A 56,548-nucleotide genomic window follows, 5' to 3' on the forward strand; every position below is an offset into this window, starting at 1 on the left:
TCGGCCTTGACGACGCCCTCAGCGGCAAGACGCGCGGCGGCGGCTTGCCGCACGTCGCTCGATGCGCCGGCCGACAGGCCGAGCAGGCTGCCGACGATCGCGTGCACGGGATCCTGGCCCTTGCCCACACCGAAGTCGAGCACGAGGCCCCGGTGGATCACGAAGCCCTGCGACTGCGCATAGCAGCGCATCTCATCGACCAGACGCGTCTTGCCGATGCCCGCTTCGCCGCGCACATGGACGACGTGGCCGGCCCGCCGCGCGACGCACGCATGGACGATGCCGTGAAATTGTTCGAGCTCGGCCTGACGCCCGACGAAGCGGCTCTGGCTCGCCTTCGCCGCTTCGCTCGCGATGGCGCGCAACCGCCAGGCCCGCACCGGGGTGTCGATGCCCTTGAAGCGCTGCTCGCCGAGCGAGTCGCAGACGGCGGCGTCGCCGAGCGCGCGCGCCACGTCATCGGAAAGCCAGGTCTCGCCGGCCGCCGCCGCGGTCTGGAGCCGCGCGGCCAGGTTCACGGGATTGCCGGTCACGGTGTAGTCCCGTGCGTCGACGCAGCCGAGCGTGCCCGCGACCACCTCGCCGCTCGCGATGCCGATGTGCGCCTGCAACGTCCGCGCCGCCTGTGCGCTGAGCTGTGTGAGCGCGTCATGGATGTCGAGCGCCGCGCGGGCCGCGCGCAGCGTGTCCGTTTCGTGCGCGCGCGGCGCGCCGAACAGCGCCATCACCGCATCGCCGATGTGCCTGTCAGTCGTGCCGCCATAGGCGAGCACGATGCTGTCGACGAGCGCCGTGTAGCGGCCGATCAGCGCGCGCAGTTCCTCCGGATCAAGCGTGCGCGAGAGCGCCGTGAAGCCGCAGAGATCGGCAAAGAGGATCGTGACCTGCCGGCGTTCGTCCGCGGGGGTGTCGAGGACGTTGGGCGGCCCCGCTGCCGGCGGGGCCACCGCTGCCGAGTCCCGCGCGGCGGCAGCGAGGATGCGTTTGCGGTGGCCGAGCGACTGTACCCCAAGCTCCTTCAGATCCGTGTCGGTCAACTGCGCGAGCAGCGACAGATCGATGTCGTTCGCCGCGAACGCCTGCGCGTACTGTTCGAGCCCGAGGACCTGCAGCCATTGTTCAATATCCATGCCCGCCGCCTGCGTCCAATGCCGGGCGGCGCGCGCTCCGGTGCGCGGGCCGCTTCCGGTTCCTTCCCATCGGCTCAAAACGCAGACGAAACGCGTGCGCGGATTGCCGACGCCAACGGCCCCGAACGTGTCGGGGATCGTGCCGATGAATAACCAGTGTAGGCGTCCGCCACGGACCGCGTATGGCGTTTGACAGGCTTTCGTGCGAGGACGGATACTGGACCGCTCCCCATCGTGCCGCCGCATTCCACCGGGAATTCACGTGAAGCCGGGCCAGACCGTTTCCGTCTCCGACGTCCCGCCGCGCCCGCGCTTCGCGGGGCTGCCCGGCGATCTGGCCGCCGGGGCGGTGTCCGCGCTCGTCATGCTGTGCTACGCGATGAGCCTCGGCACGATGATCTTCAGCGCCGATCTGGCCCGCTACGCGATGCTCGGTGTGCCCACGGCGCTCGTCAGTTGTGTCGTCACGGCGCTCGTGATTGCCTTGACGAGCTCGATGCGCCTGAACATCGGCGGCCCCGACAGCAATGCAGCGGCGTTTCTCGCGGGTGTGGCGGCAGGCGTCGCGAGCAGCGTGCGCGCGGACGGCGGCTCCCCACAAACCCTCCTGCTGACCGTGCTGATCGCGATCGCGCTCTGTTCGCTCGTGACCGGCATCGTGCTCTACGCAATCGGTTCGTCCAAGCGCAGCCGCTCGCTGCAGTTCCTGCCTTACCCGGTCCTCGGCGGGTTCCTCGCCGGCACGGGCTATCTGCTCCTCGCCGGCGCGTTCCGCGTGATGACGGGCGAGTCCCTGCAATGGCACACGCTCGCGCTATTGACTCATCTTCACTGGCTGGCGTGGCTCCCCGCGCTCATCGTAGGCGTGCTGGCCACTATCCTGCTGCGCACCTGGCAGCACGTCGCCGCGTTGCCGCTCACGCTGGCCTTCGGGATCGTCCTGTTCTACGTCCTGCTGCGCGCCGCAGGCCTGTCGATCGACGAAGCGCGCAGCATGGGACTGCTGTTGCCGCGCGTGCCGCTGCGGCTCGCCGGGCTGCCGGAGCTGCACCTGACAGCGCAGCTCGCCCACGGCGGCATCGACTGGCCGGCGATCGCCGCACACCTTCCGGAGAGCCTCGTCGTCACGTCGGTCTCGGCTGTCACGATCCTGATGAATTCGACAGCCATCGGTGCAGCGACAGGCGAGGAGGTCGATCTCAATCGCGAGATGCGGGCCGCGGGCCTCGCCAATCTCGCGAGCGGGCTGTTGGGCGGCATGATCGGCTATCAGTCGTTCAATCGCTCGATGCTCAACGCGCGCGTCGGCGCGACGAGCCGGATGGCGGGCGTGTTCGCGTCGCTCGTGTGCCTCGTGGTGCTTGCCGCGTCGCCCGATCTCGTCGCGCTCTTTCCCGTACCGGTGCTCGTCGGCCTTCAGCTTTTCATGGGGCTGCGCCTGCTCGTGCAGTGGCTGGTCGGCGCCTACGCGAGGCTCAACTGGTATGAGTACCTGCTCGTGCCCATCATTCTCGGCGCGATCGCGGGCTGGGGCGTGATCGTCGGCGTGGTGGCGGGCGTGGTCGCCGCTTGCGTGATGTTCACATTGCTCTACGGTCGTGTCAGTTGCATCCGCATGGCGTTCGACTTGCGCACCCGCACCTCGAATGTCGAGCGCAGCATCGAGGAGACCGAAGCGCTGCGCGGACTCGGCTCGCACGTGTGCGGAATGTGCCTGCAAGGGTTTCTCTTCTTCGGTACAGCCAATTCGATCCTCCAGCACATACGCGAGCGACTCGCCGCGCGCGATCTCGCTGCGGTGAGATTCGTCGTGCTCGACTTCGCGTCGACCCAGGGCATAGACGCGTCCGTATCGATCAGCTTCGTCAAGCTGCGGCAACTCTGCGCGGCGACGGACACGGACCTGGTCTTGACCGCGCTGCCGCCGCGCTCGCGCGATCTGCTGACTAAAACCGGCACGCTCAATCTGCGGATTCGCGAATTCGACACGCTGGACGCGGGCCTGGAATGGGTCGAAGACAAACTGCTCCGGTCAGGCTCTCTCGCGCTCAAGCGCGGTGACGATCTCCATGCGATGCTCGCGCCGTACTTCACGGCCAGCGCGCTGGACACCCTGTTCACCTGTCTCGAAGTGCATGACCTTCTCGGTGGCCAGCCACTGTTTCTGCGCGGCGAGCCGGGCGACGCGCTGTACATCGTCGAACGCGGGCGGGTCGCGGTTTCGCTGCCGCTTGTCAACGGGCGGTCGGTGAGGCTACGCGCTTCTGGCCCGGGCACGGTTGTTGGCGAAATGGCCGTGTACACGCAGCAGCCGCGCAGCGCGGACGTCTTCGCCGAGGTGCCGACGCGCGTACGCAGGCTCTCGCTGGCCGCGCTCGTTGCTCTCGAGCAGGACAACCCCGCCGCCGCGCAGCAGTTTCATCGCTTTCTGGTGAAGGTGATCGCGTCGCGGCTCGCCCTCGCCACCGAGGCCCTGCGCGCGGCCTACTGAGCGGTGGGCCGAGGATGGTGTTCGGGGCAACTGCCGTGGCGCCTGGAAGGCGGCCGACGCGGCGGCGCATCGACGGTGAGGACCCATGCACGTGCGCCAAGCCTGTGCGCGAGACGCGCGGCTCGCGCCGATGTCTTTGCGCCACTCGCTGATTAACGACGACTCGTTCTGCCGGGCACTACTTCATGCACGCGGCAGACGCCTAAGTGAACATTTCCGGCCGCAAGTCAGAGACCTCGATGATCACATCGGCCGGCAGGTTCGCCCGGCGCGCAGCGGCGCGAATTGCTTCGGCGTTGGGCGCCTCGTACAGGCAATATGTCTTCTTCTTGTCCGCACTGAGAAACGAAAAGAGCCATTCGACGCCCTCCTCGTCGTTGATCCGTCTGACAGCGTCCGCACTTTCAGTGGTGACCTCGAGCTGTTCCGCGAAGTTTCGTTCAATCATAAAACGTGGCATGAGATTCTCCTCATTGGTAGTGGCATCGCGCGCTTCCCATCGCGCGGTCCCCGCCCGCTAGAGTCCGAGCGTTGCGCTTGCCTGAGCGCGAACAATGCGCTCGACGAGCGCAAACATCTTGAGTTCTTTCGCCGCAGCAACGGCCTCGGCAAGCAGGTGCCGTGCTCGTGCCCGGTCGTCGGCTGCGTTGCGCGCCGCCAGCATGAGTGCGTATTCATGCCGGCCATGCGCGAGCCAAGGCCGCGCTTGCAAGCGCTCGTCCAAACGCAGCCCATATTCGAAGTGCTCCTCGGCAGCGGACCAGTCGCCCAGAGCATGGGCGAGCATGCCAAGATAACGCGCTGCTGACCCGCAGCACAGCGTAAAGACAGGAACGGTGACAACCTGGTCCCGAAACGGCAGAAGAAGCGCATACACCTGTTCAGCGCGCCTGAAGTCGCGCAGCCGCGCGGCGACCTCCGCCAGATACGTTAACGTAATCAGCCGCTTGCTATCGATGGCAATACCGGACTCCGATTCCATGAGGCGATCGAGATTGTCGCGGGCCTGGGCTTCGAAGCCGAGATCGCTATAGATCAGCATGAGTCCGGGTCGCCACGCCGAACTTCCGGAATGTTCACCGACGAACCGCTTGAAGAACGGCGCCACCTCGGCGAGCCGGCCTTGCTCGCGGCGTATCGTGAACATCTGCATGCCGTAGACGCCTGTTGCCAGGGTAGCGTCGACCGTTTGCGCCATCTGGAGCGACTCTTGGGCCTTGTGCTCGGCAGCGGCGAAGTCACCGGCGAGTATGGCCCGCATCGCCTGCGCACCCGTCACACACCACTTGTCGACGAAGTGCTGCCCGCTTGTGGCGATTTGCCGATACCTTTCGAGCGCGCCCTCGAAGCGTTCCACCTCGCCGATCTCCAGATAGCCGGCGAGACAGCGGGCGCAAGCATGACCTACGGTGTGCGCATCGCCGAGATCCTCTGCAATCCGGCTCAACTCCTGCAACAGTCTTTCGCGCTCGGCAAACTTTTCTGCGGGCAACGGCCGGGCTCCGACATGCATCATCTCGCAAACCAATGCGTCGAACAGGCTCGGCAGGTCGTTCAGCCGTCTGGCAAGCGCAACAGCCTCCAATGCCAATTCGTCGGTTTGTTCAGGCGCACCCGTCATGTGAACGGTGCGGACGAGTCGACTCAACAGGCGACAACGCTCGACCGACTCCTCACTGCCGACCAGCACGAGCGCTTCCTGGAGCAATGAAAGCGACGCGGTGCCGGAGCCTTCGAGGAACGTCTCGGCGGTATCGAATTCCAATGCCGCCTGCACAAGAAAAGATGGCAGCGTGTGGTCGCGTGCAATCTGGGCAGCCAGCCTGAACGTTGCAATCGCCTCGCGCCGCGCCAGTCTGAGTTCCGCTCCGCCTCTCGTCAGTAGAAAGGACACCTTATGGATCGCCCGGTCCTGATCGCTGAAAGCGCAGCGGTTGAGCAGTGCTAGCCCGCGCTGCGCGTGCGCGATCGCTTCGTCGTAGGCTGCGCCCGCAAGCGCCCGCTCTCCGGCCCGCTGCCAATAGCCGATCGCGCGCTCGGGCAGCTCGGCCGCAGTGAAGTTCTGGGCGATCAGTTCGGGGTGCCGCTCGGCGACTTCAGGATATTGCTGCTCCAGAGCGATAGCGATCTGCGCATGGTATTGGCGGCGGCGCGCAAGCAATAGCGATTGGTACGCGATCTCCTGGATCAACGCATGCCGGAACATATACGTGTCACCTTCGGCAGGCGTGCCGGAGGCCGGAACGATGATTTCCGCTTCGACGAGGCGCTCGAGCGTTTCCTGTAATTCGTTCTCAGGTTTCAAAGCGATCAGGCCCAGCAGCTTACTGCCAAACTCCCGCCCCACTGTGGCCGCGATCTGGGCCGTTTCCCTGACGATGGGCTCCAGCCGGTCGAGCCGCGACAACAGCGAGCCCTGCAGCGTGTCCGGGATCGCAATGGTCCGCGGGGTTCCCTTCAATTCGTAGCTGACACCTGCATCCCGCAACAGATCGCCCTGCAGCACCGTCTTCGTCAGCTCCTCGATGAAAAGCGGCACGCCGTCCGTTTTGGACAGGATCTGATCGAGTACGAGATCCGGAAGCCGCTTCCCATCAGTTAGCCGTTCGATCATCGCGATCGAATCACGGCGCGACAGGCGGTCGAGATTGAGTTGTACGAGATGCGGCAAGGCCCATCCTGGTTCGAACTCGGGCCGTGCGGTGAGCAGTACAAGCAGCGGTGCGGACACCAGTCGCTCAAGCAGGAGCCGGAGAAACTCCTGCGACGACGGATCCATCCAGTGCGCATCCTCCACAACGACGAGCACCGGCAGGGCACGCGCCGATTTTTCGACGATTGCGACCAGCACGTCGAGCGTGCGCCGCTTGAATGCGGGCGATGAGGAGTCGATCGGCGGAAGGCGCGCCACCGCCGGAATGCCCAGCAAGGTCGTGAGCACGAGAACCGCTTCGTCGACATCGACTCCGAGGCGTGCGATTACCGCCTCTAGCGGTGCGAGGTCCAAGGCGCCAGACGTGTCGGGCCCGAGGCCAAAGTCACGACGCAACCAGCGCAATACCGGCCAGAAAGGACTATTGCGATAATACGGGGAACAATGAAGCGGAACGACCGCATGGACGTCTCCACTGATGCTATCGCCGAATGCCCGCAGCACACGGGATTTTCCGATTCCCGGCTCGCCGATCAGCAGCACGCAGCGCATTTCGCCATCGAGGCTCTGCTTCCACCGCTGCCGGATCATCTCGAGTTCCGCGGCCCGTCCGATGAGCGGCGTGATGCCATGGGCTGCCTTGACTTCGAAGCGGTCGACCGCATCCGTTTGCGCGAGCACGCGCTGGACCTTGACCGGGCCTGAGACGCCTTTGAGTTCTTGCCAACCGAGGTCTTCGAGCAGGAATGCTCCTTCGATCAGGCGTTGCGTCGCGGGGCCCACGACGATTGCATCGGGCGGTGCGAGCGACTGCAGCCGTGCCGCGACGATGGGCGCCTCTCCGACGATCGCCTGGCGATCCAGCGTGGACCCTGCGCCGATTGCCCCAACGACGACCAGCCCCGTCTCGATGCCGATCCGCACCTGCAGGCGTACGCCGTGCTCGACTTCGATGCGGTCGTTGGCCTCGCGCAGCGCCGAGATGACGGCGAGCGCGGAAAGTGCCGCGCGCACGGCATCGTCCTCGTGTGCATTCGGGTACCCGAAATAGACGAGCAATCCATCACCGAGGTAAAGCGCGATGTGACCTTCGTGAGCCTCGATCGCACTGGCGCAGGCTTGATGGTAGAAGCCCAGCAGGCGTCGCATGTCTTCGGGATCGAATCGCTCGGCAAGCCCTGTCGAATCGATCAGATCGACGAACATCACCGTGAGCTGCCGTCTCTCGGCGTCGATGACCGTGGTCGCGGCCGACGGAGGCGGCTGACTTCGTTCCTGCGCGCGTTCGAGCGCACGCCCGTCAATTGCCGTGCGCGCCGCTAATGCCTTGGCGAGCCGCTTGCGGTCACCGAGCGTGAGGCCTAGTTCCTTTAACTCGCCATCGGAAAGATCACCGAGCACATCCCAGCCGATCCCTTCGGAGGCGAACCGCGCAGCGCACCCACCGAGGCCAATTTGCGTCAGCCATGCCGTAAGGTCGTCAGTCATCGCATGGATCTCGGGGATACCATGCAGGCTATGATCGGCGAGGGAACCCGACTTGTCCATGCGCCTTCGCATGTATTGCAGCGATTGCTCGATAAAGCGTTGTGCATGGCCGCATGTTCCGGTATTGCTTAAGTAAGGACACCGGAAAATTGAGGTCCGCTGCACTGTTTTATCTGAACGCGGCACACCGCATGCACGATGCGGGGGACAAGCGGCGGACATCGCGGGCCGCTATCACTTGAAGGAACCGGGCATCGACAGGCTCGTGTCGTGGTGGGATACGGAGGCCGACCTTGGACGTCCGATGGAAGTGCGCATTCTTCCCTCGACGTAGGTTTTCTGCACAGGGACGCAAAAACCTACGCCAAAGCCACAAGTTTTAGATGAGGAGAGACACGCGTGCCTACGGCAATCGAAGCGTCAGCAAACTGGATCATCTTTCTTCTAATGCAGCGGCTTACTACCGTACTGGGCAACTTCGGCCGACTCTGGACAGCGCTGTAACTGCGACTATTCGTTCTCGTCGAAGTAATGCCCGAACTTAAGCTGCTTGGTGCGGATATAACGCTCGTTTTCCTCGCGCATCGGAATCGCCAGCGCAACGCGTTCGCACACCGGAATGCCATGCTTGGACAGCGTGTCGAACTTCTCGGGATTGTTGCTCATCAGGCGGACCGACGTGACCTTCAGCGTGCGCAGAATACCCGCGGCCGAATCGTATTCGCGCGAATCGTCCGGCAGGCCGAGGTCGAGATTGGCCTCGACCGTATCGCGCCCTTGCTCCTGCAGCGCATACGCGCGAATCTTGTTCGACAGGCCAATGCCCCGTCCTTCGTGCCCGCGCAAATACAGCAGCACGCCGCAGCCTTCCGCCGCGATATAGCGCAGCGCGAGGTCGAGCTGCTCGCCGCAGTCGCAACGGTAGGAACCGAGCACGTCGCCCGTGAGGCACTCGGAATGCAGGCGCGTCAACACGGACGACTGATGGGCGACGTCGCCCATCACGAGCGCAAGATGCTCGGCGCCGCTTTCGCACACGCGAAACACGTAAGAGGTGAACGTGCCGTAGCGCGTGGGAAGCGTGGCAGTGGCGTCGAGAACGACGCATTCGCCGTTGATTGCGCCGTCTACTGCGGGCGATGGATCGTGAGACGTGAGCATGGCGTTGGACAGTGGTGCTGACATGAACCCGATCGGACCGGGGATAAGGTATGGAGTGGGAGTTTACCGCTAATCCGCGCAAAGCACCCGGATCGGCGCGCCGGCTGCCCAAAGCGACGCCTGTAACCGGGTGGCGCGCCAGCCCTACCCGAATTCAATGCGCGACGCGCCACAGGTATTCCCGGCTCCCTGAGGCGGCGGCTCCCGCCTATACTGGAATGGCCTGTCCCACACGACAGCGCGCCGTGCCGGCGTGCTGCACTGCGAAACGGAGCCGCTCCATGACAAGCGTTGCCCAGCTTCTTAAAACGAAAGAGAACAACACCGGCGTTTTCACGATCGGCGCCGACGATTCCGTCTACGAGGCAATCAAACTGATGGCCGAAAAGGGCATCGGCGCACTGGTCGTGACAGACGGCGACAGCATCGCCGGGATCATTACGGAGCGCGACTATGCGCGCAAAGTGGTACTGATGGACCGTTCGTCGAAGGCGACGCCGGTGCGCGACATCATGAGCAAGGCAGTGCGCTTCGTGCGTCCCGACCAGACTACCGAAGAATGCATGGCGCTCATGACAGAACGGCGCATGCGCCATTTGCCGGTGATCGACAACGACCGGCTGGTCGGCATGGTGTCGATCGGCGACCTCGTGAAGAACATCATCGCCGAGCAGCAATTCACGATTCAGCAGCTCGAGTTTTATATTCACGGCGAGCGGCCTTGACGGCCGCCACGGCTTGCTGATTGCCGCGAAAGCGGCTGCGCGAGCGCGAAAGTGCAAAAAAACGCCCAACCTTTGACGGTTGGGCGAAGCTTCCTTGCGGCAGCGGCCGAACTCAATTGCCGAAATAGATGCCCTTGGTTCCGCTCACCGGCTGCGTCACGCCGCCTGCTTGCGACGAACCGCCCATCGGCGAGCCATACCCGCTCGTATCGGCGACCGCGTGCGTCTGCGCGAGGCTGGGGTTTTGCGCCTGGACGCGCTGCTCGGCGGCCTGTATGTCGGCCGGGTAGCTGGGGTCGTTGGCGGTGGCGGGGTTGTAGCCGGCCTGTTCAACGCGGATCAAATCGTTGCGAACATCCGCGCGCGTCACGGGTTGCTGGCTCGCCTGCGCGAACGCGGCGAGTGGCGCGGCGAGTACGGCTGCGAGCGCGACTGCCTTAATAAGCGATTTCATGATGACTTACCTCCAGACTGGGTTGTTGGTGCATCGCTTTCCACACAAAGTGCGAAGCGAATGGATTCAGTCTAGTCACCAGATCGTCAAGGGAAAACCCTAAATTTCACGAAACATCATTGCGCGGTTCGCAAGCTGTTCCCCGGAACCGCCGGTGGCGTGCGATGTCGATTTGCCGTTCGCGGTAATCACGATTGCGGTAGTAGCAGTTTTCGCGGGCCGCTGACAAACGCGCTGCCCGGCTCGAAAAAGCGCAGTGGCCGATACATTTCGCGCGACAAACCAATGCGCGTCGTCACGCCGATGGGCGCCTCGCCCCGCTCGATCACGCCGATCCACAGGCCGCGTCCCGTGCACAGATCGACGCCGTCGCATGACGGCCCGATCCCGAACGCCATCGTCAACCGGCCGGGACCTCGCGCGAGATCGCGCAGCGGCACGCCCGGGCGGCGCGCTTCCATCAATGGCAAGCCTTCGAGCGCCTCGACCGCGCGCAACAGAATGCCGGCACCGACGTCGTGCGCCTCGGCGGACATATTGAGCATGTACGACAGCCCATAAGTGAGCCGCACATAGGCATGCCCGGGTGCGAGAAACATCGAGCCGTTATGCGGGCGACGGCCGAGAAACGCGTGGCTGGTCGAATCGCCGACCGGGTACGCCTCGGTTTCGACGATCCGCCCGCTCATGCGCCCTTGCGGCAGATCGTGCACGAGATACTTGCCGATCATGAAGCGCGCCAACGCAATCGTATCGACCGGTAGATCTTCGCGGCGCAACGGCGCAATGGGGAGCAACGGGTTTTGCATGGGTTTCGGCCCGCGTGATCGCAATGATGTCGACGACATACAAATCAACGCCAGCGAGCATTGTGCGACGCCAGCAGGCGACCGGGGGCCGGCACCCGTCGTGCGCGGTGCCGGCCGTTCTGCGCGGTACAGCCAGGCGTGTCCCCAAGCCCGCGCTAGTGCGGCTTTCCTTGCACGTCGTCGGACGAAATCACCTTGCCGGCACTGTTGACGATCGGTGCGGGCTCGGCGAGCGCCGGTTCCGGTTGTCCGGCAACCACCAGGGCAGCGTTCTCCAGCCGCCGTGGAACGGAGGCGCCGCCGCTCGAGATGTCGAGTGCGTTCCAGAACGTCCTGAGCGACCGTCCGATGTGCTCCTGCATCGCAAGCAAAAGCCCGGTCCCCGTTTCCGCAGCAATATCTTCCACGTGCCGACTATACGCGAAGCCCTTCTTGACGGCCGCCGGGAGTTGCTGGGACTGCAGATCGATGACTTCACTCAGCGATTTCGCCGACAGTGCGGCATCGGCCAACGCCTGCTGTTCGGCGACCGCCGTTTTCGCGGTCTGCATGTTGAGCCGGACCACTTTCTCGAACCCGGCAAATACTTCTTCGGCGCAGCTTGATGAAGCCCTGATTGCAGCGTCGCCTTGACGGAAAAAGGGCTGTTCCACGAGATTCTCGGGCATATATCGTCTCCATGAGATGGGGTTAAAAAGAGCGGTTCATTAGCGGCGTTGTCGCGGACACTGTCGCGCCAATCGTTATCGCGGCAGTGATCCGACGCATTTCCGCAGCCACTTGCACAGTGTTCCCCGTGAGGTGGAACGCTGCGAACCTCACTCGCTTGACGCACCATTCTGACCGGCGCCCAAATCGGCACCCGTCACCGGATTCACTCCGGTCGCGGACGCCGTTCGCGATGCCATTGCGCTCAGCGCACCGACGTCTTTGTCGGAGACCTGAACGCTCGCGAGTCCGTCGCCGCCGTCCACTGCGGGTTGCGGCTTCTCGACGAACTCCCACTCCGGCCCCTCGTTCCACGGACCGCGCGGCGAGTCATCGCCATCCGACATGTTGTAATAGACGTTGGTAAATTCAGGAACGCCCGGCCTCTTGCCTTGCGGGAAATTGGGCTGGATGGAGTGCAAAGCCTTTTCAAAGGACTTTTGATGGGCAATTTCGCGGGTCATCAGAAAGCCGAGGGCGTCTTTGATACCCGCATCGTCGGTCACATTGAGTAACCGTTCGTAGATGATTTTCGCGCGCGCTTCGGCGGCGATGTTCGAGCGCAGATCCGCAGTCGGCTCCCCGATCGTGTCGATATACGCAGCCGTCCACGGCACCCCCGCTGAATTGGTCAGCGCCGGTCCGCCACCGTAAAGCAGCGCCGTGGTGTGCGAATCGTTGCCGCCTGCGGTGAGCGAACGGTACAGCTCGGCTTGCTGCTCGACACCCTCCGCGAGCTGGCCCTTCGCGCCCTTGTTCAGCATCGCGACGATCGAGCCGATGACCTCCAGATGGCTGAGCTCTTCCGTCGCGATGTCGAACAGCATGTCCCGCCGGCCTGGGTCTTCCTCGCTTACCGCCTGTGTGAAATAACGACAGGCTGCCGCCAGTTCTCCCTGCGGCCCGCCGAACTGTTCAAGTAGCAGATTGGCGAGACCCGGATTCGGGCTTGCCACGCGTACTGTGTATTGAAGCCGTTTGTTGTGCACAAACATCGCATATCTCCAGAAAAGGATGGGGTTCGGCCAAGGTCCTTGCGCCGTGAGCTGCGGGACGAACCTCGGGCGAAGGTCGCTCAAATGGACATCCGGCCATGCGGGCGAAGACGAACGCATGGGCCTAATGTCACCGACCTTGGTCTCAGAGCGATGGCTCTGGCGTGATGTGCGCGCAGCACGCACGGGGTTGAGCTGCGCCTGAGCTTTCGCATGCGGCGTGCCTGCTGCGTGATATGACTGTGCGGATAGCGTGGGATCAAACGGGGCGGGAAGTCTCGATTGCACGCTGCCGAACGTGCACGCCTGCGTGTCGCGCAGCGCCTTTACGATGGTATGGGCTCAAGCCGAACGGTGGCGATCTCGCGACCGCCACCGCGACTGTCTCGCTAGCAATGTGGCCAGCGGCTATCAGCCGGTGCTAACCTCCACGCGACGCGGCCGTGCTTCCTCGCGGCGCGGGATCGTCAGTTTGAGTACGCCATCCTTCAGATTCGCGTCGACTTTTGACACATCCAGGTCCGCGCCCAGTGAAAAGGCCCGTGCGAAGTGCGGCTCGCGGATCTCCGCATGCTGCAAACGGAGCCCGGCCGGAGTCGGCACCACGGCTTCGGCCTCGATGAAGAGATTGCCGTCGTGCACCTTCACGTCGAGCCGGTCCTTCGTGACGCCGGGCAGGTCCGCCCACAGCGTCACACCCTGGCTGTCTTCGAAGACGTCCACCGCAGGGGTCAGCGTCACGCGTCGCTGCGGCCGGTCGCCGTCGCGGCGCGATACTGACGTTTCGTCTTTCCTGGCGAGTTCCATCGTGTCGCTCATGATTACCTCCTGTGTTCCGTAATGGGCTTCATTGCACAGCGATCGCCTTGGGCTTCGACGTCTCCCGCTTGCCGACGCTGATGGCGAGGCAGCCATTGGTGTACCGCGCGGTAACCTGGTCCGGATCGGCGTGCTCGGGAAGTTCGATCACGCGCCGAAACTCGCCGGCGAACCGCTCCTGCGCATAGAACCGCGCGTTTTCGTCGGTATTCTCGGGATAGACGGGCTTGCGCTCGCCGCTGATGGTCAGCAGGCCCTTGTCGATCGACACATCGAGGCTCGCGGGGTCGAGTCCGGGCGCGAATGCGACGATCTCGATCGAGTTATCGGTCGAGCCGATATTGACTTCCGGAAAGGCGCCAAGGCGCCCCGAACGGATGCTTGAAGGGAAGCCGCCGAAGAGGCCGGCCATCTGCCGCTGCAGACGGTCGAGCTCACTGAAAAGGTCGGTCCCGAAGTAGAGATCACTCATGGTCGTTTCCTCCTTTAATTCCAGCAGGAAGACGAACCGGCTATGCGCTCCAGTTCGTCTGCCATGCCTCGGGCAAACAAATCGAAACGCAGCGCGCCGTACTGCATGGCGCGACTGCCTGAGCGGAATTTAAGATAGGACGTCCAGCGAAATTTTCAAGGGATTGGCACGACTTTTTGTTCTTGAAATCCATCGCGACAGCCCTATTTTCGCGACGAACCAGAGGCCCATTTTTCACGACAACCTGAAGCACCGCGTGAGGACATCATGGATTTCAACAACGACTGGCTCACTCTCGGCCGGCACCGTGTCCGGCTGACTTCAACCAAGGGTTTTCCGACCGAGACGATGCGTACGGCCGTCGACGTCATCCGGCTGGCGATCGACAGCAACATGAGCGCGCGGGCTCGCCTCGTCGAAGTGGCGTTGAGGCGCGAAAATTCCTATGAGGTTTCGGTGGGCACCACCTTCGCGGACGACCGGCTCTGTGCGCCGCAGCTGGAAGTGGCAATCGCCACCGTGCTGGGTTTATTGCCTGACCAGATCACCATCACGGTGACGGTCGTCACGCAGGAAGAGGTGGACCTGCACTTCGGCGTCTACGAGAGGATGCTTGCCGAAAAGCTTGGAGCGGTGCCTCCAGTGCAGTGATGTGAAGCGCCGTTGATCAGGCGACCGGGTGATGGCGCCCGGCCTACGCAGCGTTGAGCGAAGTCCGGGTATGCGCCTTGCTGCCCACGACCAACGGCCTCATCCGGCGACGCGAATGCGACCGTGGCGACGCAACTGTTGTGCGCCGGCCCCCCCCTATGCGCTATCGCCGTTGAGGACGTCACTCAACCCCGTGGCCAGGGATTCGGCACGGGCGCCCTTGCGCAACCGTCTGCGGACTGATCTTCCGGCGTCTTCATCCCACTGGGTACTCTGGAGAACTGTAATGCCTGAAACCACTTCGATGTCTCCGACCATCACCTCGATGATCCGCCTGGATCATATGCATGTGCTCGCGGCGTTCCATCGCTATCACGCCGAGAGCCCGTGGTGGCGCAAGCGCGCCATCGTGAATTCGGTGTGCGCCGCGCTGGAGATCCACGCGCAACTCGAGGAAGAAATCTTCTACCCGGCGTTGGCCACCGTACTCAGTGATGATCCGACGCTCAGCAAGAGCCGGCCCGAGCATGACGAAATGCGAGCGACCATCGACAGACTGCGCTCGATGGGGCCTGAAAATGCCGCTTACGATGGACTCTTCCATCAGCTGATGAAGGAGGTCATGCATCACGTGGCAGACGAAGAGACGGTCTTGCTGCCGGCCGCCGAGCGCGCGCTCGGCAACGAGCTGCGAGCTCTGGGCGCGAGAATGACACGTCGCCGCATTCAGTTGCTGGGCGAACGGCCGCGCGAAATTGCGGTGAATACCGCCGGCACGTTCCCAGTCGCTACGTTTCTGCTCGCCTCGCTCGCTGTGCTGGGCATCACGCACTGCCTGCCGAAGTCACGAAAAGTCCGGCAGGAAACTTACTGAGCGAATTGCGCGAAATCGAACCGGCCTGCCGCGCCGGCTTGTAGACAAGAACCCGTGTCTTGATGGGCGCGGGGTGCGCCGCGAAGCGCGACAGCGCTATTTATGGATCTTCTCGCGTAGCGCGCTCACGTCGTTTGCCGTGATCGGCTGCGCGTTGTTGCCCCACGCGCCGCGAATGTAGGTGAGTACCTGAGCGATCTCGACATCGGCGAGTGTGTCGGCAAAGCGCGGCATTTGCTGGCGCGGCGGTCCGGTGAGCGTCGACGGACTGTTGCCGCCTTCGACCATCAGGCGAATCAGCGAGGTCGTATCTTCCGCGAGCACCGACGAATTGCCCGCAAGCGCGGGGAATACCTTGGGTACGCCGTTACCCGCATCGCCGTGGCATTGCGCGCAGAAAGAGCGATACACGTTGTAGCCGACGGACAAGGCATCGGGCACACGGCTGCCGTTGAGCGGCTTGCGCGCCACGTCGTCTTGCGGCGCATACGTTCCCGACGGACTGCGCGAAGGCAGCGACTTCAGATAGCGGCCGATCGCGAGCAGGTCGTCGTCGCTGAGGTACTGGGTGCTGTCCTCGATCTGCTCGACCATGCTGCCGTAGGCGATGTCGCCGCTGCCATGCCCTGTCTTCAGAAATGCAGCGATTTCCGGCGCGCGCCAGCGGCCGAGTCCCGAGCCCGGATCGCCGGTAAGATTCGGCGCGAACCAGTGATCGTTCACGCCGCCGGTGAGGAAGGCGGACGACGATTCATCCGTGCCCTGCTCCTGATAAGCGGCTCCGCGCGGCGTATGGCAGCCTCCACAATGGCCGACCGACTGCACCAGGTAGGCGCCGCGATTCCACTGGGCATCGCGGTCGGCACGTGGCCGATACGGCTCGCGCGGCACGAACGCCATTTGCCAGAACCGCAGCGCCCAGCGCTGGTTGAACGGGAACGCAACATCCGACTTTTCGTTCGGCTTCGCGACCGGAGCGACGCCGTGCATCATGTACGTGTACAGCGCATGCATGTCCGCGTCGTCCATCTTTGCGAACGCGTTGTACGGCATCGCCGGATAGAGCCGCTTGCCGCCGCGCGCAACACCTTTGCGCAACGCGCGAGCGAAATCCTCGTAGGTGTACTGACCAATCCCGTAGTTCGGATCGGGCGTGATGTTGGTCGCCATGATCGCGCCGAACGGCGAAACGAGGCCATGTCCGCCCGCATACGGTGCGCCGCCTTGCGCCTCGGTGTGGCAACCGGCGCAATCGCCCGCTTTCGCTATGTACTCGCCGCGCGCCAGCGTCGCGGCATCCGCGCCACTCGCCGTGGGCCGTGCCGAAGCCACTGCGGGCTGTGAAGCAGGCACTGCGCTCGACGCCGCGGAAGTCGACGCACCTTCACTACGCGCGCCGCGCATCGCGACGGCTGCCACGGCTATCGCCACGGCGACCGTACACGCGGCAAGCGCGGCCTCACGACGCGCGCCTCCAAACGAGCGTGGCGTGCGGGGCTTCATCGCGCGCCGTCCTGCGGCAACGCCGCTGCGGGATCGCCGGTCAGGCCCGCTGGCGCGTCGGTCCGCAACCATCGCGCCGCGATCGCGAGGCCGCCGACGAGGTAGACGATCGCAGCCGGCACCCACATGATGAGGCCGCCGGCCTGCTGGTCATGCAGCGGATCGATGCCGAGCGCGCTCGTCGGTTCGACGTACGACGGATACCAGAGTCCCGGCGCGAGCGAAATCAACGCACCCAGCACGCTCGTGTGGACCATCGTCGTGAATACGGACAGCATCGCGTGTCCGCCTGACTGGCGCGACGCGCCGTCGCCGAAGACGGTCCACCAGAAAATCAGCGCGGTCAGCAGAAAACTCGTGTGCTGCAGCGTATGCACCCACGCATGCGAGAGCGCGGCTTCGAACATCACGGGCACATGCCAGCCCCACAGCGCGAGCGCGTGCAGAATCCATCCGGCAAGCGGCGCGGTCAGCCCCCGCCACGCTCGGGCGAAGGCGGGCGCGCGCAGCGCGCGGCCCACCCGCCGGCGCGCGCCATGCGGCAGTGCCCAGATCCAGACGCCGAGCGGGCGTCCCAGTACGAGGAGCGGCGCGGCGATCAACATCATCGTTTCATGCTGGACCATGTGCGCGGAGAACAGCGCCGCCGACAAGGTATCGAGCGGCGAGCACAACGCGAATAGCAGCGCCGTCATGCCAGCCGCAAATGCACTCGCATGCAAGGTGCGAGTGGCGCGACTACGCTGCGAGCCGCGCCGGCGCAGCCGCACATGTCCGATCGCATACGCGAGCGTGCTCGCCAGCATCAACGCGACGACCCACGCGTCGAACGACCAGCCGAATGTCGGTGCGGCGCGCTCGGCATCGGTGAGCACGTGCGCGCATGAGATCGGCGCGTGGGCCAATGCAAGAGCGGCGCCCGCCCATCGGGACGTGACTAGCCGCCTGCGGGCGCAGACGCGGTCGGCGCAGCTGTCTGTAGCGCGAGACCGCGCGATCATCGGCAGGGCGAGAGCAGCCATTGTGGGAACCACATCGTCAACTGGATAACCGCGCATAAAGCGGCGATGAGCATTGCCATCAGCGCGAGAAACGGCTGACGCGCATCGCGGGGAACATAGCTGGCGTTGAACGGCTGCGCTGTGCCGCGCCATAGCCGGTAGGCGAGCGACGCCGCGATGACGGAGAACACGAACGCGACCGCGCTCACCGCGTCGAGCGCCGCGTGCACCCCGGAGGCGCAGACGACATGCACGAGCGCATAGTTGAGGCTCTGGGCGGCGAGCACCACAGCGGGCGCCACCAGCAGACCAAGCCAGATCGAGATGCCGCTGCGCTTCATGAATGCATCCTCGGCACGAGGTAGATCACAACATAGATCGGCAGCCAGCTCAGCACGACGAAGTACCAGTAGATCGCGTTCTCGCTGGTGTCGAGCAGGCGTCTTTTCTCGAAGGGCCCGGTGTAGAGCAGCGTGGCGAGTACGGCGGTATCGACGGTATCGGTAATCAGGTGCGTGGTGTGCAGGCTGAGCAGCAGCCACACGATGGACCCATACGAATTCGCGTACCACATCACGTTGAGCGCGGCATATTCAAAGCCGCGCACGGCGAGAAACGCAAGCGCGAACGCGAGACAGACGGCCATCCACAGACGCGCCCCTTCGCGATCGCCGCGCTCCGCCGCGCGCTTCGCAAGCTGGTTCGGCCACAGGCTCACGAGCAGCACCGCCGTATTGAGCGAACCCCACACAAGCGAGGGCGGTGGCGCGTGCATGGGCCATGCCGCGTTGACCGAACGCAGATAGAAGTACATGCCGACAGCCATCGCGAACACCGTCCCCTCGATCAGCATCAAGCCCGCGGTCGCCCACCACATCAGGCTGCGATGACTGAAACCGAAGCTCGGCAATGCGCGCACGTCGAGCACCGCGGCCACCGGACTGACGCCAGGGCCGGCCGCTTCGCGCGACGACGGATTCGGGTGCAGACGGCGCGCCGCTTTTTGCCCGGCGCTCGAATCGGGCCAGCGCTCGAGGGCGCGCGCGACCTGGTTCTCGCGCCGCCCCGGCCAAAACCAGAGGATCATCGCCACGGCGACCGGCACCGTGCCCCACCATACGGCCGACGGTGTGAAGATCGAGCCGATGAAAAAGATCGTGGTCGCGATGGCACTCAGGAACGGCCAGATCGACGGTCCGGGGAAGAGCGGGCGCGTGTCCGGCCGCGCGTCGAGCGCGCTCGTCGTCAGCACCTCGCGTGCGTGCGCGGCGAGACCCGCCACCGCGTGCGGTGCGCGCTGCGGCTCCCACAACGGCGTGCGGCCGTGGACGACCGGCAGCACGTCGAAATTATGCGGCGCCGGCGGGCTCGGCATGCTCCATTCGAGCGTGCACGCGCCCCACGGGTTCGCGTCGGCCTGCGCCCCGCGCCGCAGACTCACGACCACGTTGACGATGAACAACAGCACGCTCACGCCGATCGTGTACGCTCCCAGCGTCGCGAGCAGGTTCATGCCGTCCCATCCCATACCGGCGGGGTACGTCCACACGCGGCGCGGCATTCCATGCAGGCCGAGCAGATGCATCGGAAAGAACGTCACGTTAAAGCCAATGAAGAACAGCCAGAACTGCCAGTACGCAAGCCGTTCGCCGAGCATGCGTCCGGTGAACTTCGGAAACCAGTAGTGGAATGCGCCAAAGAGCGGAAACACCGCGCCGCCGAGCAGCACGTAATGCAGATGGGCGACGACGAAATACGTGTCGTGCACCTGTAGGTCGAGCGGCACGGCGCCGAGCATGATGCCTGTCATCCCGCCGAGCACGAGGATGAAGAAGAACGCCAGCACGAACAGCAACGGCGGCTTCAGGCTGAGACGACCGGTGAGCAGCGTCGCCAGCCAGCAATAGATCTGGATGCCGGACGGCACCGCGATCATCACGCTCGCCGCCGTGAAGAACGTCTTGCCGAGATCGGGCACGGCCGTCGCGAACATGTGGTGCACCCACAGGCCGAACGCGAGGAATGCGGTGGCGATCAGCGCCAGCACCATCGCGGAATAGCCGAAGATGGGTCGGCGCGAAAAGGTCTCGATGATCGACGACATGAAACCGAGCGCCGGAATGAAGATCAGATAGACCTCGGGATGGCCGAAAAACCAGAACAGGTGCTGCCACAACAGCACATCGCCGCCCAGCGACGGGTTGTAGAACTGCGTACCCACGAGTCGATCGAGAATCAGCGCCGTGCTCCCAAGCATCACCGCGGGCATCGCGAACAGCACCATGAACTGCGTGACGAGCGTGGCCCATGCGAATAGCGGCAAGCGGTTCAGTGACATGCCCGGCGCGCGCATCTTCAGAATCGTCGAGATCAGCACCACCGCGATGAGCAGCGCGGAAAGCTCGGTGAACGTGATCATCTGCGCCCAGATGTCGCTACCCTTGCCGGTCGCGTAGTCGGGGCCCGCAAGCGGCACGTAGCTGAACCAGCCGGAACGTGGACCCGCACCTAGCGCGAAGGCGATAAAGAGCGTCAATCCGCCGAACAGGAACACCCAGTAGGCGTACGCGTTCATGCGCGGAAAGGCGACGCTGCGCGCGCCGACCTGCAGCGGAATCAGGTACATCGCGACGGCCTGCATCACCGGCACGGCGAACAGGAACATCATTGCCGTGCCATGCGTCGTGAAGAGCTCGTCGTACATGTCGGGGCCGACGACGTGACTCGCCGGACGCGCGAGCTGCGTACGCACCACGAGCGCCATCAGTCCCGCGAGCAGAAAGAACGCGAACGTCGTGACCATGAAGCGCCGCGCGATGGACTTATGATCGATCGCGCTGAACCAGCCGATCACGCCCCCGCGGTCGGCCCAGGTGTGCGCGAGCGCGGCCAGCCTGGCGGCGTCGGCGTCCGGTCCGTCCTTGATTTGCGCGACGGCTTCGGGGCCGAGTAGCGGTTCGGTCGTGCTCATTGGAGTGTGGTCAGCCATCGAACGACCGCGAGGCGATCAGCGTCCGAAAGCGGCACCACCGGCATCATCGTGCCAGGCTTGAACGCTTGCGGATCGTGTATCCACGCGGTGAGGTTTTGGGGCGTGTTGGCCAGCACGCCCGCAGCAATCGTCTCCCGGCTCATCAGATGCGTGAGGTCGGGGCCGGGCATGCCCTTCGCGGACGTGCCGCGCACCGTGTGGCAACCCGCGCAGCTGGCGCGCTCGAACACGTCGCGGCCATGAAGCGCGACGGCGTCGGTGGTCTGCGCCGCGGGCTGCGCCTGTCGCGCGACCCAGGCCGCGTAGCGCTCGGGGGGGTCGGCGACCACGAGCATCGCCATCAACGCATGCTCGGCGCCGCAGTATTCGGCGCATTGCCCGCGATAAGCGCCCGCCCGGTCAGCACGAAACTCGATGGTCGTGTCGATGCCCGGCAGCATGTCCTTCTTGCCGTGCAGATTGGGCACCCAGAAGCTGTGGATCACATCGGTCGCCTGCAACGACACGATGACCGGACGCCCCACCGGCACGTGAAATTCGTTTGCGGTGACGAAGCCGGGCTGCCCGCCCTGGGGGCGATACGACGCCTGCCACCACCACTGCGCGCCGACCATATCGATGCGCAGGGGATCGTCGACCGGCAGCTTCGACAACGCGCGGTCAGTCAGCACATCGGCGACGATCAATCCAACGAGCACGATCACCGACAGCACGCTTGCGCCGATAACGACGCGCTTCGTGCGATGCTCGGGCTGCGTGATCGAATTGAGGTCCGGCGCGTGCGTGCCCGGCTGCTGCGTGGCGCCGCCGCGCGTGTTGCGCACCAGCGCGACGAGGGTCGCGAGCAGGACGAGTGCAAAGACGATCCCGCAGACGATCAGCGTGAGATTCCACAGCTTCGCGATATGCGCCGCCTGAACGCCTGCCGGCTGTAATGCGCTTTGCTGCGGCTGCGCCAGGGCCTGCGCCACGTGCGACGCCGCGTAAAGCGAAGCGCCGGCGATCAGGCTCGCGCGTTGGCAGCGAGTCCGAGCGCCAGCGACGTGGCACAGCACGCTCGCGCGAATGGGGGGTCCAACGTCGGCGATCATGTCCGTGGGCGAGCGTTTGAGTGTGCAGGCATCCAGCACTTTCTGTTCCGCGATTGGTGGGACGCTGCGCCGCAAAAATACGCGGCAAAGCGCGCGGCGTCTCATCCGTGAACAACTGCGGACCGATTAGCGATGTCTTCACGCCCGTGGTCGACGCGATTCGCGACGGGCAGTGGCATCGCACATGCGCGAAGCCAAGATCAAACAGGTGATAAAAACGACGCACGATCGGCAAGCACGGCTTCAACTGCTACGCAGCCCGTAGCATCTTGCGCGGCTTCGTTTTTCTGTTGAAAGCTGGACCCGTTACAACGAACGCGGTATTTCGCCTGATTCGTCAGGTTGGTCCCGCTCGTCCGCATCGCCCAGAGCGTGGTCATGCTGCGCCGTTTCCTTCGGCTCGCGCGGCACGACCTTGTCGATGTCCTCGTCGGCGATGTCGTTCAGACGGTTGCCGCCGGGCGCGTGCGTGCCGGACTGCGCCGCAGGATCGCGCTCGGGGTCCGGTTGTGCGATGCCTTCGCGCGCCGTTTCCTGCGGCGATCCCACACTGGTGCCTTTATTCATGACGCTCTCCAACCGTTGTCCCCACGCGCTAGCGATGCTGCTAGACGATACGCACCGGTATCGACTTCGCGCCAGGCACCTTGCTTTCCTTCGCGTAATGCCAAAGCGGCAGCAACGGATTGCACTCCGGGAAGTAGCCCGCAATGCAGCCTTGGGGGATGTCGTACGGTACGATGCGCAGCCCTTCGACCCGGCGCTCGATGCCGTCGTCGGCAATCGTTTGCAGCGTCACGTGGTCGCCTTCGTTGAGCGAATGCGAGTCCATGTCGGCGCGATTCATCAGGATCACCATGCGCGATCCCTTGAGGCCGCGAAAGCGGTCGTCGAGGCTGTAAATGGTGGTATTGAACTGGCTATCCGAGCGCAGCGTCATCAGCCGCAATGCCCCCGGCTCGCGCTCCATCATGTCCGGGTCCTCGCCCAGCGATTCGGGCACCATGAATTCGGCCTTGCCGCTTTTCGTCTGCCATTTGCGCTCGCGTGCCGGCAAGGGTCGCGGAAAACCGCCGGGAGTCCACATCCTTGCCTCGAAGTCGTGAAAAATGTCCGGATAAGTTTCGGCGATCGCGGCGCGCACCCGGCTGTAGTCGTCGCGCCACGCATCCCAGTCCACCGTCGAGCGCCCGTCGAGCGTCGCCTTGGCGATTCCCGCCACGATGGCCTGTTCCGAGCGCGCGTCCGGACTGGCCGGTTCGGTCACGCCATGCGAGCCGTGCATGCAGCCGGTGCTGTCCTCCATCGAGACAGCCTGGTCGCCGTTGGCCTGCCGGTCGATCTCGATGCGGCTCAGACACGGCAGGATATAAGACACGGCGCCGTGCACGAGATGGCTCCGGTTGAGCTTGGTCGCGACGTTGACGGTGAGGCGCAGGCGGCTCCATGCCGGCTCCGTTTGCAAACGGTCCGGCACCGAGCGCACGAGATTGCCGCCCAGGTTGACGACCGCGCTGACGTCCCCTTTCACCATGGCTTCGAATGTCTCGACAATGTTCATGCCTTTTTTGCGCGGCGGCTCGAATGAGAACTGTTGCGCGAGCTTGTCGAGCGGAGCGAGTTCCGGCTTCTCCGTGATGCCTACCGTGCGTTGGCCTTGCACATTGGAGTGGCCGCGCACTGGCGAAGGCCCTGCACCCGGCTTGCCGATGTTGCCGCGCAACAGCAGCAAATTGCACAGCATGCGCACGTTCTGCACGCCCATGCGGTGTTGCGTGAGGCCCATGCCGTAGTGAGCAATCACGGCGTTCGCCTTCATGTATTCGTCCACCGCGCGCTCGAGGTCGGCGCGCGACAATCCGCTCACCTGCTCGATGTCGGTCCATTGCGTCTGTCGCGCAAAATGAGCGAACTCCTCGAAGCCCTGCGTGTGCTCGCGGATGAACGCGTCGTCCACCACACGAGGACGGCCGTCGGCAATGGCGGCATCGTCCGCCGCGATCACTGCCTTGCACAGGCCGAGGATCGCCGCTGTGTCGCCCCCCGTCCTGACCTGGTGATATTGCGTGCTGATCTGCGTATCGGTCGGCGAGAGCATTTGCACGGGCGACTGCGGATTGGTGAAGCTGATGAGGCCAGGCTCGCGCAGAGGATTGAACGTGATGATCGGCACGCCGCGCTTGCGGGCGTCCTGCAGCGGGTGAAGCATCCTGGGGCTGTTGGTGCCGACGTTTTGGCCGAAGAAGAACATCAGATCGGTCTTTTCGAAGTCGTCCAACGTGATGGTGCCCACACCGACGCCGATCGCCGCCTTCAGTCCGACGCTCGAGCTTTCGTGACACATGTTCGAACTGTCCGGCAGGTTGTTCGTGCCATACATTCGCGCGAACAACTGGAACATATAGGACGTTTCGAGCGAGGCGCGGCCCGACGTGTAGAACACGACACGTTCAGGGTCCATGTCCTTGAGCTCGCGGCCGATCTCGTCGAATGCTTCCTGCCAGCTCACTGGCACGTAGCGATCCGTTGCCGCGTCGTAGCGCAACGGCTCCGTGAGACGCCCCGCTTCTTCGAGGTCATGGTCGTGCCACCTGAGAAGCTCGCTCACGGTATGGACGTCGAAAAAGTCGTGCGTGACTCGCTTCGAAGTGGTGTCCCACGCCGTGGCCTTCGCGCCGCTCTCGCAAAATTCGAAGGTGTGCGGATCGGCTGGTTTTGCCCATGAACAACTGACGCACATGAATCCGTCCGGCTTGTTCTGGCGCAGCAGCACGGCGCTGTCTTTCAGCGCGACCTTCTCCTGCGAAAGAATTGCGGCGACCGCCTTCAGCGATCCCCAGCCGCCCGAGGAGTAGGGATACGCTTCGTTCTTTCTTTCCTTGTCCATGGATTGCCCTTGCGCGGCGATGAAATTCTGATGCCTTGGCAGCAAGCCGCGTTCCACTCACGGCTGGCCTCTAGCTTTCGTCGCGCGAGTGCCGGCAATGCACGGAGGGTGCCGATGCGCATATACGTCACTGGTTGCACAAGATGGCTGTCAGCAGCAACGGAACGACCGGGCGAACCGCAGCGGTGCTTCCGGCTTCAGCAAGCCGACGCTTGACGGAATCGGCGGAACCCAGCACCACTACGCCATAAAGCGGACCGGACGGTAGTTTGCCGGCGCCGGTCTTGAACATCGGATCGCCCGGTTGATAGCCGAAGACCGCACGCACGGGAAGGCCGAAAGCGGTCAGGCCGGCGTCGCGGGCCGGGCGGAACGCGTTGACCGAGTTGGCCTCCACACGCATCGCGGGCGTCTCGATCGACTGACCGTTGACCAGACCCGCGACGAAGTCGTGCGCGTTGCCGTCGCAGGTTAATTGATCGTCCAGCGTGTGACCGAAAGCCGCCGCTGGAAAAATGACAATGACTACCAGAAGCCTGAAGATTTGTCGCATTGCATACGTTCCCATAGTCTTTCCGATGACTGTGGAGCGTCACCGCCCGTGCGGCGCTGCTCCAACGACGTGCCGATGCCGGACGCCATCGACGCCTAGCATTCTCCGTACCGACGCGTCGCTAGTGCTTCATTGCAATGTCCCGCACCCGCTTTCGTGCGAGCGTAGCACCGTTTACTGCGCGGATTATCGGTGGCGCGCATTGGCTGCGGCCTGAAGGCGGCGATATGATGAGACGTCGTTGGCCCATCCAGCGAGATCGCAACTTACCGTCCGGATGCGTCGACGCCGGTCACCATCTTTCGTCGCAGCAAGCCGACCCTTCGCGCGACGCGCTTCCCAAACCAGAGGACGCCGCATGAGCAAACACATTGCAGAACTGTTCCGGTATTTGACGGCTGGCGTCTATGTAGTCGGCGTGGCGGACGGCGATCGCCGCGATGCCTTTACTGCCAGTTCGATCATGCAGGTCTCGTTTTCGCCCTTGCTCGTGGCCGTCAGTGTGAACCCGGAAAACGCGTCGTATAGCCTGCTCAGCACAGGCCGCGTATTCGCCATCAGTGTGCTGGGCATGCAGCAGCGGGCGCTCGCGAAGCACTTCGGCACACAGTCGGGACGCACGGTCGACAAGCTCGCGTCGATACCCTGGCGACCCGGCAAAACAGGCGCACCGCTGCTCACCGATGCGCTGGCTCACTTCGACTGTCGACTGGTGAGCGACATGGATGCGGGAGACCATCGGCTAGTGCTGGGCCGCGTGGTCGACGGAGCGATCGTCAGTGCTGCCGGCAACCCACTGATCTACGCTCAGACCGGCGACCTCGACATGAGCGAGAGTCTCTATCCCGACGCGTTTTGCTGACCACGCCCGAGACGCACCGTGGGGCGGAAATAACCAAAGACGATTCGGACACCGAGATACTCGATGCAAACTGCTGCGAATCTCGCCGCAGACAGGGAATTTTTGCGCAGCTAGCCTGCCGACTTATCCGCTTCATCGTTCTGCGCTGCACCGCCGACCGCCCCCCGTCGGCGCTCCTCTTCGGCAATCTCGGCTTCCACGAGACTCCTCGCCCTTCGCCAATACTCGTCCGCGCAACCTTCCATGCTGCCGTCTTCCTGCCAAAGCTCGTATGCCTTGGCCCGGATGCGCTGTTCTATCGTTTCTGCTGGCATCAAGATCTCCTTCATCGCAGACCGTCGATCTCCGATCGCGAAGACATGGCGCCCGCGCGGGGGACCCATTCTGTTCGCACGATGCGCGGCGCCAGCGAGTTGATGGCCGGTTTCGCCTGCCCTGCCCCAACGGCAGCCCCTGCAGTCCTACAACAATATGCCGATTCTGCTGCTTGCGTGAGCTAGCCCAGCCGTCCCGGATCCGAACCGTTGGCGACGGCCGTGGCATAGCCGTTGCTCGACTACCGGTCCCTACACCCTCTCAAGGAGTCCATCATGGTTCAACGCAAAACAGTCGATGATCTCTTCGTTCATATGCTGTCGGACATTTACAGTGCCGAGAAGCAGCTGACGAAGGCACTGGCCAAGCTGGCACGCGCCGCATCCGATCCGCAATTGAGCGAGGCGTTCAAGATACATCTGGAGGAGACGCAAGGACAGGTCGAGCGAATCGACCAGGTGGTCGAAACGTGCGGCATTCGTCTCAAACGCATGAAGTGTGTGGCGATGGAAGGCCTGATCGAGGAAGGCCAGGAGCTGATCGAGGAAATCGACAAAGGTCCCGTGCTGGATGCTGGTCTCGTAGCCGCATCGCAGAAGGTCGAGCACTACGAGATAGCGGCGTATGGCAGTCTGTGCGCTATTGGCAGGCAACTCGGATTCACCAAGGGCGTCGAGTTGCTCAAGGCGACGCTCGAGGAAGAGAAAGCGACCGACCTCAAGCTGACCGAATTTGCCGAACGAGCCGGGAACGAAAAAGCAGCATCAGCCGCGTGACGACGCGTTGGCTCGCGCGGCCGTTGCCGCGCGAGCGTCCGCGCTACCGAAGACCTGACGGCATTGAGAGACTGTGACAGAGGAAGGCGATGCCGCAGCCAGCTCTTGCGCGCCCGCTCGGCGCTAGCCGCCGCGACTTCGGGCTTCGACGCGAGGCAACGTCAGCGCCTGCGGCGATTGTGGCCCCGCCGAAGTTCTGGCCGAGCGCAACATGCCAGCGTAAAAGATGCAGCGTCCACGCCCCCACTTTCGTACGACCGAGCGTTGCGAACGCCATGGGCAACATCTATTCTTCGCCAACTCCCTTCGAAACCTCGGCCGGACTGCCGTACTGCTGCTCGGGCAAAGCCTCGATAGCGTTCAGCACGTCTTCGTCGGCGCCGTTGCTTTTCGCGGTCTCCAGAAGATCGGCCTTCTCGGCAGGATAGGACGCGCCCTTGAGCGCCTTTTGCACGTCGACGAATTTTCGGATCGGACCACCGGGCGCATTTGACTTTGCCATTTGAACCTCCGTTGAGTAGGCCATTGAAAATCGACCGGACACGCGGATTGCAGCATCGAGCGTTCCACGGCGACGCGTTGTGCTGCCCGCATCGCGACGCGCAGCGTCGCGCCCAGTTGCCCGTTGCCAGGACTGCACCCGCCCGGCGCGGGAACGATTCTGGCTCGTAACGCGCGGGGATTCAGTTTCTCTCGAGCCGGGTGACGATTCGCCCCCCGTCGTCATCCGGGGAAGCCGCGGAGGTTTCATGTGAGCACAGTTGACCGCGAGGCCCTTCTCTTTCAACAACAGGCCGTACTGGCAAGGTTCGGTGAACTGGCGCTTCGCTCGGACGATCTTGACGAAATACTGTCGGAGGCCTGCCGTCTGGTCGGCGAGGCATTGCAAACGGACATGGCCAAGGTCATGGAGTTGCAGGACGACGGGGTGACCCTGCTCGTGCGCGCCGGCGTGGGCTGGCCACCCGGCGTCGTTGGACAGGCGACGGCCAGAGCGGAATCGGGCTCGTCGGAGGGCTATGCGCTGCAATCCGGCGAGCCGGCCATATCGCACGACATCGCCACGGAGAAGCGCTTTCGCTACCCGCAGTTCATCGTCGATGCGGGCGTGAAGGCGCTGGTCAATGTGGTCATTATCGGCGGGAAAGACCGGCCTCCTTATGGCGTGCTTCAGGTGGACAGCCGCCAGCCACGGGATTTTTCGCGGCCGGATACCGAGTTTCTGCGCTCCTATGCGAACCTGCTTGCCGCCGCCGTCGAGCGCCTTCGCATTGCCGCGGAAACGCGACGGCAGGGTGCCTCGCTACGCGAGAGCGAGGAACGCTACCGCATGCTTGCCACGCAGATTCCGCAACTGGTGTTCACTTCGAACAGTTCAGGAGAGCGAACCTGGGTCAGTCCCCAATGGGTCGCCTATAGCGGCATCCCGGAAGAACGAAGTTCAGGACTGGGATGGCTCGAAGGCATCCATCCTGATGACCGGGAGGCCACCACGGCGGCGTGGGCAATGTGCGAGACCACGGGCGAATTCGCGGTGGAGCACCGCATTCGCCGCGCCGCGGACCAGACTTACCGCTGGTTCCAGAGCCGCGCGACGCCCGTGCGGGCGGACGGCCGCATTATCGGCTGGCTCGGCACGTCCACCGATGTCGAGGACCAGGCGCGCATCCGTGAAGCACTGGAGCGCAGCGGCGAAGAACTCGAGGCGCGCGTGTCCGAGCGAACCGCGGAGTTGCAAGCGGCGCTCGACACGCTGCACCGCGAAAGCCGCGAGCGCTCGCGCGCGGAAGAGCGCCTGCGTCATAGCGAAAAACTGAAGGCGATCGGCCAGCTCACGGGTGGCATCGCGCACGATTTCAACAACATGTTGCAGGCGATCATCGGCTGTCTGAGCATGATTCGCGTACGCATCCAGCAGGGCCGGCCGACCGAGGTCATCGGCCTCGTGGAGCGCGCCGAGCGCGGCGCCGTGCGGGCGGCCGCGCTCACCCAACGGCTGCTGGCCTTCGGGCGCCAGCAAACGCTCGAACCGCGGCTCGTGAGTCTCGACACGATCGCTCGCGACATGGAGGACATGATCCGCCGCGCAGTCGGCGCAAACATCAATGTGGAACTGAAACTCGCGGACGGCAAATGGCTGGCCATGTGCGATCCGAACCAGATGGAAAGCGCGCTGCTGAATCTGTGCGTCAATGCGCGCGACGCGATGCCCGATGGCGGCTGGCTCACTATCAGCACGACCGAGGTGGTACTGGGTGATACGGATCTCGCCTCGTTCGAGGATGCGCAGCCGGGACGTTACTGCTGCATCGCCGTGTCCGACACCGGCGTCGGGATGTCGCAGGAGGTACTCGACAAGGCCTTCGAGCCGTTCTTTACGACCAAGCCGGCGGGGCAAGGCGTGGGTCTCGGCCTGAGCCAGATCTACGGCTTTGTCAGACAGTCGGGCGGCATCGTGCAGGTGGACACGTCGTTGGGCAAAGGCACGACCGTGCGCCTGTGCATGCCGGCCCCCGCAGAAGTGGACGATCATACGGTGAACGGCCGCGATACCGGCAAAACCATCATGCTGGTCGAGGACGAGGAGATCGTCAGGGAAGTGACGGCCGAGCAGTTGCGCGAACAGGGCTATCGCGTGCTGGAAGCGGACAGCGGCCCGGCTGCGCTACGGCTCCTGCATGCAGGCGCTCGTTTCGATCTGCTGATCAGCGATGTGGCGCTGCCTGGCGGCATGAACGGCCGCGAGGTCGCGGAGGCGATCAAGGCCCGCTATGCGGACGTTCCTGTCATTCTGGTGACGGGCTACGCGCCCGGCGATGCGCTGGCCGACATGGAGGTCATTCGCAAACCCTTCCGGCCCGAAGTGCTCGCGGAGCACGTGCGCGCCAAGTTCGAAGACTGAAGGCGGTTGGTGCGCTCGGCAAAGTTGTTGGTCGTCACGCAGGGCGTCGGAGGAAGCGCGCGCACCGCGGCGTTCGGCTGCGCTCACCGAGCGGCTTTCGTCGCTGGGCCAACGGGCACCGCCCTTGCTCGCCGGATGCAAAGGACCTCCCGGCGCAAGCGCGCGACGCGGCAGCGCCGTGAGACGCGTCGAGAGAAAGGGAAATAGCAACGAGCCGGTAGGAGAACCAGCATGGCATATCTGCCCCGCAAGGCGGGCCTGCGCTCCAGTGGACTGCGCAAAGCTCTGTCGACAGCAAAAGACGCCGTCGGCAGATTTTCCTCGGACCGGTGCGCGATGATGGGCGCGAGCATCGGCTTTTATTCCGCGTTTTCGCTGGCTCCGACCTTGTTGCTGGTCCTCGCGATAGCAGGCTGGTTCTTCGGCAAGGACGCCGCGCAAGGTCAGTTGTTCGGCCAGATCCGGCAGCTACTCGGCAACGACGCCGCCAGTGCGATGCAGACTGTGGTCGAACACGCTCATCGTTCCAGCGGCAGCGGCGCCGCTGCGGCGGTGTCGATCGTGCTGCTGCTGGTGGGCGCGTCGGCAACGTTCTCGTCTCTGAACACCGCACTTGACGTTGTCTTCGCGACGAAATCACCCGCGGGCCTCGCTGGGCTCGCGCTCGTGGTGCGGGCGCGACTCGTCTCGCTCGGGCTGCTCATGGGTCTGAGCTTTCTACTGGTCGTTTCCCTCGTCCTGGAGGCCGCGATACAGAGTGCCGGACACGTCGTTTTTGGTAGCTCGGCGCTGACCGTGATCGCCGACATCGTGCAGTCGATCGTCGGCCTGATCGTGCTGGCGTTCGGGCTGGGCGCGCTGATCAAGTGGCTACCGGATACGCGGGTGCGCTTTCGTCCCGCGCTGATCGGCGGGAGCATCGCGGCGTTGCTGTTTACCGTGGGTCGAAACCTGTTCGGCTTCTACCTGGCGCACGCTGGAACGGCGGGCGCTTTTGGCGCGGCAGGATCGCTGGCGGTCCTGATGATGTGGCTGTACTTTTGCGCCATTGTCTTTCTTTTCGGCGCGGAGGTCGCCTCTTCGCTTTGCCAGAAGCCACGAGACGGCGATCCTTCGGACGTGCACAGGCGTCTGAGTGCGGCGCGCTGAACTCGTGGAGTCGTCGACCTGTGTGCGCCTGAACTGAGCGTGCCGAATCTCGCGACCGGCGCCGCTTGATTCAGCGACAACGCTTTTTCGCAGGCATGAGCCGCGATTAGCCGCGCCGGTTTTTAAACGGAAGCCATGAAAGTAGACAAGCAATACCTATCCTGTCTGTTGCGCGCGATGGCCCGCCTCGGTCTATGCGTGTTCGCGGCGTGCGTCACCAGTGCGTGTTCCACGTCGAGCCCGCAGCAAGTGGACGGGACCGTCGTGCGCACTTCCTCTTGCAGCGCGGCAGGTCATTTTTGTGACACCTTCTTCGGACCATAGCGCGCGCGAAGCGCAATCGGGATTCCATCTTTATCCGGGACCGGGAGCCGCGAATGGCGGCATCACGCAGCGACGGCACGACTTATCGCCCGCAGCGACGCACGGCGGCGACTTCTGCTTCTGGGTTACGGAAATGCAATTTTCACGTGTACGAGTCGTAAATCCGTCAGGGCCTGGTGCGACGATGCTGCGCTCTCGAAGAGTCTGCTCGAACCGGAACTCTGATGCGCCGACATGATCCATCGGCGCACTGAACGGACTGTTCCGACGCGCGCCGGCCATGTAGAGACGGCACTCAGCCAGCCGCTTTTGCCCAAGCACCGGGACCGGATGGCAATTGAAATCGCAGCCTGCGCGCCTGCCAAATCGTGATGTGAACAGGAGCTACACAAGCGGGCGCGTTATGCGCAGAGCACGCAGACCGCTTTAACGGTCACGCAATCACCACCTTGGACCTGCAAAACGTTCCGTACCGGCGCTGCATCGAGAAGGTCGCTGAAGGGGACGGCGCATGCCGAATCGACATCAGCCATAAGCTCCGCCGCGGAAATGGGCGAGCCGTGCTGTCATCTGCTTGAACGCTTCGCGCGCACCGCCTCGGCGACGGCTGACGCGCTGCAATTCGCGCAGCAAAACCGTCGCCGGGAAGGGCTTCTTCAGGAAACGAACGTGTGGCAGCCGCGGCCGCCGCCGCGTTTCGGCCGTGAGAATCACCGGGATCAACGCAAACACCGGATCCGCGCGCAAGGTGCGGATCAGATCGACGCCGTCCATCACGGGCAGCTTGCAGTCCGTCACCACGATGTCGGGTGCGCTTCGTCGGATGAGATTCAGCGCGTCGACACCGTTGTGAGCGGTGCGCACGAGATGCCCTTCGGCCGCGATGAACAGTCCAAGGGAGCCTAGCCACCCGTCGTCCGCGTCGACCAGCAGGACGGAAGCCATATCTCTTTCCTTTCGCCGCTTATACGGCGCACGAATCGGCCCAAGGGCATCGCGCGTGAGTGGCGTGTCGTGACCGCGAAGGAGCGAAGCGGTGTCACGACCCTCTCCATTGATGGCCGCCTAGTGGATCGGGTATGGCTTCGGAACTCGCGACGACGCGCGCAATCGCTATGCTGACGACGCGCGCATGGGGGTGATTCCTCCACGCGTTCGTTTCGGTAGTAAGCCGCGCATAGGCCATGCCTGGTCGTTGCGGCCGATGCGCGCCGGCTCGATTCTCATCCGCGCAACTTCCGCGCGCAGGCCCCGCTGACGGAGTCGACCTACGGAATACTGCCTATCGCCCGGCGATCCGACGAGAGACGCGGAGCACTTGTCGATGCAACAACTCCGCGACGATGCCAGGACGCCCACCCGGTGATCAGGAAAACCAACCGACCCAAGATTTCGCAACGTGCTATTGCGCCACCTCCCGCGTTCATCTGCGCGTGGGCTACGCGCTGCGCTTCGCTGAAAGATCGGGCTGATGCACGGACGATTCCCGGGCAAGCTTCGTGCTGATTGCAGACTGGAACCGGCAGAGCATGCGTCGACCCCGCCAGTTACGGCATCGATTGGCGATGAGTCTCCGCTTCCGAATGCGACGCAATACAACGCGTCGTGCCCGAGGCGCAGCGAGATGCCCCGACGCTTGACGACAGACGAGAGGCGAGAATGAACGTGACTTTCTACACGCGAATCCTGACGGGCGGGGTCGTCGTGTTTGCCATGGCGCTCTCGGCCGGCTGCAAGCCCGCTGACAAAGCAGGGGGCCCGGCGAATGCAGACTCCGCTGCCAGCAGTTCTCCTTCCGCCGCCAGCCGATGAATCGCTGCGCGTCCGAGTCATGCACTCCGACGACACATCCGGGCTTGCTGCTCACTGAGCGGTCCCGTGACCATCGGCGCGCCCTCCGCAAGCGGACGAGGCACGCGCGCCCGCACGTTCGAGTCAGCCCCCTCTCGGTCCACGCGCCATCCCGCGACGAAACCGCCGCTCGTACCACAGGCTCAGCGTCGCCCGACGCCGCTCACGGCAGCGCGTACGCGATCACGTAGTCGCCCAGTCGGGTGCCGAACGACCCATGGCCGCCCGCGGCGATGACGATGTACTGACGTCCGTTCACCGCATAGGTCATCGGCGTGGCCTGACCGCCTGCGGGCAAGCGGGCTCTCCAGAGTTGCTCGCCGTTATTCACGTTGAAAGCACGGATATAGTTGTCCGCGGTCGCACCGATGAACGCCACCCCGCCCGCGGTGACCATGGGGCCGCCGAGCATCGGCATGCCCAGCCTGAACGGCAAATGCAGCGGCGTGCTGTCGCGCACGGTCCCGATGCGCTTCTTCCAGACGATCCGATCGGTTCGCAAATCGATCGCCGATAGGTAGCCCCACGCCGGTTGTTTGCACGGCAGCCCGAATGGCGACATGAAGGCGTTGAGCGTCACGCCGTACGGCACGCCGTACTGCGGCTGGATGCCCGTTTCCGTGCCCGATCCTTTCACACCCGGCACCGGTTCGAGCGGGTTGCCGGGGCCGCGCGGAATCAGCCTTGAGACGAACGGCAGCGCAATCGGATTGGCGACGGCGATCTGGCGATCTGTGTCGACAGCAATGCCGCCCCATTCGAACATGCCCAGATTCCCCGGAAACACGAGTGTCCCCTGCAACGACGGCGGCGTAAACGTGCCTTCATAGCGCAGTTTGTGGAACATGATCCGGCACACCAGCTGGTCGTACATCGTCGCGCCCCACATGTCGGCACCGGTCAGATTTTTCGACGGACGGAAGGTCAGCTCGGAGAACGGCTGGGTGGGCGAAACATGGTCGCCTGGGGCGGCCCCTTGCGGGACGGGACGCTCAGGCGCCGGCACGAGCGGCACGCCCGTGCGTCTGTCCAGCACGAAGATGTTGCCGGTCTTGGCGGGCACATAGATGACGGGCACGGTGTTGCCCTGCTTGTCATTGATGTCCGCAAGCGTGGGTTGCGACGGCACATCCATGTCCCACAGGTCGTGATGGACGGTCGGGTAAAACCACGCAAGCTTGCCGGTCGACGCATGCAGCGCGAGCAGGCCGCTCGCGAAACGTTCGTCATCGGGCGTCCGGTCGCCGCCCCAGATGTCGGGGGTCTTCACGCCCATCGGCAGATAAACGATATCGAGCTTGGGATCGTACGCAGCGGGCGCCCACGAGTTCGGCGACGTGTACGTGTAATGGCCGCCCGCCGGCGGGTTCTGGTTCGGATCTTTTGCACCCGGATCGAACACCCACAGCAACGCGCCCGTACGCACATCGAAGCCGCGAATGACGCCGGACGGCTCGCGCGTCGAATAGTTATCTTCGACCGCCCCTGCGACGACGATCACCTTGTCGGTAATGACCGGCGGTGAGGTCGGCTCGTACATGCCCGGGGTGGTCACCGGCTGACGACGTTGCAGGTCGAGGTCGCCGTTGTCGGCGAACGTCGCGCAGCGTGCGCCGGTCTTTGCATCCAGTGCATAGAGGTGACCGTCATTCACCGGCAGATAAATCCGCCGCGTGCACTGCGCGTCAGTACCCGACGTCGCGGCCGTGTCCTGAGCGGACGTGGCCGTCGCGCCGGACGCGCCCGACGCGCCGCCAGACGCCGCCGCAGCGGCGGCCGAAAGGTCGACGTACGATACGCCGCGACAAGTCACGTGCTGGAACGATGGGTCCGGCTTGAGCTTCGGATCGAATTTCCAGGCGAGCCGGCCGGTCGCGGCATCGAGCGCAAAAAGGATCTGGTGCGGCGAGCAGAGATACAGCAGATCGCCGATCTTGATCGGCGTGACTTCGTTCGTTATCTCGACCGGGTCGTTCGGCCCCTTCATATCGCCGGTGCGGAACATCCACGCGACCTGCAGATTCTTGACGTTCTCGGGCGTGATCTGGGTCAACGGCGAATAGCGTGTCCCTGCCTGATCGCGGCCATAGGCGGGCCATTGTGCAGCGTCGGCCGCGTTGGCCACGTGTGCCGCGGACTCGGAGCTGAAGGTTCCGTTGACTGTTTGCGGGTCGTTCAATCCCGCGTAGACCAGCACACCGGCCCATATGACGAGCGCACCGGCGAGGCATGCGATCGAAAGCGCACGTCGGCCTTCGAGTCGCCAGCTCACCAGCAGGATCATCCACACACCCAGGACAACGAGCACGCCCGAGCGTGGCGCGAGGGCCCAGAAGTCCGGTCCGGACTCCCACAGCGCCCATGCTGCCGTGCCGACGAGCACGAGCGCGTACAGAATGGATGCCGCCGCGCTGCGGCGGTACAGGAGCCACGCTACGCCGAGCAACACCACACCGGTTATCACGTAGTACGGGGAACCGCCGGTCGCAAGCAACCAGGCTCCGCCGATCAGCAGGTAAAGCGCGGTTAGCGAAATGAATACGAGCGTGATGACACGGACGACTGTAAGCCAACCGGAATGTCTGGACATGATGTACTCGGGCGTTCTCGGAGCGTTTAGTGACGTTTTTCGCGCCCATACAAGCAGAACGCGGGCCTGGTCGACGCACGCTGCCACATGCGCAACATGGCGACGCAAAGTGCTCCGCTGCACAGGCCCGGGCCGTCCTCTCTATGCCGTATGTCTGGGACCGCGCTTTGCCGGCATCCCGCTTTTGGCACGTCGTCGCGTACAGCGTGCGCGGCGGTTTTTTCAAGGTCGCTCCCGATTACACGCCGACTTTTCAAATACGCAGGCCCGCTGCTCCAAGCGTGCCGGCCCCGGTCGGGGCCATCATCTACAGTGCTGGGCGTTGTGACGAGTCGTGAGCATGTGCGTGGCAGGCGCACCCGTTGGCGGCACACATGTCGAGCGCACTTTAGAGACCGGGACTCGCGTTGAGTGATCCGGTGACATGTCGATGGCCGGGAGAGCACCGATCGCACGGCTGCCTGCTAACGGCATCATGAGTCCACCCGGCGGCACGATCACTGCTACGCCAAGGTTCTACCTTTCGGAACGCGCGTCATGCAAAGTCAGTATCGCGGGTACACAATCCATGTATCGGCTAGCCTGGTCGACGGAGATATCGTCGGCTATGCCCGTATTTATCGGCCAAAAGGCAATGGCGTTGCCGCCGAAGACGTGCACGAGATGGAATTCCATCTGGCGTTTGTGGACGAACACGAAGCAATGGCCCTTGCAAAAGAGCGGGCGATTGCCTGGGTCGACGAGCATTAGACCATCCGCGCGCGGCCGCGATCAGAACGCACGTGCCGGCGGTTTCGGCATTGCAGGCAAGGCGCGAGCGTTGGCGGCCCAGTCGGTTCACGCAGACTGCCCCGCCGCACCCGCTTTTGAGCCGCACCGTTGCTCGCGAGCGCAGCGAAGCGCAGCGCGAAGCGCTCACGCAAGAGCTCGGTTCGGTGCGCCAAATTGCGCACGCATGCGCTGTCCGCAAGGAAGCCCTCACTGAAAGCCCTACCGGAGCGGCACCTCACACGCTGCGCGGTCGACGATTTACCCCCGGGACGACCATGAAACAACGGGCCACGGTAGTGTGTATGAGAAAGGGACGCCTGCTGCTCGTCGCCAGGGAGCGAGGCCGTTGGGCAATGCCCGGCGGCCGGCCGAAGAGCGACGAAGCGCTGTCGTGCGCGGCCTTTCGCGAGTTGAGAGAAGAAACGGGGCTACCCGCAGTGAGCGTGCGGTATGCGTTCCAGTTTTTCGGCGCGAGCACCCGGCACTTCGTTTTTGTCGCCGATCTGCCGGACGGCGCGCAGCCCTCGCCCAGTAGCGAAATTGCCCGTTGCTGCTGGGCCAGACTGAAGGACATCAAGCGCATGCCGGCAAGCATTCCGACCAAGGGCATCGCCGATCTGCTTTTGACAGCGCGTCCCCTCGTCGAGCGCACGGCGGGAAGCGCGCTGCACGCGGCCGGCGCCATTGCGTCGCGGATGTCACGTGCGAGACACCCGTGCACGCCGCCAGCACCTTCGGCCATCAGCGCGATATCGCCGGCAGCGTCCGGCGACAGCGGGCAAGCCACTCCGCTGCCCGGCCCGCAGCAGACCGTTTCGCAAGCCCGCCCGGATCACGGGCTACCCTCGGCACAGAGCGCTGCCCCCACCACCGAGGCAATCGCGCCGGCGTCAGATCGCGCGCTCGAACCAGCTGCCGACGACGCTCGCAAGCCTTCGCCCCGGCGCCGGCACCTCGCCCTGCGCGGTGACCGATAGGATCGCCCGGCAACGGAGGGGCGCATGCGCAAAGGCCAACGCAGAGCGCGATCGGCGGCGCAGCCCGTGCTAGACGGTGCGGTCCCGGCCGACCTGCCGGCCTTTATCAAACCGCAACTGGCGACGGAAGTGTCCACGCTGCCCGAAGGTGAATGGATGCTGCAGGGCAAGCTGGACGGATACCGGCTGATGGTCCGCATCGACGGCGCGGATGTGCGGCTTCTTACCCGCAACGGCCATGACTGGACCGAAAAAATGCCGGTGCTTGCGAGAGAACTCGCGTCGCTCGAGATGGACACTGCGTGGCTGGACGGCGAAGTCGTCGCCCTGGGGCGAGACGACTTGCCCGACTTCGGCACGCTCCAGGACGCATTCGCCACGCGCGAGACCGACGGGCTCCTGTACTTCGGCTTCGACCTGCCTTATCTGAACGGTTTCGACCTGAGAGAAGTCGCGCTTCGGAAAAGGGTGGACCTGCTCGAACAGGTGCTGAGCCGCAATGAGCTGCCGCACGTGCGGTACACAGCGTTCTTTCCGTTTGACGTCGACAGCGTGCTGAGCACGGCATGCAAGCTCAAGCTCGAAGGCATTATCGCAAAGCGGGCCGATGCGCCGTACGTGTGCGCCCGCAACCGCGACTGGCTGAAACTCAAATGCCATCTGCGGCAGGAGTTCGTGATCGGCGGGTTCTCGTCGACCAACGGCGCCGCAGCCGGGCTCGACCGGTTGCTGTTGGGCGTCGAAGACAATTCTGGCAAGCTGAACTACTGCGGCGCCGTCATCCCGACATTGAAAGGCCCGATGCGGGCTTCGCTTCTCAGGAAGCTGACTGATCTGCGCATACCCAGCCGTCCGTTCGCAAACGAGCCGGACAACGAGAGGAAACGCAAGCTCGTCTGGGTCAAGCCGGAACTGCTTGCCGAAGTTTCGTTCATGGAATGGACGCGAGACGGCCATATCCGCCACGCCTCGTTTCACGGCTTGCGGGACGACAAACCCGCAACGGAAATTCGTCGGCAAAGCGTGAGCGCCTGGCGCAAGAGCGTCGGCAATGGCCCGTCAAGAGCGCGAGGCAATGCGATCGCTTCGGTGGTCATCACGCATCCGGAACGGGAACTGGACCCGGTGACAGGCTTGACCAAGGGCGACCTCGTCAGCTATGCCGAAGCCATCGCGCCATGGGCGCTGCCTCACATTGCGTCCCGGCCTGTCGCGCTCGTGCGGGCGCCGGCAGGACTGAGCGGTGAGCGCTTCTTCCAGAAGCACGCCGAAGGCATGAGCTTCCCGGGGATGACCTTGCTTCCAGCCGAGCTGTACCCGAACCATCAGCGCCTGCTCAACATCTCCAGCGCCGAGGCCCTGGTCGGCGCGGCGCAAATGAACGTGCTCGAGATTCACGCGTGGAACGCAAGCGTGCCGCAGCTCGACCGTCCGGACCGGATCATCCTTGACCTGGACCCCGACCCGGAGCTGCCGTGGTCTTCGATGCAGGAGGCCGCGCGCCTCGTCAAACTGGTGCTCGACGAACTCGCCCTTGACAGCTGGATCAAGACCTCGGGCAGCAAGGGCTATCACGTCGTCGTTCCACTGGGCCGGTATCACAGCTGGGGTGAAGCGAAAGCGTTCTCCCACGCGATTGCAAAACACTTCGCACGGGTTCTGCCCAATCACTTTTCCGCGGTCTTAGGGCCTAAAAACCGTGTGCGCAAAATCTTCATCGACTATCTGCGCAACGGCAAAGGCGCGAGCACCATCGCGGCGTTTTCCACGCGCGCGAAATCCGCGCTCACCGTTTCGATGCCGGTTAGCTGGGAGGAGCTCGAGCATGTCACGCGCGCGGACCAATGGACGATGCGAACGGCAATAGAACGTATGCAACACCTGCGCGTCGATCCGTGGGACGGCTACTGGACGTCGCGCCAGCGGATTACCGCAGCGATGTGGCGCGCTTTGAACGCGAGGCCTCCGTCGGGCAAATGACAGCAGGCGATGCTGTCGAACACGGGTCGCGGCGCGGTGGAGTCGCTTCGCGCGGTTTGCAAAAAGAGAAGCCGCCTCTTCAATTTGACATGAAGGGCCACACTAACTGGATCGCGGCACTCACGTCGCGTCTGTGCGAAACGCCTTGCCAGCGCATGTTCCGGCATATAATTCAAGGGGACTTGTAGTCCGAACAGGGACGTTTAATCGCGGAGCCCGGCGTCTGCACATAACCGCCAGATGGCCTGCCGCTCCAACGCCCAACCTCTTCCGAAACGACCCAGAGCGAATGGAACCATGGTCGGCGCGCCTGACGATCCTGCTGTCGTAAGTGGGGCACTCAACACTGAACTTGAGCGCCGGCCGTCCCGCGCGCCCAACCATGCGGCCGAGGTCGCAACGTTAATTGCGCTTGCCAGGGCGCAACTGGGACCAAGAGAACATTTGCTTCAGGCGCTGGCCGATGCCGCACTGACATCGACGTCCGCAGGAAGCGCCGGCGTGAGCCTGCTCGAGCCGACAGCCGACGGTGAGCAGGTATTCAAATGGCTGGCCGTATCCGGGGCTTGCGCCGCGTATCTCGGCAAATCGACCGCGCGGGGAGAATGTCCGTGCGGCATTACGCTCGACCTGGGCGTCCCACAACTGTTCATCGATCCCGGCCGCCATTTCGACTGCTTGCGCGACGCCGGGAACATTTCCGAAGGTCTGGTGGTGCCAATCCCTGGCGCAGCCGATGCGCGCGGGGCCTTGTGGGTCATGTCGCACTCGGATACCCGGCGTTTCGAGCTGGAAGACGCCAGGCTCCTCGGCAACCTCGCGATCTTCACTGGCGCGGCGCTGGCCTGCCTGGATGCAAGGCAGATAGCAGTCGACAATGCCGCGCAGGCCCAGGCGGCCCGCGCATTGCTCGAACAAGCCGAGGGCCGCCGAAACGAATTCATCGCGATGCTCGGCCATGAACTGCGCAACCCGATGTCGCCCATCGACGGGGCAATCACGGTGGCCCGGCGCCTGTCGGATGAACATACGCGGGTTCACGAAGTATTGACCGTCGCGCAGCGCCAGATGCGGCATCTGCGCGCCATGGTGGACGACCTGTTGGACGCGGCGCGGCTCCAGCACGGCAAGCTCGCTATCCGCAAGTCTCACACGTCGTTCAACGAGATCGTCTCCGATGCGGTGACAGCCGTCAGACATCGCATGGAAGCGCGCAAGCATCAGTTTTCGGTGCTTGGCCTCGAAGCGCCCATCTATGTCTTCGCGGACCACGTGCGGTTGAGCCAGGTGCTGGGCAACCTGCTTTCGAACGCTGCCAAGTACACGCCGCCCGGTGGCCACATCGAGGTGCTGGTCACGAAGGTTCCTGCTGGCGAGGGCTGCATAGCCGGTGGCGCTGCGAGCGTACTGCAGGTCACCATCAGGGATAACGGCGTGGGAATCAGCCCCGATGTACTGCCCCACGTGTTCGAACTGTTCGCGCAGGCACCGCAAAGCATCGGGCGTTCCGAGGGCGGCCTGGGGATCGGTCTCGCGGTGGCAAAGCGCATGGTCGAGCTTCATGGCGGAACGATAGCGATCGACAGTCGCGGTGCAGGCCGCGGCACGGTGCTCTCACTGCGTCTGCCGATTCTCGATTCCTGCGCCGAAGACCGGGTGGACGCTCGAGCGCACATCGCCGAGACGGAGCCCATGCGGGTGCTTCTCGTCGATGACAACATCGACGCGCTGGAGGTCATGCAAGTCTTGCTCGAACTGGAGGGCCACACCGTACGAACCGCAAGCAACGGCCAGGATGCGATCAGTACCGCGGCAAACCTGTTGCCGGACGTGGCCATCATCGATATCGGCATGCCGGACATGGACGGCTGCGAGCTGGCGCATGTATTGCGCTCGCACCCGGAATTCAAGGACATGGTTCTCATCGCGCTCACCGGCTATTCGGGCGACGCCGACAAGTCGCGTGCGCTATCGGCGGGTTTCGACCATCACTTCGTCAAGCCGCTTTCGCTCGACAAACTGCGGGCCGTCCTCGCGCACTGTGGCGGGCGCGAAAGCAGCCCGGCCTAGCGCGCGCCAGTCGTCTTGCGCTGCCCATGTTTCCGATGCGTAGCCGTTACACGGGCAAAACGTGAACTTCCGACGATATGCAATGCCGAACCCTAGGTTGGAATTCGGGAATCGTACAGGATGGCAAGCGTTCTTTTGGTGGACGACGATCTGGAGACATTGGCGGCGTGGGCGATGAGTTGCACCGCTGAGGGATACACAGTACGGACGGCGAGCGACGGCCAGTTAGCGCTGGAAATGTTCATCGCCTCGCCCGCCGACATCGTGATCGCCGACTGGCGCATGCCTGTCATGTCGGGGAGCGAACTCTGCCATCGTCTGCGGACCCTGCCGGGCCTCGCCGACGTCGCGTTCATCCTGATCTCCGGAGAACCGAGCCCACCCGCCTTCGTCAGCTATGACGGGTTTCTTCGTAAGCCGGTAGATGTGCCGTTGCTTCTGGAAACCATGCGACGGCTGCTGGTCGATCAGGTCACGCACCGGAACACGAAGCCGGGTGGAACAAGGTAGACGCCCAGCTGCTCGCTCCGCCCGCGCACGCACGCACGCACGCACACGCTGCGTCGACCCAGTGCCCTCGGGCGAGCAGTAACTCCGTCGGATCAGCAAGAATTCCTGCTCGGCGCACGCACACGCTCGGCAAGCGAGTCATATCGACGAGCTTCGCCGCAGCCGACGAGCACGGTGGTGTTCGCCGGCATGAGCCACGCGGTTCGACGACTGCCGGCCGGCCACTACGCCACCGTCGTCCTCATGCGTAACCCGACTTCGACGTATGGCCGCCTCTTTCAACCGTCGGTTGATGGCGGAAACCCAGTCCTCCTGCACCGAGCGCTATGATCGCGCCGACCACCAGCGCCGCGACCGAAAACCAGCTCGCGCGAGCCACGGCGCGCGCCGCCGTGTCCGCCGCCTGTCTCGCATCGGCCTGTGCCTGGGGATTCGACGCAGCGGCAGTGATGGATGCGACCGCGTTTTGCGCCTGTTGAGAGAGCGAATTGATCTCGCTGCCGCCGCCGTTGGTCTGGGCGCTGACCGCGCCGGCGGTTGCGCCCGCCGACGCCATGTTCCCGGCCACGCTCACGGTGCCTCCGATGAGCGACGCTAGAGCGAAGACGATGAACAGGATCATCACGGCCCAGGCGAGCAGTCCGTGCAACCAGCCCAGTACCGGAGCGCAGCGCCCCGCGAAATAGGCCCCCGCAAACACCGAGACGACCGTCGTCAAGATCATCCAGACCCCCGAACCAAAGCCGAACGCACGTACGGGATCCGGTCGCGACAAAGGGCTGAGCAAAGACGCGCCGATGGCCGCTCCCAGCACACTCATGACAAGATAAACGATTAGCGAAATGATGACGCCGGTAAACACGGCACCCCACGACACGCGTGGCAATCCCTCCTGGGTTACTAAGAGTTGCATGGTAAGTCTCCGGTTGAAGTGGCTGCTCCAGGATTCGCCGGAGAAGTCCGGCACGCGAGGCGCCGCAAGCGGCGTTCCACCGGGCCGGCCGGCAGCCCCTGCGGAGCGTGCCGCGCGGTGGCGCGAGACTCGATTTAGCGACTACCGCGCTGGCTCACGGTGTGCGCCTGCTGACGGACACGCTCCACTAGGGCCAACATCGCCAATTCACCGGTCGCCAGCGTCCAATCGCGGGCTCAAGGACCCCCGTCGGTGTCGATCCATTCGGAAGCCGCTCGGATACGAACAGGTTGATCGTGCGCATCAGCGCGGCGAGGTCTACCGGTTTGCGGAAGAAAGCCGTCCAGCACGGTCGCTCGTCTTTCGGCTCGGGCATGGACGACAGCATCACGACCGGCATGCGGGCGAGCGCCGGCTGGCACCTGATGCGCCGGCACAGTTCGGTGCCGTCCATCTCGGGCATGTGCCAGTCGGTGACGATCAGCCGCGGAACGACGTGCAAAAGCGTGCGCAGCGCTTCCCGCCCGTTCTCCGCCAGGAGCGCGTGGTGGCCGCTCGATTCCAAAGCGAGTTGCAGGGCCCATAAGTTGTCGCGGTCGTCGTCGACCAGTAGCACGATAGACATGAGGGGGGAGAGGAAATATTTCGGCAACTATTTACCCGCAACGGCCGTGCCTATCAGGAGCACTAGCGTCGCGGACCAAACGCGCGGCCATCGGCTCCCGTCGCTTCCCGAGCCGCCGCGCTCACCGTGCGCCGGCGCGCTTTGTTTTGAACCGCCGGTTGTCGCCGGTTGTCGCCGCTTGTCGCCTGTTGTCATGTCTCGCCGATCTTCAATACACGAAGGAAGGGCTGCGGTCCCGCACGACGAAAGCGCGTGCGCATTGCTTCTGGGCATGCGGGTTGCGCCGGCTCAGTGCCGGTCAATCGGCCGGCCACAGGCAAAGGAGCGATACATGAGCATATTCTCGTCGATCATCAACAAGATTTTTCCCCACGACCATCCGGCCAATGCAGCCTCCGGCTCGAGCGCCGGCCCTGCTACATCGGCAGCCAGCAGCGCGGCAGTACCGGCCGGCACGCCCCCCACCCCATCCACTACTGCTGCGCAAAGCTCACAGCCGTCGGTCACACCGATGCCGGTGGTCGACGTCGAGGCGGTCCTTACACGGATGCAGGAAGGTAGCGGCCAACAGCTGAACTGGCGAACGTCGATCGTCGATCTGCTGAAGCTTCTCGGACTCGACAGCAGCCTGGATGCGCGCAAGCAATTGGCTGCCGAACTGCATTACACCGGCAATACAGAGGATTCCGCTGCGATGAATGTCTGGTTGCATCGGGAGGTCATGCAGAAGCTTTCGGAGAATGGCGGCAAGGTGCCTGACGACCTGAAAAAATAACGCTGACTCGCGGGCGCCGATTCGATAGCACACTGGCGGCAGGAACGTCTGCGGCGTTTTACGACCGCGTCACTTTTAGAGACAGAGGCGCACACAGTTGCCACGAACGGTGGGCGCTTCATTTGACGCGACAGAGTGCATTTCGAGCATACAGCCCCGGCCTTGCAGCGAAGCGAGAGGCGTTGTCGTGGCGCACAGCGCGGACAAGCCTGCCATTCAATGGCCGCGCCGCAGCGATGCCCCGGCGTGCCCGCAACATCCCGCCGCGCAACGCAACAGCGATTGATGGTCGGGTGATCTCGTACCCGACGTCCTCGGTCGGGCACGAGACGGCGCCGCAGGAATCCGGCGCGGCGACTTTGCCGCACGCATCGCAGCGTCATGCGGCCCGGTCTTGCCGACGGCTTTGCGCCGCCCCTATTCCGGCGTGTCTTCGTCGGCGTCCTCGCCGTCTTCCGACTCGATTCTCGTCGTTCCGCCGGTGGCTGGCGGGTCGCTGGCGGGGAAACTATCTTCGACAGCCTTGTCGACGTCCTGCTCGGACTTCTCGCTCGAGGGATTCTGTTCCTTCGGGGTGGTCGCCATGTCGGTCTCCGGTGATGAGCGTGACTGGAGGTGAGCAAGGCGCATGCCGCTGGCCGAGCTGGTGCAAGCACTTTGTGATGCTCCCCGCGGCTCGCCACCGGACGGTCGAACACGATGCTCCAATTCCGACGCGCGCGTACATGCTTCAGCACAGACCCACGCGGTACGGATCATGCATGCGACTGATCCGCCGCGTGACGATTGCCGTGGTCGCCGGCTCGAAACCACGGCGAATGTGCAGCGCGAAGGCGACACGCAGGGTTCGGCCCCCCTACAGCGAGCGCCGGCCGAGCGGCTGCGGCGCAAATCTCGCATGCACTCACTTCCTTGCGACGCATACCATGTGCTCGATCCAACAGACGGGAGCCACCACCTATCCGCGCGGCAATGCCGAAGGGGGCGCGGCTGCCCATTCGTGGGCCGCCGACATCGGCCCAGGCGTCGTCACGATGGCCGCGGACAACGACGCGGCCGGCATCGTCACCTATTCGCTCGCGGGCGCGCAGTTCGGCTACGACATGCTTTGGAGCTGCGTGCTGACCTATCCGTCGATCGTCGCGTTGCAACTCGTGTCGGCGCGGATCGCTGTTCTGACGGGCGACGGATTGACGACGAACATGCGCAGGCATTACTCGCGCTTGTGGTTTTTCCTGGCCGTCGGCCGCTTCCTCATTGCGAACACGTTCAACATTGCCGCGGATGTGATCGCGATGGGCGCAGGTGCGCAATTGCTGTGGCTCGGTTCGATTCCCGGCTTTGCGATGTTCTTTCTCGTGCTGTCGATCGCGCTGCAGTGGTTCATCCCGTATGCAAAGTACGCGCGCGTACTCAAGTGGCTAGCGCTTTCACTGTTCGGCTATGCCGGGGTCGACATCGCGCTGCACCTGCCCTGGACGAGGCTGACGGCACAACTCTTCGTCCCTCATGTTTCGTGGTCCAGGCATTATCTGGAGATGCTGCTGGCGGTTCTTGGCACGACTGTGAGCCCCTATCTACTCTATTCGCAGGCGGAACAGCAGGTCGAAGCGCAGCGCCCACAAGACGAACGCGGCAACGGTGCCAGGAATCGCGAGGCCCGCCTGAAGCGCCTGGCAAGCATGCGTCGCGATACGCTGAACAGAACCGCGCTATCGAACGCGGTTGCGGTCTCCATCATGATCGCCGCAGCGGCAACGCTGCACGCGAGCGGCCGCGCGGCTGATTCGGCGGCAACGCTCGCCAGCGTGCTTGCGCCGGTCGCTGGCCGGTTCGATGCGCATCTGCTGGGTCTGGCGCTCATCAGCAGTGCGCTGCTCGCGTTGCCACCGCTCGCCGGTTCGGCGGCACACGCGGTCGCGAGCACCATCGGCTGGCCAAACGACGAGCGCCACAACCGGCGCATCGCCTTCGCGCTGGTCTCGATCGTTGCGTTGGGCGGCGGGTTGGGCATCGTGCTGGCGGCCATGCGGCTGGACCCGATTCGCGTGCTGTACTGGAGCGCGGTGGTCAACGGCACGACCGCCACTCCCGTGATGGCGCTGCTCGTGCTGCTCAGCACCCGGCACTCCGCAGTAGGCGATCTGAGCGCGCACTGGACCTTGCGCACGCTCAGTTGGCTTGCGGTTTTGGGAATGGGCGCAGCCGTGGTCGCACGATACGTATGCGGTTGGCAGGGCTAAATGCAATGCCGTGCGCCAACGCAGGTTGCCCACGCGCATAACGTCATGCGATTGCTGCCGCCCACAGTCGTGCAGGATATGCGGCGCACCGCATTGCTTCGGACTTCTTATCGACCTTTCTGGTTATGGCGCTCACGCGTCATTGCGAGAAGCAGCACGGAGTCGAACACCACAGAACGGCGCGTGGTCGGCGAGGCCCGCCGTACCGTCGCCGAGATGCACGGCCACATTGGCGTATCCCAGCTGGCGCAAGCGTTCTCGGGCCGTCTCGGCCACCGCCGGATGGCGTTCGATCGACTCCACGCGGGCAGCTATTTCCGCCGCGATAGCCGCGCTATAGCCGGAGCCTGTGCCGACATCCAACACGTGGTCGCCAGGATGAAGCTCGGCCGCCTCCAGCATCTTCGCGACAATGACAGGCTGCGAAATCGACTGTCCGCCTTCGAGAGGCAACGGCGTGTCGTCGTAAGCGAATTCGTGGAGCCCGGTGGGCACGAATGCATCGCGCGGCACCCGCTGCATGGCGGACAGCACATTCGGATCGCGCACGCCCCGGCGCCTGATTTGTCGCTCGACCATCCGCTCGCGAGCTTCGGTGAATCGCTCATCGCAGCCTCCTGACGATGTCGGCTGCGAATCGCCCGAGTCCCACGCGCAAGCGGGCTGTGGATCGCGCGAGATGGATTCAAAGGCGGACGTGACAAGCGCTTTGATCTCGAGTGCCTGCCTCCGCCGCATGCCGGCTCAAGCATCGAGCGAGCAACGAACGTACCGTGCCATGGTGTCGCCGTCCGGGGGCGCGCAACGCGTCGGCCATGCGAGGCGCGCCACGACATTGCCGAACGCGGACTCGCCGTTCAAGCCAACGGGCATCGACCGCAACGAGCGACCGGCCGGAGCCCGGACTGCCAAGCGGGTGCGCCTCGGTCCGCTGTGTTGCAAGACGATGCCGCGCTGGTCTGATCGCCTGACGACCGCATCCAGTGGCCGAGCCCGGCTGTTACGGCTGCCCCGCGCCGCCGGACGCGCCGAAGACCTGGCCCGTCACGTAAGTGGACTGCGTCGATGCCAGCTGCACATACAACGGCGCGATTTCGGCCGGCTGTCCCGGCCTTCCCAGCGGCACCTGCTCGCCGAAGTGCGCGAGATTCTCCATAGTCTGCCCGCCACTGACCTGCAATGCGGTCCAGAAGGGACCGGGCGCGACCGCATTCACCCGGATGCCGCGTTTGACCATCTGTTTGGCCAGACCCTTCGTGAAGTTGGCAATGCCCGCCTTGGTCAGCGCGTAGTCGAGCAGGTTGGCGGAGGGTTCGTATGCATTGACGGACGCCGTGTTGATGATCGCGGCCCCGGGCGGCATGTGTGGAATGGCTGCCTTGGTGATCCAGAACATTGCGTAAAGATTGGTGCGCAAAGTCCAGTCGAAATCGTCCGTGCTGATGTCGAGAATCGAGTCGTGACTGTGCTGGCGCGCCGCATTGTTGACCAGAATGTCGAGGCCGCCCATTTGCTGCAATGCGTTCGCAACCAATGCCTGGCAGAACGTTTCATTGCGGATATCGCCCGGCAACGACACTGCTTTGCGGCCCGCCGCGCGAATGATCTGCACCACCTCGCGCGCGTCGGGCTCTTCCGCCGGTAGATAGACGATCGCCACGTCGGCGCCCTCGCGCGCGAACGCGATGGCCGCCGCCCGGCCGATGCCGGAATCGCCGCCGGTAATGAGCGCATGTCGGCCGCTCAGGCGGCCGGTGCCCTGATAGCTGGATTCGCCGTGGTCCGGGCGTGGCGTCATGCGCCCCGCGAGGCCGGGCCATGGCTGTTGCTGCTCGGGAAACGGCGGATGTGGGTACAGCCCTCGCGGATCGGCCAGCGCGGCCGATCCGGCCGTCCCGGTCGCCTCCGTTGCGCTGGCTTGTCCCAGCGCGTGAGCGGCCACGCTGGTCATCAGTCCGGCTGCGGCTCCTTGCATCAACCTGCGGCGCGCTGGCGAAGTGGTGTTGTCGGATGGCATACGAAGCTCCTCGTAACGAATGCCCGCAGCGCTGCCGCAGGACAACCCCCGACGAGCAAGGAAGGTACCCGTTGGCCGTTCCTGCATGTGTCGCGACGGCGCTCGACCGGCCAGTCCGATTCACGCAGCGTGCCGGCCCGCGTCAAGCCGGCTACGTCTTTGCAACCCGAACGCCGCGGGTTTTTGCGCGGTACTGCACACCGCGCGACCCGCTCGCGCCGCATTAGCAAGCCGGCTGCTACTCTGTCACGCCCTTTTTCGCGGCGAGCTCCTGCGCCATTTTGTAATGTTCCTGGATCGTCGGCAGAGCTTTTTGCGCCGCTTTTTTCAGGTCGGCGTTCTGTCCATCGGCGATCTCCTTCTGGAACGCCGCGATCGCCGACTTGTGACCTTCAAGGCCTACTTTCTTGATGTAAGCGTCGTCGAACGCCTTGCCTTTCAACGGCTTCAACTCGTCCAGAACGCTGGTGTCCGAATTGTCTTTCGGCACCTGAACGCCGTGCGGCGCCGCCATCTTCAACTGCACGGTCAACTTGGTATGGTCCACCATCATGTGATGAGCGAACGACTTCACGTCCTTGTCATTGGAATTTTTGGTTGCGAGCTTCGATGCGTCGATCTCGGTCGAAGACGACTGGCTGGCAGCCTGAACAAAATCCTTGTCCCCCTGCGGCAACGGATTTGCCGCGGTGGTGGATGCGGCTTCGGTCTGCGCATGGACCACAGGCGCAAGCACCCCTAAAGAAGCGCATACGGCTGCGATGACGGTTATTCGTTTCATGTGACCTCTCCGATAAACGATTGAGTAGTGTGACGGCCGAAGCTTCGTCGCGTCTACCCGGCGGCAGCAACGCGTATGCCAAGTCCGGCTTCTTGCGCATCATTGATGCAGACGTAACCTGATCGCCTGATGGGCCTGGTTCTTGCGCACTGCTCTTTTGTGCACGGTGCAGCAGATGATCCCACCAACGCAACTCGCAAACTGCGAATGCCGTTTTCCACATCGGCGCGCATTTGCACGATTGCCGTCGCACTTACTCGAGGAGCAGACAATGGACACGACTGAAGGACAAGCAACAGTAGGGGAGACTGCCGGCGCCATGAAGCAGGCGGCCGACGACCTGCTCGGCGACGCCGCGACGCAAGCGGGTGAGCAGGCGCAACAACTGCGTGCGCAAGCACGAAAGCTCTACGCCGATTTCATGGATGTCATTCAGCAAGCTACCGCGCAACGGCCGTTTGCGGCGCTCGCGACGGCGGCAGCGGTGGGCTTCGTCCTTGGCGCCTTGCGCTCGGCCGTACGCTCGCGGCCAGACTAGGCGCGAGTGACACCGGGTGAAACCCATTGGCAGCGGCAAGCCATGCACCTTTGACCGTCATCGGTAGCGAAACGGTCCAGGCGCCCAGCGCCTGACAGACACCGGCTTTCATCAACAGTCCCGAGGAGTCGCGATATGTCCGTGCGCTTGAAAGTCATGAAGTGGCGAAACGTCGGCAGATTCTGTGTCGAGCGAGCCAACGATTATGGTGAGCTTCTCGGTGTCGAACTCGAGGAAACCAGGAAGCGCCTCGTTCACGAGTTGAGTGCCCTGGTCGCGTTGGCCGTCGCGGGACTGTTCACGCTTTCGTTCGTCTGCATCGCGATCATTGCAACGGCCTGGGAGACAGCTTATTTCCTGTACGTGGTCTGGGCCATTGCCGCGATGTGGCTGATGCTGTCCGTCGTTTCCCTGCTGGTCCTGCGAGCCGAGAAACCGGGGCGAGCGCTTCACGTGCTGCAGCGGGAGATTCGAAATGACCTCGATACGTTGAAGGAGGCGCTCAAATGAACCGCGCACCGATCCACGACGACGCGGAGGCTGCCATCCTCGCGCGCATGGCCGCGTCGCGCGCCGCCTTGCTCGAAGCAAACAGCATCGCCACCGGCGTTTCGGTCGCACGCCGCCAGACCAGCCTGCCCGCGACTTTCGTTGCCGCCATCGCAGAGACCCCGCGCGTAGCGACACTGCTCGCCTTGACTGTCGGCGCGATCATTCTGGGACCCCGCCGGACGCTCGCCATTGCCGGTCGCTCGGGGGCTGCTGCATGGGTAGGCAGCAGCGTGCGCAAACTGTTCGCACGCCCCGATGGACGGGTTGTAGTAGATAAGTAGTCCTGCTTATCACGTTGATCGCGCCGGTGGTTCCCGACAGGCGCTCGGGGCGCGCACCTCGAACGCTGACGCGCTTTGGGCCCTACCTGCTAGCCCGTACATAACTTGCGAGGAAGGTGCGGGTGCTGCCGTCCGGAAACCGCACGGCCACCTGTTCGGCGCTGGCGAGCGCGACTTCGCCTGCGCCATAGCGCGGCACGCGCACGGCGTCGCCGGGCGCCCAGATGCGCCGTTTCGCCGGCTCCTTTCCGTTCGGCCGAGGCGCCTGAACGAACGGCGCCTCGCTCGCCACCATCGCTTCGGGCGCGACATCGACGTGCGGCGGATTCACGCAGTTATCGCAGACCCCGCAGCGCTCAAGAGCCGGCATGTCCTCGTAGTAGTCGAGAATCGCCCGCCAGCGGCACTGGCCCATTTGCGCATAGTCGATCATACGTTGCAGCATTTCCTTATCGTACCTGCTCATCTCTTCGAATTGCGCGGCCGCTTTTGCGATGATGTCGTAGGTCGAGTCGCGCGGGGCTTCACCCGCCAATGCACGGTAACGGCGCCGCCGGTTGCGGCCCGCCACGCGCGCGTCGACCAGCATGTTCAGCGCGACTTCCAGCTTGCCGCCGCCGACATCCGGCAATTCGTCCTTCAACTCGACGAGGCTGGCGTCCGCAGGTTGGTGCGCGCTGCGCGTAGCCAGTGCATCGTAGATGCGTCGTGCGACTTCCGCGCTCGGATAGCGTCCGGCGAGAAAGAACTGCTGCACGCGCCGGTCGTTCAGGTCGAACAGCAGCACGCAATCAGCCGGTTCGCCATCGCGTCCTGCTCTGCCGGTTTCCTGATAGTAGGCGTCGAGGCTGCCCGGCATCTGGTAATGGATGACGAAGCGGATATCGGCTTTGTCCACGCCCATGCCGAACGCGTTGGTCGCGATCATCAGCCGCGTTGCGCCCGACATGAACTGCTCCTGCGCCTGGTCGCGCGCGCCGGCCGACAGTCGCCCGTGATAACGCGACACCGATTGGTGAGCGTCGCTGAGCCAGCCGTAGATGCGATCCACGTCGCGAACGGTGGCCGCGTAGATGATGCCCGATCCCTGCAGCGATGCCAGCAGCTTCGACAGTTGCTCGCGCTTGGCGGCCAGCGCGCGACCCGCGCCGTGCTTGCCACCTGCCGTGCTGACCTGAACCACGCGATAGCGCAGGTTCTCACGAAATGTGCCGGTACGAATCACGTTCGGATCGCGCAAGCCGAGCGAGCCGATGATGTCGGCCAGCACCACCGCGGTCGCGGTCGCGGTCAGCGCCAGTACCGGCGGCTCGCCCAGCGCCTTGACCGCGCTCGCGATTTCAAGGAACGCGGGTCGGAAGTCGTGTCCCCACTGCGACACGCAATGCGCTTCGTCGACGACGACCAGCCCCACCCGATGCTCGGGGCGGGCGCGCAGAATGTGGATGAACGCCGGTTGTGCGAGGCGCTCGGGCGTCACGAACACGATGCCGCTCTGGCCATCCGCAATTCGTTGCAGTGCCTCGCGTTCCTCGCGGCGGCGCAACGTGCTGTTGACCAAAGTGCAGTCTATGCCTGCCGCAAGCAGCTTGTCGGCTTGATCCTTCATCAAGGCAATAAGCGGCGAGACCACCAGGGTTGTGCCGCTCAGATGCAGCGCCGGCAATTGATAACAGAGCGATTTTCCCGCACCGGTCGGCATGGTGGCGAGTGTGTCGCGCCGCTCCAGCACGCTGCGGATAATCTCTTCCTGGCCGGGACGCAGTCCCTCGATTCCGAACATCTCATGCATCGTCTTGTGCATGCTGCGCAGGCGTTGGTCGAGTGTTGTCATAGGGTCTCGGTGGTCAATCGTGGAACAACGGTGCGCGGCCGCGGCGATAGCGTGCCATCGCCGCGAACGATGCGTCTCTTTCGCGCTCAACGTTCTTGAAGCTCGCCATTCACTTGAGGGCGAGAAGCGCCTCGCCTCGAGGTGCGCCCGCCCGCGTTGGGTTTCGATAGTCATTCGTTAGCAAAACCTTTGCCTGCGGTGTCTTTCTTTCTCGTTCGAGAACGTCCGCCGCATGTTGATCAAACGAAAGCAATACACCGCATTGAGGCGTGCCGAATCGCAGGAACAAGCGTTGCTGTCCCTATCGGATGCGACCACGGTCACGAGGTCCAATGACAGAACCGGCTACTCGCAAGGACTACAGAATGGAATGGCACGAACGCCTGCTTGTGATCTCACCGCATCTCGACGACGCGGTGCTCAGTTGCGGCACTTTGCTCGCAGCGCACCCAGGGGCGTTCGTATGCACCGTATTCACCGCCCCGCCCGAAAAACACATGATCACCGACTGGGATCGGCAGTCGGGGTTCGCGGATGCAGTCGAAGCAATCCACGCGCGCAAAGCGGAGGACATACGCGCGCTTGCCATATTGGGTGCCTCCGCGATCCACTTGCCCTTTTGTGACGCGCAGTACCAGACACCGCCTGTTCCAGAAACGCTCGTTGCGGCGATCGAACAAACGTTGCGCGATGTCGAGCCTTCGTCGGTAATGATTCCGCTCGGCCTATTCCATTCCGATCACACCGATGTCGCCAACGCATGCCTGACGTTAATGCAACGATTCGAGCATGTCCGGGTGCATGCGTATGAAGACGTGCCCTATCGAACGATGCCCGACATCGTGCCGCAGCGGTTACAAGCGATCAGGGAACGCGGCTTCGCGGCACAGCCCGTCGGCACCCTTGGCATCGCGATAGACGCGCGGCATCGGCGATTAAAGCGTGCGGCGATCAACGCCTATCGTAGCCAGCTGCGCGCATTTGGCGCGGATGGACAAGCCGGACTCCACGCGGATGAGCGTTACTGGCGCCTTTGCGAAACCGCCGCAAACCGCAACGCCCATTCACGGCCCCCGAGGCACGACGCTTGCTCGGCACACTCAACGTACCGCTAGAAAAATTTCGAACCGCATGGAACAAGAACCGCTCGCTCGACGCATTTCCCTTGTCGTACTGACATACAACCGCGCCGACGAATTGATTGCGACCCTTCGACGCCTGCTTGCCCTTCCGGAACGCCCGCCCATCTTCGTGGTCGATAACGCGTCCGACGACGGTACCGTTGCCCGGGTCAAAGCGCTGTTTCCGCGCGTGCGCATCATCGAATGCGAGCACAACCTCGGCGCTGCCGGCCGAAATCGCGCGGCCGCCCTGGTCGCGACGGACTACATCGCCTTCTGCGACGATGACACGTGGTGGGAGCCCGGTTCGCTGGAACGCGCGGTCCAGCTACTGGATGCGTGGCCGAATGTGGGCGTGCTGAGCGCCCGTGTGGTAGTAGGCAAAGACAGCGTGACGGACCCGACGTGCGCAGTGATGGGCGCCAGTCCACTCGGCAGCGATGGACTCCCGGGGCCGGCGCTCATCGGCTACATGGCGGGCGCGTGCGTGTTTCGCACGTCGTTGTTCCGTGGCGTGGGGGGCTATGAAAGGCGGCTTTTCATCGGCGGCGAAGAAGAGCTCGTGGCGCTGGACGTGCTTGCCGCCGGGCAGGCCATCGTCTACTGCGATCAGTTGACCGTCCATCATCATCCGTCGCCCTTGCGAGACAGCAGTCTGCGACGGCGCACGCTCGCCCGCAACGCCGCGTGGATCGCATGTCTGCGGCTGCCGTGGCCGGAAGCCTGCCGCGCGACGTTTCGCGCACTCGAATTACTCGCGCGAGAAGGCCGTTTCGCTCGCGACAGTGTGGCGCTCCTGCGTGGGGTGGCATGGGCACTCCAGCACCGCCGTATCGTCCCGCAGCGCGTACTCAATCTGCGGCGGCGCGTGCATGCCGCCGAGCAGCAGGCCATCGCAACCATCGCGAATGCGGACGCGAAGACTGCTTCCATTGAAGTCGACGTGCACATGTGATCAAAACCCGGCGCGTGCGGGACAAGCTCGCATGCCGCATCACATGCGGGATGCGCGTCACAGTTACGGCCTGCTGACTATTACGGCCTGCTGACTAGCGCTCTTCGTATTGCCGCGCAGCTGCCGTCGATACGCCGATGATTTCGGCAATCAGCTTCTCGGTAGGAACCGGTTTTCCCAACAGCGCGTGGAAGCCCGCTCGCTGCGCTCGTTTGCGGTCTTCAGCATCGGTATAGCCCGTCAATGCGATGGCCGGCAAGCGCGACGGCATAGGTATTCCGCGCTCGGCCTCGAGCGCGCGCAACCGCCGCAAGACCTCGTAGCCGTCTTCGTCGGCGAGCACGATGTCGCACAACAAAACGTTCGGCCATTGGCTCATGTCCGTTTGCAATAGCCACTCCAACGCCTCGGCGCCCGAAGACGCGAGCTGCACACGCGCACCGTTCTCGCTCAGCACGGCTTCGAGCGCGTCTCGCGCTTCCTCCTGATCGTCGACGACCATCACGGACACACCTTCGAGCGACATCGCGCTTTGAGCACGCTCTGTCGAGGGCTCGGGGGCCGCATGCAGCTCTGAATCAGCGACCGGCCGTAGCGGCAGCATCGCGACATAGGCGAGCCGGCCGCGCAACGGCATGAGCGTAAAGCTGCCGCCGGCCGCGGTCAGCGCCGTCTCCAACCGACGCGCGTCCGCATTCGAAAGCTCCGCCGGTTGGTCGCCCACGCCCGGCACGCTGACCCACGCGTGATTGTTGTGACGATCCACGCGCAACGCAATGCGCTGTCCCGGACTCGCCCGCGCGATCTCGTTGCGGCACAAGTCCGCGATCAGCGGTTGCAGCACGCTCGGGTCGCCCGTTACGCGCAGATCGCCGTCGGTGAGTTCGGCATATAAGGTCACGCGGCGCGCGGCGGTCTCATCGTGCAACGAGTCGATTGCCCCTGCGGCCAACGCGGCCAGACTGACGGACTGCGCGGTCAGTTTGCGCTGCGCATGTTCCAGTTCGCCCTGCTGCCATTGCAACGACCACATCTTTGCGTACACGCCCTCGCGTGCGAGCAACTCGCGATGGGTGCCTTGCTCCACGACGCGGCCGTGCTCCATCACGAGAATCCAGTCGGCGTCCACCACGGTCGAAAGACGGTGTGCAATCACGATCGACGTGCGGCCTTGCGCGAGGCGCGTCAGCTCTGTCTGGATGGCGCGTTCGGAGCGCGTATCCAACGCGGAGGTCGCCTCGTCGAACACGATGATGCGCGGGTCCTTGAGTATCGCCCGCGCAATCGCGATGCGCTGCCGCTCGCCACCCGAGAGCCGCACACCTCGCTCGCCGACGCGCGTGTCGTAATGATCCGGCAGCCGCTCGATGAACTCGTCC

50 protein-coding genes (2 of these 50 only partly in view) are annotated in these 56,548 nt (G+C 64.0%); 20 read left to right on the forward strand and 30 right to left on the reverse strand.

What is annotated here, in order from left to right; genetic code table 11:
• Positions 1-1,130, reverse strand: the start of a protein-coding gene (locus ABQJ48_RS28715; protein WP_367841334.1) for an adenylate/guanylate cyclase domain-containing protein. The gene continues 2,164 nt to the left of window position 1, outside the view; 1,130 of the gene's 3,294 nt are visible here — the first part of the coding sequence; it begins with the start codon at positions 1,128-1,130; its stop codon lies beyond the left edge, outside the window.
• 262 nt (positions 1,131-1,392) lie between these two features.
• Here ABQJ48_RS28715 and ABQJ48_RS28720 point away from each other — a divergent pair, with 262 nt between their 5' ends.
• Entirely contained in the window at positions 1,393-3,621 is a 2,229-nt protein-coding gene (locus tag ABQJ48_RS28720) for a SulP family inorganic anion transporter (RefSeq protein ID WP_367841335.1), read from the forward strand.
• 202 nt (positions 3,622-3,823) lie between these two features.
• On the opposite strand, the gene ABQJ48_RS28725 is transcribed toward ABQJ48_RS28720, so the two are convergent.
• The 3 genes from ABQJ48_RS28725 to ribA all read right to left on the reverse strand — a co-directional run bounded on the left by ABQJ48_RS28725 (position 3,824) and on the right by ribA (position 8,923).
• The gene (locus ABQJ48_RS28725; RefSeq protein ID WP_367841336.1) at positions 3,824-4,081 is read right to left on the reverse strand and encodes a nickel-binding protein; all 258 of its coding nucleotides are present in this window, start codon (positions 4,079-4,081) and stop codon (positions 3,824-3,826) included.
• Between the two features lie 57 nt (positions 4,082-4,138).
• On the reverse strand, positions 4,139-7,762 hold the full coding sequence (locus ABQJ48_RS28730; RefSeq protein WP_473094203.1) for an AAA family ATPase: 3,624 nt from the start codon (positions 7,760-7,762) through the stop codon (positions 4,139-4,141).
• Positions 7,763-8,272: 510 nt separating this feature from the next.
• Positions 8,273-8,923, reverse strand: coding sequence for a GTP cyclohydrolase II (gene ribA / locus ABQJ48_RS28735; RefSeq protein WP_367841393.1), 651 nt, complete (start codon positions 8,921-8,923; stop codon positions 8,273-8,275).
• 281 nt (positions 8,924-9,204) lie between these two features.
• Here ribA and ABQJ48_RS28740 point away from each other — a divergent pair, with 281 nt between their 5' ends.
• Entirely contained in the window at positions 9,205-9,648 is a 444-nt protein-coding gene (locus ABQJ48_RS28740) for a CBS domain-containing protein (protein WP_367841338.1), read from the forward strand.
• Positions 9,649-9,760: 112 nt separating this feature from the next.
• Here ABQJ48_RS28740 and ABQJ48_RS28745 read toward each other — a convergent pair whose 3' ends face one another.
• From ABQJ48_RS28745 to ABQJ48_RS28770, 6 genes are all read right to left on the reverse strand, one after another.
• Positions 9,761-10,102, reverse strand: a complete 342-nt coding sequence (locus ABQJ48_RS28745) for a DUF4148 domain-containing protein (RefSeq protein WP_367841339.1) — start codon at positions 10,100-10,102, stop codon at positions 9,761-9,763.
• A gap of 188 nt (positions 10,103-10,290) precedes the next feature.
• The gene (locus ABQJ48_RS28750; RefSeq protein WP_367841340.1) at positions 10,291-10,911 is read right to left on the reverse strand and encodes a DNA-3-methyladenine glycosylase; all 621 of its coding nucleotides are present in this window, start codon (positions 10,909-10,911) and stop codon (positions 10,291-10,293) included.
• A 155-nt stretch (positions 10,912-11,066) separates the two neighbouring features.
• Positions 11,067-11,579, reverse strand: coding sequence for a phasin family protein (locus tag ABQJ48_RS28755; protein WP_367841341.1), 513 nt, complete (start codon positions 11,577-11,579; stop codon positions 11,067-11,069).
• A 150-nt stretch (positions 11,580-11,729) separates the two neighbouring features.
• Positions 11,730-12,614 carry a manganese catalase family protein gene (locus ABQJ48_RS28760; protein WP_367841342.1) on the reverse strand — a complete coding sequence of 295 codons (885 nt, stop codon included), beginning with the start codon at positions 12,612-12,614 and terminating at the stop codon, positions 11,730-11,732.
• A gap of 411 nt (positions 12,615-13,025) precedes the next feature.
• The gene (locus tag ABQJ48_RS28765; protein ID WP_367841343.1) at positions 13,026-13,433 is read right to left on the reverse strand and encodes an Hsp20/alpha crystallin family protein; all 408 of its coding nucleotides are present in this window, start codon (positions 13,431-13,433) and stop codon (positions 13,026-13,028) included.
• A gap of 28 nt (positions 13,434-13,461) precedes the next feature.
• Positions 13,462-13,905: an Hsp20/alpha crystallin family protein gene (locus ABQJ48_RS28770; RefSeq protein WP_367841344.1), complete on the reverse strand. Its 444-nt coding sequence runs from the start codon at positions 13,903-13,905 to the stop codon at positions 13,462-13,464.
• A 267-nt stretch (positions 13,906-14,172) separates the two neighbouring features.
• On the opposite strand from ABQJ48_RS28770, the gene ABQJ48_RS28775 reads away from it, so the two are divergent.
• Together ABQJ48_RS28775 and ABQJ48_RS28780 are read left to right on the forward strand one after the other, a co-directional pair.
• Positions 14,173-14,556 carry a hypothetical protein gene (locus tag ABQJ48_RS28775; protein ID WP_367841345.1) on the forward strand — a complete coding sequence of 128 codons (384 nt, stop codon included), beginning with the start codon at positions 14,173-14,175 and terminating at the stop codon, positions 14,554-14,556.
• A gap of 286 nt (positions 14,557-14,842) precedes the next feature.
• Entirely contained in the window at positions 14,843-15,430 is a 588-nt protein-coding gene (locus ABQJ48_RS28780) for a hemerythrin domain-containing protein (RefSeq protein WP_367841394.1), read from the forward strand.
• A 96-nt stretch (positions 15,431-15,526) separates the two neighbouring features.
• Here the strand turns inward: ABQJ48_RS28780 and ABQJ48_RS28785 are convergent, their stop codons facing one another.
• The 8 genes from ABQJ48_RS28785 to ABQJ48_RS28820 all read right to left on the reverse strand — a co-directional run bounded on the left by ABQJ48_RS28785 (position 15,527) and on the right by ABQJ48_RS28820 (position 25,457).
• Complete coding sequence (locus ABQJ48_RS28785; RefSeq protein WP_367841346.1) at positions 15,527-16,933, reverse strand: c-type cytochrome; 1,407 nt, start codon at positions 16,931-16,933, stop codon at positions 15,527-15,529.
• Positions 16,930-17,934, reverse strand: a complete 1,005-nt coding sequence (locus tag ABQJ48_RS28790; protein WP_473094205.1) for a cytochrome c oxidase assembly protein — start codon at positions 17,932-17,934, stop codon at positions 16,930-16,932. The genes ABQJ48_RS28785 and ABQJ48_RS28790 overlap by 4 nt, the downstream gene beginning before the upstream one ends.
• The gene (locus ABQJ48_RS28795) at positions 17,931-18,275 is read right to left on the reverse strand and encodes a hypothetical protein (protein WP_367841348.1); all 345 of its coding nucleotides are present in this window, start codon (positions 18,273-18,275) and stop codon (positions 17,931-17,933) included. The genes ABQJ48_RS28790 and ABQJ48_RS28795 overlap by 4 nt, the downstream gene beginning before the upstream one ends.
• Positions 18,272-20,905 (reverse strand): cytochrome c oxidase subunit I, encoded by a 2,634-nt coding sequence (ctaD, locus tag ABQJ48_RS28800; protein WP_367841349.1) that lies wholly within the window; start codon positions 20,903-20,905, stop codon positions 18,272-18,274. Before ctaD ends, ABQJ48_RS28795 begins: the two co-directional genes overlap by 4 nt.
• The gene (gene coxB / locus ABQJ48_RS28805) at positions 20,902-22,017 is read right to left on the reverse strand and encodes a cytochrome c oxidase subunit II (protein ID WP_473094206.1); all 1,116 of its coding nucleotides are present in this window, start codon (positions 22,015-22,017) and stop codon (positions 20,902-20,904) included. The genes ctaD and coxB overlap by 4 nt, the downstream gene beginning before the upstream one ends.
• 306 nt (positions 22,018-22,323) lie before the next feature.
• The gene (locus ABQJ48_RS28810; protein WP_367841351.1) at positions 22,324-22,584 is read right to left on the reverse strand and encodes a hypothetical protein; all 261 of its coding nucleotides are present in this window, start codon (positions 22,582-22,584) and stop codon (positions 22,324-22,326) included.
• Positions 22,585-22,624: 40 nt separating this feature from the next.
• A complete protein-coding gene (locus tag ABQJ48_RS28815; protein WP_367841395.1) occupies positions 22,625-24,904 on the reverse strand; it encodes an FdhF/YdeP family oxidoreductase in 2,280 nt (759 codons plus the stop codon).
• 127 nt (positions 24,905-25,031) lie between these two features.
• A complete protein-coding gene (locus ABQJ48_RS28820; protein ID WP_367841352.1) occupies positions 25,032-25,457 on the reverse strand; it encodes a hypothetical protein in 426 nt (141 codons plus the stop codon).
• 358 nt (positions 25,458-25,815) lie between these two features.
• Between ABQJ48_RS28820 and ABQJ48_RS28825 the strand changes: the two genes are divergently transcribed.
• Positions 25,816-26,319 (forward strand): flavin reductase family protein, encoded by a 504-nt coding sequence (locus ABQJ48_RS28825; protein ID WP_367841353.1) that lies wholly within the window; start codon positions 25,816-25,818, stop codon positions 26,317-26,319.
• Between the two features lie 110 nt (positions 26,320-26,429).
• On the opposite strand, the gene ABQJ48_RS28830 is transcribed toward ABQJ48_RS28825, so the two are convergent.
• Positions 26,430-26,648, reverse strand: coding sequence for a DUF2934 domain-containing protein (locus ABQJ48_RS28830; protein WP_367841354.1), 219 nt, complete (start codon positions 26,646-26,648; stop codon positions 26,430-26,432).
• Between the two features lie 261 nt (positions 26,649-26,909).
• Between ABQJ48_RS28830 and ABQJ48_RS28835 the strand changes: the two genes are divergently transcribed.
• On the forward strand, positions 26,910-27,410 hold the full coding sequence (locus ABQJ48_RS28835; protein ID WP_367841355.1) for a YciE/YciF ferroxidase family protein: 501 nt from the start codon (positions 26,910-26,912) through the stop codon (positions 27,408-27,410).
• A gap of 286 nt (positions 27,411-27,696) precedes the next feature.
• On the opposite strand, the gene ABQJ48_RS28840 is transcribed toward ABQJ48_RS28835, so the two are convergent.
• Entirely contained in the window at positions 27,697-27,912 is a 216-nt protein-coding gene (locus tag ABQJ48_RS28840) for a DUF2795 domain-containing protein (RefSeq protein ID WP_367841356.1), read from the reverse strand.
• 249 nt (positions 27,913-28,161) lie between these two features.
• Here ABQJ48_RS28840 and ABQJ48_RS28845 point away from each other — a divergent pair, with 249 nt between their 5' ends.
• Positions 28,162-30,312 carry a response regulator gene (locus ABQJ48_RS28845; protein WP_367841357.1) on the forward strand — a complete coding sequence of 717 codons (2,151 nt, stop codon included), beginning with the start codon at positions 28,162-28,164 and terminating at the stop codon, positions 30,310-30,312.
• 231 nt (positions 30,313-30,543) lie between these two features.
• Positions 30,544-31,461, forward strand: coding sequence for a YihY/virulence factor BrkB family protein (locus ABQJ48_RS28850; protein WP_367841358.1), 918 nt, complete (start codon positions 30,544-30,546; stop codon positions 31,459-31,461).
• Positions 31,462-32,310: 849 nt separating this feature from the next.
• Here ABQJ48_RS28850 and ABQJ48_RS28855 read toward each other — a convergent pair.
• Positions 32,311-32,730: a response regulator gene (locus tag ABQJ48_RS28855; protein WP_367841359.1), complete on the reverse strand. Its 420-nt coding sequence runs from the start codon at positions 32,728-32,730 to the stop codon at positions 32,311-32,313.
• 1,069 nt (positions 32,731-33,799) lie between these two features.
• Complete coding sequence (locus ABQJ48_RS28860) at positions 33,800-36,226, reverse strand: glucose/quinate/shikimate family membrane-bound PQQ-dependent dehydrogenase (RefSeq protein ID WP_367841360.1); 2,427 nt, start codon at positions 36,224-36,226, stop codon at positions 33,800-33,802.
• Between the two features lie 537 nt (positions 36,227-36,763).
• Between ABQJ48_RS28860 and ABQJ48_RS28865 the strand changes: the two genes are divergently transcribed.
• The 5 genes from ABQJ48_RS28865 (at position 36,764) to ABQJ48_RS28885 (ending at position 42,534) form a co-directional block, all read left to right on the forward strand.
• The gene (locus tag ABQJ48_RS28865; protein ID WP_367841361.1) at positions 36,764-36,976 is read left to right on the forward strand and encodes a hypothetical protein; all 213 of its coding nucleotides are present in this window, start codon (positions 36,764-36,766) and stop codon (positions 36,974-36,976) included.
• Positions 36,977-37,272: 296 nt separating this feature from the next.
• Entirely contained in the window at positions 37,273-37,974 is a 702-nt protein-coding gene (locus tag ABQJ48_RS28870; RefSeq protein WP_367841362.1) for an NUDIX hydrolase, read from the forward strand.
• A 24-nt stretch (positions 37,975-37,998) separates the two neighbouring features.
• The gene (ligD, locus tag ABQJ48_RS28875; RefSeq protein ID WP_367841363.1) at positions 37,999-39,954 is read left to right on the forward strand and encodes a DNA ligase D; all 1,956 of its coding nucleotides are present in this window, start codon (positions 37,999-38,001) and stop codon (positions 39,952-39,954) included.
• A gap of 501 nt (positions 39,955-40,455) precedes the next feature.
• On the forward strand, positions 40,456-42,024 hold the full coding sequence (locus ABQJ48_RS28880; RefSeq protein WP_367841364.1) for a hybrid sensor histidine kinase/response regulator: 1,569 nt from the start codon (positions 40,456-40,458) through the stop codon (positions 42,022-42,024).
• Between the two features lie 120 nt (positions 42,025-42,144).
• Entirely contained in the window at positions 42,145-42,534 is a 390-nt protein-coding gene (locus tag ABQJ48_RS28885) for a response regulator (protein WP_367841365.1), read from the forward strand.
• 241 nt (positions 42,535-42,775) lie between these two features.
• On the opposite strand, the gene ABQJ48_RS28890 is transcribed toward ABQJ48_RS28885, so the two are convergent.
• Together ABQJ48_RS28890 and ABQJ48_RS28895 are read right to left on the reverse strand one after the other, a co-directional pair.
• On the reverse strand, positions 42,776-43,447 hold the full coding sequence (locus ABQJ48_RS28890) for a hypothetical protein (RefSeq protein ID WP_367841396.1): 672 nt from the start codon (positions 43,445-43,447) through the stop codon (positions 42,776-42,778).
• A 187-nt stretch (positions 43,448-43,634) separates the two neighbouring features.
• Positions 43,635-44,099, reverse strand: a complete 465-nt coding sequence (locus ABQJ48_RS28895; RefSeq protein WP_367841366.1) for a response regulator — start codon at positions 44,097-44,099, stop codon at positions 43,635-43,637.
• Positions 44,100-44,403: 304 nt separating this feature from the next.
• Between ABQJ48_RS28895 and ABQJ48_RS28900 the strand changes: the two genes are divergently transcribed.
• Positions 44,404-44,847: a DUF3597 domain-containing protein gene (locus tag ABQJ48_RS28900; protein ID WP_367841367.1), complete on the forward strand. Its 444-nt coding sequence runs from the start codon at positions 44,404-44,406 to the stop codon at positions 44,845-44,847.
• A 417-nt stretch (positions 44,848-45,264) separates the two neighbouring features.
• Here the strand turns inward: ABQJ48_RS28900 and ABQJ48_RS28905 are convergent, their stop codons facing one another.
• Positions 45,265-45,432 (reverse strand): hypothetical protein, encoded by a 168-nt coding sequence (locus ABQJ48_RS28905; protein WP_367841368.1) that lies wholly within the window; start codon positions 45,430-45,432, stop codon positions 45,265-45,267.
• A 341-nt stretch (positions 45,433-45,773) separates the two neighbouring features.
• On the opposite strand from ABQJ48_RS28905, the gene ABQJ48_RS28910 reads away from it, so the two are divergent.
• A complete protein-coding gene (locus ABQJ48_RS28910; RefSeq protein WP_367841369.1) occupies positions 45,774-47,090 on the forward strand; it encodes an NRAMP family divalent metal transporter in 1,317 nt (438 codons plus the stop codon).
• A gap of 132 nt (positions 47,091-47,222) precedes the next feature.
• Here ABQJ48_RS28910 and ABQJ48_RS28915 read toward each other — a convergent pair whose 3' ends face one another.
• The 3 genes from ABQJ48_RS28915 to ABQJ48_RS28925 all read right to left on the reverse strand — a co-directional run bounded on the left by ABQJ48_RS28915 (position 47,223) and on the right by ABQJ48_RS28925 (position 49,888).
• On the reverse strand, positions 47,223-47,828 hold the full coding sequence (locus ABQJ48_RS28915; protein WP_367841370.1) for a protein-L-isoaspartate O-methyltransferase family protein: 606 nt from the start codon (positions 47,826-47,828) through the stop codon (positions 47,223-47,225).
• Between the two features lie 262 nt (positions 47,829-48,090).
• The gene (locus tag ABQJ48_RS28920) at positions 48,091-49,107 is read right to left on the reverse strand and encodes an SDR family oxidoreductase (RefSeq protein WP_367841371.1); all 1,017 of its coding nucleotides are present in this window, start codon (positions 49,105-49,107) and stop codon (positions 48,091-48,093) included.
• Between the two features lie 238 nt (positions 49,108-49,345).
• On the reverse strand, positions 49,346-49,888 hold the full coding sequence (locus tag ABQJ48_RS28925) for a DUF4142 domain-containing protein (protein ID WP_367841372.1): 543 nt from the start codon (positions 49,886-49,888) through the stop codon (positions 49,346-49,348).
• Positions 49,889-50,159: 271 nt separating this feature from the next.
• Between ABQJ48_RS28925 and ABQJ48_RS28930 the strand changes: the two genes are divergently transcribed.
• From ABQJ48_RS28930 to ABQJ48_RS28940, 3 genes are all read left to right on the forward strand, one after another.
• Positions 50,160-50,426 carry a CsbD family protein gene (locus ABQJ48_RS28930; RefSeq protein WP_367841373.1) on the forward strand — a complete coding sequence of 89 codons (267 nt, stop codon included), beginning with the start codon at positions 50,160-50,162 and terminating at the stop codon, positions 50,424-50,426.
• Between the two features lie 135 nt (positions 50,427-50,561).
• On the forward strand, positions 50,562-50,936 hold the full coding sequence (locus ABQJ48_RS28935; protein ID WP_367841374.1) for a phage holin family protein: 375 nt from the start codon (positions 50,562-50,564) through the stop codon (positions 50,934-50,936).
• On the forward strand, positions 50,933-51,259 hold the full coding sequence (locus ABQJ48_RS28940) for a hypothetical protein (RefSeq protein WP_367841375.1): 327 nt from the start codon (positions 50,933-50,935) through the stop codon (positions 51,257-51,259). The genes ABQJ48_RS28935 and ABQJ48_RS28940 overlap by 4 nt, the downstream gene beginning before the upstream one ends.
• An 82-nt stretch (positions 51,260-51,341) precedes the next feature.
• Here ABQJ48_RS28940 and ABQJ48_RS28945 read toward each other — a convergent pair whose 3' ends face one another.
• Positions 51,342-53,093: a RecQ family ATP-dependent DNA helicase gene (locus ABQJ48_RS28945; protein ID WP_367841376.1), complete on the reverse strand. Its 1,752-nt coding sequence runs from the start codon at positions 53,091-53,093 to the stop codon at positions 51,342-51,344.
• Between the two features lie 365 nt (positions 53,094-53,458).
• Between ABQJ48_RS28945 and ABQJ48_RS28950 the strand changes: the two genes are divergently transcribed.
• Together ABQJ48_RS28950 and ABQJ48_RS28955 are read left to right on the forward strand one after the other, a co-directional pair.
• Positions 53,459-54,208 (forward strand): PIG-L deacetylase family protein, encoded by a 750-nt coding sequence (locus ABQJ48_RS28950; RefSeq protein ID WP_367841377.1) that lies wholly within the window; start codon positions 53,459-53,461, stop codon positions 54,206-54,208.
• 16 nt (positions 54,209-54,224) lie between these two features.
• Entirely contained in the window at positions 54,225-55,169 is a 945-nt protein-coding gene (locus tag ABQJ48_RS28955; RefSeq protein WP_367841378.1) for a glycosyltransferase family 2 protein, read from the forward strand.
• A gap of 94 nt (positions 55,170-55,263) precedes the next feature.
• Here the strand turns inward: ABQJ48_RS28955 and ABQJ48_RS28960 are convergent, their stop codons facing one another.
• Positions 55,264-56,548 carry the final stretch of an ATP-binding cassette domain-containing protein gene (locus ABQJ48_RS28960; protein WP_367841379.1) on the reverse strand. The gene runs 1,403 nt beyond the window's last position, so only the last 1,285 of its 2,688 coding nucleotides appear in the window; its start codon lies off the right edge, out of view; the stop codon is at positions 55,264-55,266.

Source organism: Paraburkholderia suaedae (assembly GCF_040812055.1).
Lineage (GTDB): Bacteria > Pseudomonadota > Gammaproteobacteria > Burkholderiales > Burkholderiaceae > Paraburkholderia.

Excerpts from the sequence above, each read along its gene's own strand:
- ABQJ48_RS28725 (WP_367841336.1), bottom strand. The coding sequence starts at position 4,081 with ATGCCACGTTTTATGATTGAACGAAACTTCGCGGAACAGCTCGAGGTC.
- ABQJ48_RS28730 (WP_473094203.1), bottom strand. The coding sequence starts at position 7,762 with ATGACTGACGACCTTACGGCATGGCTGACGCAAATTGGCCTCGGTGGG.
- ribA (WP_367841393.1), bottom strand. The coding sequence starts at position 8,923 with ATGCTCACGTCTCACGATCCATCGCCCGCAGTAGACGGCGCAATCAAC.
- ABQJ48_RS28740 (WP_367841338.1), top strand. The coding sequence starts at position 9,205 with ATGACAAGCGTTGCCCAGCTTCTTAAAACGAAAGAGAACAACACCGGC.
- ABQJ48_RS28745 (WP_367841339.1), bottom strand. The coding sequence starts at position 10,102 with ATGAAATCGCTTATTAAGGCAGTCGCGCTCGCAGCCGTACTCGCCGCG.
- ABQJ48_RS28750 (WP_367841340.1), bottom strand. The coding sequence starts at position 10,911 with ATGCAAAACCCGTTGCTCCCCATTGCGCCGTTGCGCCGCGAAGATCTA.
- ABQJ48_RS28755 (WP_367841341.1), bottom strand. The coding sequence starts at position 11,579 with ATGCCCGAGAATCTCGTGGAACAGCCCTTTTTCCGTCAAGGCGACGCT.
- ABQJ48_RS28760 (WP_367841342.1), bottom strand. The coding sequence starts at position 12,614 with ATGTTTGTGCACAACAAACGGCTTCAATACACAGTACGCGTGGCAAGC.
- ABQJ48_RS28765 (WP_367841343.1), bottom strand. The coding sequence starts at position 13,433 with ATGAGCGACACGATGGAACTCGCCAGGAAAGACGAAACGTCAGTATCG.
- ABQJ48_RS28770 (WP_367841344.1), bottom strand. The coding sequence starts at position 13,905 with ATGAGTGATCTCTACTTCGGGACCGACCTTTTCAGTGAGCTCGACCGT.
- ABQJ48_RS28775 (WP_367841345.1), top strand. The coding sequence starts at position 14,173 with ATGGATTTCAACAACGACTGGCTCACTCTCGGCCGGCACCGTGTCCGG.
- ABQJ48_RS28780 (WP_367841394.1), top strand. The coding sequence starts at position 14,843 with ATGCCTGAAACCACTTCGATGTCTCCGACCATCACCTCGATGATCCGC.
- ABQJ48_RS28785 (WP_367841346.1), bottom strand. The coding sequence starts at position 16,933 with ATGAAGCCCCGCACGCCACGCTCGTTTGGAGGCGCGCGTCGTGAGGCC.
- ABQJ48_RS28790 (WP_473094205.1), bottom strand. The coding sequence starts at position 17,934 with ATGATCGCGCGGTCTCGCGCTACAGACAGCTGCGCCGACCGCGTCTGC.
- ABQJ48_RS28795 (WP_367841348.1), bottom strand. The coding sequence starts at position 18,275 with ATGAAGCGCAGCGGCATCTCGATCTGGCTTGGTCTGCTGGTGGCGCCC.
- ctaD (WP_367841349.1), bottom strand. The coding sequence starts at position 20,905 with ATGAGCACGACCGAACCGCTACTCGGCCCCGAAGCCGTCGCGCAAATC.
- coxB (WP_473094206.1), bottom strand. The coding sequence starts at position 22,017 with ATGATCGCCGACGTTGGACCCCCCATTCGCGCGAGCGTGCTGTGCCAC.
- ABQJ48_RS28810 (WP_367841351.1), bottom strand. The coding sequence starts at position 22,584 with ATGAATAAAGGCACCAGTGTGGGATCGCCGCAGGAAACGGCGCGCGAA.
- ABQJ48_RS28815 (WP_367841395.1), bottom strand. The coding sequence starts at position 24,904 with ATGGACAAGGAAAGAAAGAACGAAGCGTATCCCTACTCCTCGGGCGGC.
- ABQJ48_RS28820 (WP_367841352.1), bottom strand. The coding sequence starts at position 25,457 with ATGCGACAAATCTTCAGGCTTCTGGTAGTCATTGTCATTTTTCCAGCG.
- ABQJ48_RS28825 (WP_367841353.1), top strand. The coding sequence starts at position 25,816 with ATGAGCAAACACATTGCAGAACTGTTCCGGTATTTGACGGCTGGCGTC.
- ABQJ48_RS28830 (WP_367841354.1), bottom strand. The coding sequence starts at position 26,648 with ATGAAGGAGATCTTGATGCCAGCAGAAACGATAGAACAGCGCATCCGG.
- ABQJ48_RS28835 (WP_367841355.1), top strand. The coding sequence starts at position 26,910 with ATGGTTCAACGCAAAACAGTCGATGATCTCTTCGTTCATATGCTGTCG.
- ABQJ48_RS28840 (WP_367841356.1), bottom strand. The coding sequence starts at position 27,912 with ATGGCAAAGTCAAATGCGCCCGGTGGTCCGATCCGAAAATTCGTCGAC.
- ABQJ48_RS28850 (WP_367841358.1), top strand. The coding sequence starts at position 30,544 with ATGGCATATCTGCCCCGCAAGGCGGGCCTGCGCTCCAGTGGACTGCGC.
- ABQJ48_RS28855 (WP_367841359.1), bottom strand. The coding sequence starts at position 32,730 with ATGGCTTCCGTCCTGCTGGTCGACGCGGACGACGGGTGGCTAGGCTCC.
- ABQJ48_RS28860 (WP_367841360.1), bottom strand. The coding sequence starts at position 36,226 with ATGTCCAGACATTCCGGTTGGCTTACAGTCGTCCGTGTCATCACGCTC.
- ABQJ48_RS28865 (WP_367841361.1), top strand. The coding sequence starts at position 36,764 with ATGCAAAGTCAGTATCGCGGGTACACAATCCATGTATCGGCTAGCCTG.
- ABQJ48_RS28870 (WP_367841362.1), top strand. The coding sequence starts at position 37,273 with ATGAAACAACGGGCCACGGTAGTGTGTATGAGAAAGGGACGCCTGCTG.
- ligD (WP_367841363.1), top strand. The coding sequence starts at position 37,999 with ATGCGCAAAGGCCAACGCAGAGCGCGATCGGCGGCGCAGCCCGTGCTA.
- ABQJ48_RS28885 (WP_367841365.1), top strand. The coding sequence starts at position 42,145 with ATGGCAAGCGTTCTTTTGGTGGACGACGATCTGGAGACATTGGCGGCG.
- ABQJ48_RS28890 (WP_367841396.1), bottom strand. The coding sequence starts at position 43,447 with ATGCAACTCTTAGTAACCCAGGAGGGATTGCCACGCGTGTCGTGGGGT.
- ABQJ48_RS28900 (WP_367841367.1), top strand. The coding sequence starts at position 44,404 with ATGAGCATATTCTCGTCGATCATCAACAAGATTTTTCCCCACGACCAT.
- ABQJ48_RS28905 (WP_367841368.1), bottom strand. The coding sequence starts at position 45,432 with ATGGCGACCACCCCGAAGGAACAGAATCCCTCGAGCGAGAAGTCCGAG.
- ABQJ48_RS28910 (WP_367841369.1), top strand. The coding sequence starts at position 45,774 with ATGTGCTCGATCCAACAGACGGGAGCCACCACCTATCCGCGCGGCAAT.
- ABQJ48_RS28915 (WP_367841370.1), bottom strand. The coding sequence starts at position 47,828 with ATGCGGCGGAGGCAGGCACTCGAGATCAAAGCGCTTGTCACGTCCGCC.
- ABQJ48_RS28920 (WP_367841371.1), bottom strand. The coding sequence starts at position 49,107 with ATGCCATCCGACAACACCACTTCGCCAGCGCGCCGCAGGTTGATGCAA.
- ABQJ48_RS28925 (WP_367841372.1), bottom strand. The coding sequence starts at position 49,888 with ATGAAACGAATAACCGTCATCGCAGCCGTATGCGCTTCTTTAGGGGTG.
- ABQJ48_RS28930 (WP_367841373.1), top strand. The coding sequence starts at position 50,160 with ATGGACACGACTGAAGGACAAGCAACAGTAGGGGAGACTGCCGGCGCC.
- ABQJ48_RS28935 (WP_367841374.1), top strand. The coding sequence starts at position 50,562 with ATGTCCGTGCGCTTGAAAGTCATGAAGTGGCGAAACGTCGGCAGATTC.
- ABQJ48_RS28940 (WP_367841375.1), top strand. The coding sequence starts at position 50,933 with ATGAACCGCGCACCGATCCACGACGACGCGGAGGCTGCCATCCTCGCG.
- ABQJ48_RS28945 (WP_367841376.1), bottom strand. The coding sequence starts at position 53,093 with ATGACAACACTCGACCAACGCCTGCGCAGCATGCACAAGACGATGCAT.
- ABQJ48_RS28950 (WP_367841377.1), top strand. The coding sequence starts at position 53,459 with ATGGAATGGCACGAACGCCTGCTTGTGATCTCACCGCATCTCGACGAC.
- ABQJ48_RS28955 (WP_367841378.1), top strand. The coding sequence starts at position 54,225 with ATGGAACAAGAACCGCTCGCTCGACGCATTTCCCTTGTCGTACTGACA.